Annotated in this window: 55 protein-coding genes, 8 tRNA genes, 1 other RNA gene and 1 pseudogene (1 of these 65 running past the window's edge); 14 read left to right on the top strand and 51 right to left on the bottom strand. The window is 44.3% G+C overall.

Annotated elements, in window-relative coordinates:
• Positions 1–403, top strand: partial view of a sigma-54 interaction domain-containing protein gene (locus tag MBEAL2_RS19620; RefSeq protein WP_047153954.1) — the 3' end only. It extends 1,676 nt beyond the left edge of the window; only the last 403 of its 2,079 coding nucleotides appear in the window; the start codon falls outside the window, past its left edge; it ends in the stop codon at positions 401–403.
• Between the two features lie 66 nt (positions 404–469).
• Here MBEAL2_RS19620 and MBEAL2_RS19615 read toward each other — a convergent pair whose 3' ends face one another.
• A complete protein-coding gene (locus tag MBEAL2_RS19615) occupies positions 470–952 on the bottom strand; it encodes a hypothetical protein (protein ID WP_047153953.1) in 483 nt (160 codons plus the stop codon).
• A 207-nt stretch (positions 953–1,159) separates the two neighbouring features.
• On the opposite strand from MBEAL2_RS19615, the gene MBEAL2_RS19610 reads away from it, so the two are divergent.
• From MBEAL2_RS19610 to MBEAL2_RS19600, 3 genes are all read left to right on the top strand, one after another.
• Entirely contained in the window at positions 1,160–1,450 is a 291-nt protein-coding gene (locus MBEAL2_RS19610) for a zinc-binding metallopeptidase family protein (RefSeq protein WP_047153952.1), read from the top strand.
• A gap of 1,006 nt (positions 1,451–2,456) precedes the next feature.
• Positions 2,457–3,704 (top strand): MFS transporter, encoded by a 1,248-nt coding sequence (locus tag MBEAL2_RS19605; RefSeq protein ID WP_047153951.1) that lies wholly within the window; start codon positions 2,457–2,459, stop codon positions 3,702–3,704.
• Between the two features lie 216 nt (positions 3,705–3,920).
• Entirely contained in the window at positions 3,921–4,631 is a 711-nt protein-coding gene (locus tag MBEAL2_RS19600; protein WP_047153950.1) for a hypothetical protein, read from the top strand.
• 134 nt (positions 4,632–4,765) lie between these two features.
• Here the strand turns inward: MBEAL2_RS19600 and MBEAL2_RS19595 are convergent, their stop codons facing one another.
• The 3 genes from MBEAL2_RS19595 to MBEAL2_RS19585 all read right to left on the bottom strand — a co-directional run bounded on the left by MBEAL2_RS19595 (position 4,766) and on the right by MBEAL2_RS19585 (position 6,236).
• Positions 4,766–5,275, bottom strand: coding sequence for a copper amine oxidase N-terminal domain-containing protein (locus MBEAL2_RS19595; protein ID WP_052947850.1), 510 nt, complete (start codon positions 5,273–5,275; stop codon positions 4,766–4,768).
• Between the two features lie 47 nt (positions 5,276–5,322).
• The gene (locus tag MBEAL2_RS19590; protein ID WP_047153949.1) at positions 5,323–5,742 is read right to left on the bottom strand and encodes a hypothetical protein; all 420 of its coding nucleotides are present in this window, start codon (positions 5,740–5,742) and stop codon (positions 5,323–5,325) included.
• 242 nt (positions 5,743–5,984) lie between these two features.
• Entirely contained in the window at positions 5,985–6,236 is a 252-nt protein-coding gene (locus MBEAL2_RS19585; RefSeq protein WP_047153948.1) for a GlsB/YeaQ/YmgE family stress response membrane protein, read from the bottom strand.
• Between the two features lie 214 nt (positions 6,237–6,450).
• Here MBEAL2_RS19585 and MBEAL2_RS19580 point away from each other — a divergent pair, with 214 nt between their 5' ends.
• Together MBEAL2_RS19580 and MBEAL2_RS19575 are read left to right on the top strand one after the other, a co-directional pair.
• On the top strand, positions 6,451–7,398 hold the full coding sequence (locus MBEAL2_RS19580; RefSeq protein WP_047153947.1) for a helix-turn-helix transcriptional regulator: 948 nt from the start codon (positions 6,451–6,453) through the stop codon (positions 7,396–7,398).
• A gap of 68 nt (positions 7,399–7,466) precedes the next feature.
• Complete coding sequence (locus tag MBEAL2_RS19575; protein WP_047153946.1) at positions 7,467–8,003, top strand: DinB family protein; 537 nt, start codon at positions 7,467–7,469, stop codon at positions 8,001–8,003.
• A gap of 153 nt (positions 8,004–8,156) precedes the next feature.
• On the opposite strand, the gene MBEAL2_RS19570 is transcribed toward MBEAL2_RS19575, so the two are convergent.
• From MBEAL2_RS19570 to MBEAL2_RS19545, 6 genes are all read right to left on the bottom strand, one after another.
• Positions 8,157–8,978: a CPBP family intramembrane glutamic endopeptidase gene (locus MBEAL2_RS19570; protein WP_047153945.1), complete on the bottom strand. Its 822-nt coding sequence runs from the start codon at positions 8,976–8,978 to the stop codon at positions 8,157–8,159.
• Between the two features lie 11 nt (positions 8,979–8,989).
• Positions 8,990–9,682 (bottom strand): ABC transporter permease, encoded by a 693-nt coding sequence (locus MBEAL2_RS19565; protein ID WP_052947849.1) that lies wholly within the window; start codon positions 9,680–9,682, stop codon positions 8,990–8,992.
• Positions 9,675–10,598: an ABC transporter ATP-binding protein gene (locus MBEAL2_RS19560; protein WP_047153944.1), complete on the bottom strand. Its 924-nt coding sequence runs from the start codon at positions 10,596–10,598 to the stop codon at positions 9,675–9,677. Before MBEAL2_RS19560 ends, MBEAL2_RS19565 begins: the two co-directional genes overlap by 8 nt.
• Before the next feature lie 114 nt (positions 10,599–10,712).
• The gene (locus tag MBEAL2_RS19555; RefSeq protein ID WP_047153943.1) at positions 10,713–11,648 is read right to left on the bottom strand and encodes a sensor histidine kinase; all 936 of its coding nucleotides are present in this window, start codon (positions 11,646–11,648) and stop codon (positions 10,713–10,715) included.
• 1 nt (position 11,649) lies between these two features.
• Positions 11,650–12,348: a response regulator transcription factor gene (locus MBEAL2_RS19550; protein ID WP_047153942.1), complete on the bottom strand. Its 699-nt coding sequence runs from the start codon at positions 12,346–12,348 to the stop codon at positions 11,650–11,652.
• Between the two features lie 20 nt (positions 12,349–12,368).
• Entirely contained in the window at positions 12,369–14,390 is a 2,022-nt protein-coding gene (locus MBEAL2_RS19545) for a DUF2339 domain-containing protein (RefSeq protein ID WP_047153941.1), read from the bottom strand.
• A gap of 126 nt (positions 14,391–14,516) precedes the next feature.
• On the opposite strand from MBEAL2_RS19545, the gene MBEAL2_RS19540 reads away from it, so the two are divergent.
• Positions 14,517–15,923, top strand: coding sequence for a tetratricopeptide repeat protein (locus tag MBEAL2_RS19540; protein ID WP_047153940.1), 1,407 nt, complete (start codon positions 14,517–14,519; stop codon positions 15,921–15,923).
• 46 nt (positions 15,924–15,969) lie between these two features.
• Here MBEAL2_RS19540 and MBEAL2_RS19535 read toward each other — a convergent pair whose 3' ends face one another.
• The 5 genes from MBEAL2_RS19535 to MBEAL2_RS34050 all read right to left on the bottom strand — a co-directional run bounded on the left by MBEAL2_RS19535 (position 15,970) and on the right by MBEAL2_RS34050 (position 21,294).
• Positions 15,970–16,932 carry a cyclase family protein gene (locus MBEAL2_RS19535; protein ID WP_047153939.1) on the bottom strand — a complete coding sequence of 321 codons (963 nt, stop codon included), beginning with the start codon at positions 16,930–16,932 and terminating at the stop codon, positions 15,970–15,972.
• Positions 16,933–16,974: 42 nt separating this feature from the next.
• Positions 16,975–18,594, bottom strand: coding sequence for a class I adenylate-forming enzyme family protein (locus MBEAL2_RS19530; protein WP_047153938.1), 1,620 nt, complete (start codon positions 18,592–18,594; stop codon positions 16,975–16,977).
• A gap of 185 nt (positions 18,595–18,779) precedes the next feature.
• Entirely contained in the window at positions 18,780–20,147 is a 1,368-nt protein-coding gene (locus MBEAL2_RS19525; protein WP_047153937.1) for a sigma-54 interaction domain-containing protein, read from the bottom strand.
• A gap of 131 nt (positions 20,148–20,278) precedes the next feature.
• The gene (locus tag MBEAL2_RS19520; RefSeq protein WP_052947848.1) at positions 20,279–21,022 is read right to left on the bottom strand and encodes an EAL domain-containing protein; all 744 of its coding nucleotides are present in this window, start codon (positions 21,020–21,022) and stop codon (positions 20,279–20,281) included.
• Between the two features lie 56 nt (positions 21,023–21,078).
• Entirely contained in the window at positions 21,079–21,294 is a 216-nt protein-coding gene (locus MBEAL2_RS34050; RefSeq protein ID WP_082130049.1) for an aspartyl-phosphate phosphatase Spo0E family protein, read from the bottom strand.
• 134 nt (positions 21,295–21,428) lie between these two features.
• Between MBEAL2_RS34050 and MBEAL2_RS34045 the strand changes: the two genes are divergently transcribed.
• Together MBEAL2_RS34045 and MBEAL2_RS34040 are read left to right on the top strand one after the other, a co-directional pair.
• Entirely contained in the window at positions 21,429–21,878 is a 450-nt protein-coding gene (locus tag MBEAL2_RS34045) for a site-specific integrase (protein ID WP_369405516.1), read from the top strand.
• A gap of 32 nt (positions 21,879–21,910) precedes the next feature.
• The gene (locus MBEAL2_RS34040; RefSeq protein ID WP_369405515.1) at positions 21,911–22,405 is read left to right on the top strand and encodes a tyrosine-type recombinase/integrase; all 495 of its coding nucleotides are present in this window, start codon (positions 21,911–21,913) and stop codon (positions 22,403–22,405) included.
• Between the two features lie 318 nt (positions 22,406–22,723).
• Here the strand turns inward: MBEAL2_RS34040 and MBEAL2_RS19505 are convergent, their stop codons facing one another.
• The 13 genes from MBEAL2_RS19505 to MBEAL2_RS19450 all read right to left on the bottom strand — a co-directional run bounded on the left by MBEAL2_RS19505 (position 22,724) and on the right by MBEAL2_RS19450 (position 36,736).
• Entirely contained in the window at positions 22,724–23,869 is a 1,146-nt protein-coding gene (locus MBEAL2_RS19505; protein WP_047153935.1) for a glycerate kinase, read from the bottom strand.
• A 24-nt stretch (positions 23,870–23,893) separates the two neighbouring features.
• A complete protein-coding gene (locus tag MBEAL2_RS34035; protein ID WP_369405514.1) occupies positions 23,894–24,487 on the bottom strand; it encodes a 2-hydroxyacid dehydrogenase in 594 nt (197 codons plus the stop codon).
• A gap of 43 nt (positions 24,488–24,530) precedes the next feature.
• Complete coding sequence (locus tag MBEAL2_RS34030; RefSeq protein WP_369405513.1) at positions 24,531–24,854, bottom strand: Rossmann-fold NAD(P)-binding domain-containing protein; 324 nt, start codon at positions 24,852–24,854, stop codon at positions 24,531–24,533.
• A 115-nt stretch (positions 24,855–24,969) separates the two neighbouring features.
• The gene (locus tag MBEAL2_RS19495; protein WP_052947847.1) at positions 24,970–25,704 is read right to left on the bottom strand and encodes an enoyl-CoA hydratase/isomerase family protein; all 735 of its coding nucleotides are present in this window, start codon (positions 25,702–25,704) and stop codon (positions 24,970–24,972) included.
• Positions 25,694–27,454: an FAD-binding protein gene (locus tag MBEAL2_RS19490; RefSeq protein ID WP_047153934.1), complete on the bottom strand. Its 1,761-nt coding sequence runs from the start codon at positions 27,452–27,454 to the stop codon at positions 25,694–25,696. The genes MBEAL2_RS19495 and MBEAL2_RS19490 overlap by 11 nt, the downstream gene beginning before the upstream one ends.
• A 34-nt stretch (positions 27,455–27,488) precedes the next feature.
• Entirely contained in the window at positions 27,489–29,069 is a 1,581-nt protein-coding gene (locus MBEAL2_RS19485; RefSeq protein ID WP_047153933.1) for an acyl CoA:acetate/3-ketoacid CoA transferase, read from the bottom strand.
• 14 nt (positions 29,070–29,083) lie between these two features.
• Positions 29,084–29,731 carry an RraA family protein gene (locus MBEAL2_RS19480; RefSeq protein WP_047153932.1) on the bottom strand — a complete coding sequence of 216 codons (648 nt, stop codon included), beginning with the start codon at positions 29,729–29,731 and terminating at the stop codon, positions 29,084–29,086.
• 6 nt (positions 29,732–29,737) lie between these two features.
• Complete coding sequence (locus MBEAL2_RS19475; RefSeq protein WP_047153931.1) at positions 29,738–30,877, bottom strand: acyl-CoA dehydrogenase family protein; 1,140 nt, start codon at positions 30,875–30,877, stop codon at positions 29,738–29,740.
• Positions 30,878–30,896: 19 nt separating this feature from the next.
• The gene (locus MBEAL2_RS19470; protein ID WP_052947846.1) at positions 30,897–32,390 is read right to left on the bottom strand and encodes an aldehyde dehydrogenase family protein; all 1,494 of its coding nucleotides are present in this window, start codon (positions 32,388–32,390) and stop codon (positions 30,897–30,899) included.
• 18 nt (positions 32,391–32,408) lie between these two features.
• Entirely contained in the window at positions 32,409–33,578 is a 1,170-nt protein-coding gene (locus tag MBEAL2_RS19465; RefSeq protein WP_047153930.1) for an iron-containing alcohol dehydrogenase, read from the bottom strand.
• 34 nt (positions 33,579–33,612) lie between these two features.
• A complete protein-coding gene (locus MBEAL2_RS19460) occupies positions 33,613–34,668 on the bottom strand; it encodes a TRAP transporter substrate-binding protein (RefSeq protein ID WP_047153929.1) in 1,056 nt (351 codons plus the stop codon).
• A 225-nt stretch (positions 34,669–34,893) separates the two neighbouring features.
• Positions 34,894–36,174 carry a TRAP transporter large permease gene (locus MBEAL2_RS19455; protein WP_047153928.1) on the bottom strand — a complete coding sequence of 427 codons (1,281 nt, stop codon included), beginning with the start codon at positions 36,172–36,174 and terminating at the stop codon, positions 34,894–34,896.
• 1 nt (position 36,175) lies between these two features.
• Positions 36,176–36,736, bottom strand: a complete 561-nt coding sequence (locus tag MBEAL2_RS19450; RefSeq protein ID WP_047153927.1) for a TRAP transporter small permease — start codon at positions 36,734–36,736, stop codon at positions 36,176–36,178.
• 440 nt (positions 36,737–37,176) lie between these two features.
• On the opposite strand from MBEAL2_RS19450, the gene MBEAL2_RS19445 reads away from it, so the two are divergent.
• Complete coding sequence (locus tag MBEAL2_RS19445) at positions 37,177–37,851, top strand: GntR family transcriptional regulator (RefSeq protein WP_052947845.1); 675 nt, start codon at positions 37,177–37,179, stop codon at positions 37,849–37,851.
• A 45-nt stretch (positions 37,852–37,896) separates the two neighbouring features.
• Here the strand turns inward: MBEAL2_RS19445 and MBEAL2_RS19440 are convergent, their stop codons facing one another.
• The 6 genes from MBEAL2_RS19440 to MBEAL2_RS19415 all read right to left on the bottom strand — a co-directional run bounded on the left by MBEAL2_RS19440 (position 37,897) and on the right by MBEAL2_RS19415 (position 45,049).
• Positions 37,897–38,877 (bottom strand): electron transfer flavoprotein subunit alpha/FixB family protein, encoded by a 981-nt coding sequence (locus MBEAL2_RS19440; RefSeq protein ID WP_047153926.1) that lies wholly within the window; start codon positions 38,875–38,877, stop codon positions 37,897–37,899.
• Between the two features lie 15 nt (positions 38,878–38,892).
• Complete coding sequence (locus tag MBEAL2_RS19435; RefSeq protein WP_047153925.1) at positions 38,893–39,654, bottom strand: electron transfer flavoprotein subunit beta/FixA family protein; 762 nt, start codon at positions 39,652–39,654, stop codon at positions 38,893–38,895.
• 184 nt (positions 39,655–39,838) lie between these two features.
• Positions 39,839–41,257, bottom strand: coding sequence for a sodium:solute symporter family protein (locus MBEAL2_RS19430; RefSeq protein WP_047153924.1), 1,419 nt, complete (start codon positions 41,255–41,257; stop codon positions 39,839–39,841).
• Complete coding sequence (gene speB, locus MBEAL2_RS19425) at positions 41,244–42,233, bottom strand: agmatinase (protein ID WP_047153923.1); 990 nt, start codon at positions 42,231–42,233, stop codon at positions 41,244–41,246. Before speB ends, MBEAL2_RS19430 begins: the two co-directional genes overlap by 14 nt.
• 43 nt (positions 42,234–42,276) lie before the next feature.
• Positions 42,277–43,614: an aspartate aminotransferase family protein gene (locus MBEAL2_RS19420; protein ID WP_047153922.1), complete on the bottom strand. Its 1,338-nt coding sequence runs from the start codon at positions 43,612–43,614 to the stop codon at positions 42,277–42,279.
• Positions 43,615–43,669: 55 nt separating this feature from the next.
• Positions 43,670–45,049 (bottom strand): sigma-54 interaction domain-containing protein, encoded by a 1,380-nt coding sequence (locus MBEAL2_RS19415; protein WP_047153921.1) that lies wholly within the window; start codon positions 45,047–45,049, stop codon positions 43,670–43,672.
• Between the two features lie 268 nt (positions 45,050–45,317).
• On the opposite strand from MBEAL2_RS19415, the gene MBEAL2_RS19410 reads away from it, so the two are divergent.
• Both MBEAL2_RS19410 and MBEAL2_RS19405 read left to right on the top strand, forming a co-directional pair.
• On the top strand, positions 45,318–45,989 hold the full coding sequence (locus MBEAL2_RS19410; protein WP_047153920.1) for a futalosine hydrolase: 672 nt from the start codon (positions 45,318–45,320) through the stop codon (positions 45,987–45,989).
• Positions 45,989–46,828: a 1,4-dihydroxy-6-naphtoate synthase gene (locus MBEAL2_RS19405; protein ID WP_047153919.1), complete on the top strand. Its 840-nt coding sequence runs from the start codon at positions 45,989–45,991 to the stop codon at positions 46,826–46,828. The genes MBEAL2_RS19410 and MBEAL2_RS19405 overlap by 1 nt, the downstream gene beginning before the upstream one ends.
• Before the next feature lie 64 nt (positions 46,829–46,892).
• Here the strand turns inward: MBEAL2_RS19405 and MBEAL2_RS30435 are convergent.
• The 8 genes and pseudogenes from MBEAL2_RS30435 to MBEAL2_RS19375 all read right to left on the bottom strand — a co-directional run.
• Positions 46,893–47,195 (bottom strand): annotated as a pseudogene (locus MBEAL2_RS30435) (nicotinate phosphoribosyltransferase); the annotation flags it as partial.
• 108 nt (positions 47,196–47,303) lie between these two features.
• On the bottom strand, positions 47,304–47,861 hold the full coding sequence (locus MBEAL2_RS19400; RefSeq protein WP_052947844.1) for a suppressor of fused domain protein: 558 nt from the start codon (positions 47,859–47,861) through the stop codon (positions 47,304–47,306).
• A 108-nt stretch (positions 47,862–47,969) separates the two neighbouring features.
• Positions 47,970–48,455, bottom strand: a complete 486-nt coding sequence (locus MBEAL2_RS19395) for an ankyrin repeat domain-containing protein (protein WP_047153918.1) — start codon at positions 48,453–48,455, stop codon at positions 47,970–47,972.
• A gap of 29 nt (positions 48,456–48,484) precedes the next feature.
• Complete coding sequence (locus MBEAL2_RS19390; RefSeq protein WP_047153917.1) at positions 48,485–48,781, bottom strand: HNH/ENDO VII family nuclease; 297 nt, start codon at positions 48,779–48,781, stop codon at positions 48,485–48,487.
• Positions 48,782–48,929: 148 nt separating this feature from the next.
• Complete coding sequence (locus MBEAL2_RS19385; protein ID WP_152667856.1) at positions 48,930–49,250, bottom strand: hypothetical protein; 321 nt, start codon at positions 49,248–49,250, stop codon at positions 48,930–48,932.
• 270 nt (positions 49,251–49,520) lie between these two features.
• On the bottom strand, positions 49,521–51,731 hold the full coding sequence (locus MBEAL2_RS19380; RefSeq protein WP_161798252.1) for a bifunctional YncE family protein/alkaline phosphatase family protein: 2,211 nt from the start codon (positions 51,729–51,731) through the stop codon (positions 49,521–49,523).
• Complete coding sequence (locus tag MBEAL2_RS31200) at positions 51,728–52,009, bottom strand: hypothetical protein (protein ID WP_152667854.1); 282 nt, start codon at positions 52,007–52,009, stop codon at positions 51,728–51,730. The genes MBEAL2_RS19380 and MBEAL2_RS31200 overlap by 4 nt, the downstream gene beginning before the upstream one ends.
• Before the next feature lie 38 nt (positions 52,010–52,047).
• Positions 52,048–55,179 carry an efflux RND transporter permease subunit gene (locus MBEAL2_RS19375; protein ID WP_047153915.1) on the bottom strand — a complete coding sequence of 1,044 codons (3,132 nt, stop codon included), beginning with the start codon at positions 55,177–55,179 and terminating at the stop codon, positions 52,048–52,050.
• Positions 55,180–55,689: 510 nt separating this feature from the next.
• On the opposite strand from MBEAL2_RS19375, the gene MBEAL2_RS19370 reads away from it, so the two are divergent.
• Positions 55,690–55,872, top strand: coding sequence for a hypothetical protein (locus MBEAL2_RS19370; protein ID WP_047153914.1), 183 nt, complete (start codon positions 55,690–55,692; stop codon positions 55,870–55,872).
• 26 nt (positions 55,873–55,898) lie between these two features.
• Positions 55,899–56,051 carry a hypothetical protein gene (locus MBEAL2_RS31930; RefSeq protein WP_161798251.1) on the top strand — a complete coding sequence of 51 codons (153 nt, stop codon included), beginning with the start codon at positions 55,899–55,901 and terminating at the stop codon, positions 56,049–56,051.
• Between the two features lie 98 nt (positions 56,052–56,149).
• Here MBEAL2_RS31930 and MBEAL2_RS19365 read toward each other — a convergent pair.
• From MBEAL2_RS19365 to MBEAL2_RS19330, 9 genes are all read right to left on the bottom strand, one after another.
• Positions 56,150–56,226, bottom strand: a tRNA-Ile gene (locus tag MBEAL2_RS19365).
• Between the two features lie 3 nt (positions 56,227–56,229).
• Positions 56,230–56,321 (bottom strand) — tRNA-Ser (locus MBEAL2_RS19360).
• 21 nt (positions 56,322–56,342) lie between these two features.
• Positions 56,343–56,419: transfer RNA gene (locus MBEAL2_RS19355), tRNA-Met, on the bottom strand.
• Positions 56,420–56,441: 22 nt separating this feature from the next.
• A non-coding RNA gene (gene ssrS / locus MBEAL2_RS30430) (6S RNA) lies at positions 56,442–56,628 on the bottom strand.
• A 10-nt stretch (positions 56,629–56,638) separates the two neighbouring features.
• Positions 56,639–56,715 (bottom strand) — tRNA-Pro (locus MBEAL2_RS19350).
• A 6-nt stretch (positions 56,716–56,721) separates the two neighbouring features.
• Positions 56,722–56,798: transfer RNA gene (locus MBEAL2_RS19345), tRNA-Arg, on the bottom strand.
• A gap of 23 nt (positions 56,799–56,821) precedes the next feature.
• Positions 56,822–56,897, bottom strand: a tRNA-Gly gene (locus MBEAL2_RS19340).
• A 49-nt stretch (positions 56,898–56,946) separates the two neighbouring features.
• Positions 56,947–57,022: transfer RNA gene (locus MBEAL2_RS19335), tRNA-Met, on the bottom strand.
• A 24-nt stretch (positions 57,023–57,046) separates the two neighbouring features.
• Positions 57,047–57,122 (bottom strand) — tRNA-Val (locus MBEAL2_RS19330).
• Positions 57,123–57,263 lie beyond the last annotated feature (141 nt).

Here is a 57,263-nt window from a genome sequence, read left to right as displayed (position 1 = left end):
CTACATGCTGGCTGTTTGCGAGGGGGACACGATTACGATGAACGATATTCCAAATGAGTTCTTTTTCCAGCGAGCTCCCTCAACGGAAAAACAGCATCTGCTCCCCCCTGCCCGGCCTGTAATAGAAAAAGAAGGACTGCCTGCTCCTTTTGATATCCCGCAGGATGCGGAGGAGTACGTTTTCATCCTGCAGACGATAGCTGACTGTATCCGGACAGGAGAGAGCATCGGGAGAAAGAAAATAGCAGAAAGAAGCCGGCAATGGCAGAAAACGCTGTCGGAGCAGCAAATTCGCCATCGCCTTCAAACACTGGAGGACCATGGATATGTAGTCAAAAGCAAAGGCCCGGCAGGCTTGAAGCTAACCCGCACTGGATTCGATTTCATCTCTTCAGACAGATAAGCAAGCAGGCTGCCTTTGTTATAAGGGCAGCCTGTTTACAGAAGGAACGATACCGGACATAACCGGTTACTGTGTAAAATCTATAACTTTGGGAACGATGAGAGATTGAATACCAATTACCATATCTTCCTGATGAACCTCTCCGCTTTTAGTTGTCCAAATAATATGTATATATTTACTTCGCAAATTCTCCAGTGTGGGTTGTGGGACAGAATAACCACCTCCGCCAATTTGGACATAATCACCCTGCCTTTCTATCCCTCGCTCACTCGTATGAAACGGTTCCTTATCTGACATGTTGTTAAAAAGCTGTAGTTTTACCTTTAATGGATAATCACCTGATGGCTTTGTGTAGGTCAAAATCCCTCCTCCTGCCTCTTGTTGTTCAGGAGTATAAATAATTTTGTAGTCGTTTATTTTCCAATTTTCAGACTCCCCGCTTAGAGATAAAAAGTAATTGTGCATTTCTTTTGGTTTGCTATTAATAACCAGAAAAAGAGAAATCATATTTGTCACGAGCAGAATACCTATCAGTATATTCTTTTTCATATTCCCCACCCCCACTAAAAACGCAATTGCCCTTTATGTTTTACCATATATAACCAAATTAAACAAAACAATCTATTGGCATACAAATCGCTTGCTAGTCTAGTAAATAAAAAAATACACGTTATAAAAGGTGGAATGAAAAACGTGTAAAGAACAACGAAGAGTGCCCGGAAAACCTGGTCTTCTTACTTGCAGAATGAACTCGACATGATTCTGGAAGAGATAAAAACATACGTCGGAATCGAGACGCCTAGGCATAATAAAGCAGCGGTTGATGCGCTTGGTGCTTTGATTCAGGAAAGGTTCTCCGCTCTCGGCTGCCGCATCCAAACAATCCCGCAGCCCGAGCACGGAAACCAGCTTCGGATCGAGTACGGAGAAGGCGAAGAGCAGGTTCTCATTCTTGGGCATTTCGATACCGTAAAAGAAATCAGCACCCTTGAAAAAGAGCCGTTCAGCATTGAACTGGCACTTTCTAATGGCAGATTTTTGACGTAAAAAAATCCTTCATACCATTGCTTTTTGATTACAAACGATGCAGAAGTTAAAATTTCTTTTCCTTCTTTTGTTGTAACCTTTATCTTTAACTCCGTCCCATCTTCGGCCATTCTAAGTGGGTTTCTCATAGAAACAAAAAGTTCTCCCTTTGGATTCGGCTTGAATAAGGTTTCACCAACCATTGTTCCAAATCGTATTTTCATATTTTCTTTTGGACCAAATATTACTACATCTCGACTATCTTTAACCAAGGTAATTTCGTATGTCTTTTCAGGATTTAGTCCCTTTGCCAAAACAAGGATGTCAATAATTCCCGTTTCCTCAAAAACAACAGTTGCTCGTCCAGAACCAGAATTAAATGGTAAATCTTCCGCTCGATTTACTTCTAGTTGAACTAGTTCAGTTTTGGGTTTTTGAGCAGTGGTAGTAGAGCAGCCAGTGAGGACTAATAAAAACGCAGCCAAAAGAAATAGAAACCTCAATTCAAGTCACCCCTTTACCTAATAAATCAGTTACAATCAGTATACTGTACTTTTCCATTTATTACAAAAAATTAAAACAAAAGAAAAAAATACCTCCTAAAAAATTATTCCGTCTCTTATGACATGCGACATCAATTTCTTTTATTCTATTAAGCTTAATCTTATTTAGTCAGTTTAAATAACACCCTATTTTTATAGATAAATAGCGAAATTATTCTTCCACTATACTGCCCGTTTAGTGAAGTAAAATGGCACTTTTAAGGCTTACAATATCCCCTTTATAAATGAAGGGATTATGAAGTATTTTATTGAATACGTGGTAATATTTTCTTATTAGGCATCATCTTAATAAGGGGAGAATAATGAAAAAGTTAAACCACCCTAATTTTATTATGGTTCACTGATGTTTTGTATCGAAAATCTTTAGGAGGATTACATTATGAGGGATTGATTTCTTCGTCAGCAGGATACCCCGCTATATTTATAAACCAGCTCCTCTGTGGGGCTGCTGACGAGGTGAAAAAATGAAATTAAATTTCTTGTTATTACGTCAACGAAATTTTTCATTGTTTACCGCCGCAGATGTCATTTCCGCTTTAGGAAACCAAATTGGGTGGGTCGCTCTTCTCTGGTTTGTTATGGTTTCCACGAATAACTCAACTAATATGGGATTGTTAGCGTTCGGGTTTGGTATGCCTAGTGTTTTTTTGGGTGCTGCTGTTGGTAACATTTTGGATCATAGGTCACGGAAGAAGATACTTATTATAACTAATTTTCTTCTGGGTTCGATTTTTATGTTCATTCCGTATTTGTATAGCATCCATCAGTTATCCTTTTTTGTATTAATGATACTTATTATTATCGCTGGATGTTTAACCCCTTTTGTCAAGGTTGCATGGATGGGCATGTTGCCAAATATGGTTGAGAAGAAAGATTTAAATGCAGCAAACTCAATCAATGAAACCCTTTGGCAAACCGCATTCTTATGTGGTCCACTTATCGGAGGATTTTTAATTGCAAAATTCGATACTTCCATGGCTGTTGCTTTAAATGGTTTTTCCTTTTGGATTTCTGCCTTGTGTATACTTCCAATAGAGGAAAGGTCATATCAACAAAAAAACGAGAACAAGTTAAAATGTTCATCATTTTGGATTGACACTTGGATGGGCTTCAAATATCTATTTCATTCAAAAGCCGTTTGGCAAATCACTCTGGGGGCGTTATTTTTAAATATGGCTTATGGACAATTGGAAATTGGTCTTCCCTTATATGTCCACCAAGAATTGAAAATCAACCCCCTAGTTCTTGGAACCTTATGGATGGTCTATTTTATTAGTTCAGTCCTTGGTTCTGCTCTAACAGCATTGATTACGTTTCCCCTACGTCACGGGGCACTTATGGCAGTGATGGTCATTGGATGGGGAACAAGTTTGTTCCCTTTGCTATTCTGTAACTTCCTTTGGATGGGCTACATCACCTTAGCCCTTGCAGGATTTCTGTTTGGTGGATATTCTCCCATGGCTCGGACAATGGTTCAGAAAATAGTCCCAATCGAATATCAAGGACGCATTTTTGGGATCAGAATGTCTATAATTACCCTGGGCGTTCCTCTTGGCTCCTACTTCAGTGGATTGACTGCTAAATGGATTGAACCTTCTCATCTAATGGGTCTGACAGGGGGAGTAATGATAACCGTGGGCTTTGCCCTTCTTTATAGTAAAGAATTTCGTGCTATGCATAAAGACGAGCAAGTTAAATCATTGGACCAATAGAACTCCGTAAAGAAGATTTTATGAACAAAAACAAAGCAGCCCTTCTGTTAAAATAGGGTCCTGCTTTGTTTTTGTTTTACTTCACCATCGATTCCCATCCCTCCCTCGGTTTAGTTGAACACAGGACAGGTAATCCACCTCTTTTTGCTTCACTAAATCATAAATCAATCTGCATAAAATATGCCAAAAGATAAAAAATAGGCTGGGAGGTGTTTTATGCAGAAAGTTATTATGCTTCTTGTTGCTATACTCATCACCTTTGTACCTGCTGCTGTTGCAAATCAAGATGATGAAGTCGAAAGGTTTACATGGGATGGAAAGTATGTTGATCAGTTTAAGAAAGTAGATATTCCTGTGTATGTTCCGTCTTCCGTAGCTTCATCCGAAATTTTTCGGAAGCTTGGACATTTATTTGTTAGCAAGCTTGAAGTAAGTAAGGACCATTATGTAGTTGAAATTTCACGTCAAAGAGTACGTGATGGGCAAGCAAGAATGCTTACTTTCGATGTGATGACAATGTCAGCAGGTACTCTTCCAAGTTATCGAAAACAGCCTTTCTCTACATACGAAGCATTCGAGATAGCAGAAGGAACCATCAAGTTTAACGGGTATAATGTGGATTATTTTGCTAATAAAAGAGCATATATCTGGCAAGATAATGGTTGGGAATACTTGGTGTGGGCAGACAATACTAACAATGCTTTTAATATCATGAAGCGTCTCATGGCTACAATACCAAAGGGAACCAATCCTGTCCACGGTGCGATAAAAGGACAGATTACAGCTATTGATACAAATGAGGGTGTGCGTTCGGATGCTGGTTGGTCTTATGATAATGGGAAAACGTGGTACATTATTACTGGACGAAGTTCGCCAGAACAATTGGTCAAAGTTCTAAAGTCCATGGTTAAATTGGATACTAAATAACATAAACCTTTAATCGTCATTACAACCATTTAAAACCATTAAAAAGCTATCATGCCTTTTAAAAACAAAAAGAAGGCAGGATTCACATCGGAATCACGCCCTCTTTTACTAATCTAAATTGAATACTTCGCAATTTAGTTGCTTATAGCAGCATTTGAAGCAGGTTCTTCTGGAGCTGCATTGTTTTGTTCAGAAACGGCCTCACCTGCAGTTGTGCTATCTTGGACAGGAGCCGGCTCACCTGCAGTCGGATCACTTATGACAACGATTTCCCCTTCCTGCTCCCAATCCACCTTCGCTTTAAGCTGCTCGCTGATAAATCGAAGTGGGAGGAACGAACGTCCATTTTTTACGATAGGGGAAGAGTCCAGGGTAACAGTTTGCCCGTTTACGTTTGCTTCACTCTTATCAAGGTGAAGAACAATCGTCTGCTCTCCCTTCGTTATGGTTATTGATTTTGTCCCGGCATCCCATTGAACATCCGCTTTCAAGGAGGCACTAATGGCTCGAAGCGGAACCATAGCCCGTCCGCCGTGACTAAACGGAGCCTCTTCCGAATTTACTTCTTCACCATTTGTGAAAACTTTTATTCCTTTTTCGCCTGCTTTTTTGTACAGTTCGCCAAGTTTTTTTGTACTGCTCAAGGTTGCTGGATGCTGATTTAATCAGTTCCTTCTGAACATCAAGAGCTTCAGAATACTCCTTTTTGTCCTCTAAAGCTTTCAAAGAATCTTTTTAAAGCTTTTACCTTTTCCGGCTTGAGCTTCTCTTTACCCTTGGAAGCTTTCTTGCCTTCCACTGCTGGGCTTTTCGGTTCACTCTCATCCTTCAATTCACTTTTTGCTTCCGTGTTGCTACTATCGCTTTCCTTTGTTCCTTCTTCGTTTTTCTCTATTTTCTCTGTTTGTCCATCCTTCTCTGCCTTCTCAACTTTCTCTGCTTTTTCAACCTTCTCTGTCCTCTCAGTCTTCTCTACTCTCTCCGCCTTTTCGCTTTTTTCACTTTTGTCCTTGCCGCCTTCGGAATGTTCTCCCTTTGCCAGGACGGCTGTTGGAGCGGCAATTAAGCTCAAGGCAATAATGCCACTCAATAATTTTCTCATGCTATCCATTCTGCTTCCCCTGCCCTTTCATTCAATTCGTGTACTATACTAGTTATTTCGGCTTAGACCACGAAAAAATGAAGTGGCCGTACATAAGATATCGATGAAAGGAACAATCCTCCACTCTCTTAAAAAAGGTGGAGGATTTTTTTGCGAAGAGGCTCTTTTTTAGAAGGTGAGGTTCTCTAAAATGGAAAAAGCCATGCTCCCTCCTGGGAAACACGGCTTTCTCTTTGTCGTAGCCATTGATTCTAGACTGCTTTTCCGCGCACTAAACTCCACAGCCAATTAAGGACAACAGCACCGACAGCTCCAGCAATGATATTAAATCCGCCAACGACCCAGACCCAGTCACCCAGCACAAAGTCACCAAGCCAGCTTCCTACCAATGCAGCAATGAGCGACACGAACCACCCTTTACCGGCCACCTGGCCTGTCATCCAGTAATTCATTAATCCCCAGGCGACAATGCCAACAAGAGCCCAGACAACCCAGAATGTCATACGGCACTTCCTTCCCTAATAATGATAGCGATTACACAATGACAGATGAAGTCTGTTACCTATTTGCTATCATCATATGCTGCCGGAACAAAAGTGTTACTGTATGATTTTCTTATTCTTAATAAAAACATTGAAAAGGAAAGCGTGGAAAAATTTTGCTGTAGCGTTTAGCATGGTATATAGAGACTGACTTTTCAGGAGGATGTATATATATATGAATAAAACCGATCGTCTGCTTGCCATCGTACTGGAACTGCAGCGAAACGGTATGCAGCGTGCGGAAGACTTAGCATCCACTCTGGAGATGAGCGTTCGAACAATATACCGTGACATACAAGCTCTCAGCGAGGCTGGCGTGCCGGTCATCGGGGCTCCCGGCCAGGGCTACTCCCTGGCTGAAGGATATTTCCTGCCGCCGGTAAGCTTCACTGCAGAGGAGGTCGTAACACTGCTACTGGGCATTGATTTCGTTGAGCAGCAGTTTGATGCCGGTTATGGCGCGAAAGCGGGGGCTTCCCGAAGAAAAATCGAGGCCGTTTTACCCGAGCCTGTACGAAAGGAAGCCGAACAGGTGCGGATGCATATGAGGTTGCTCACACCTGGATGGCCTGCAGGCAACGAGACACCGGAAGATACACTTGCACTGCTCCGGCGCGCCATCCTTGAGGAGCGACACATCCGCTTCCACTACGTGAAAAAAATGCCGGAAGCGGACGGCAGCCGGCACAGTATGCGCGAGTCGGACCCATATGGCCTTGTATTCGTCAACGGTACATGGGCGCTTGTGGCGTTTTGCCATTTGCGTCAGGAACTGCGCCATTTTCGCATAAGCCGTATGAGCCGGCTTGAGGTGCTGGATGGGGGCTTTAGACGGCCACCGGACTTCAATTTGCAAACGTACCGCCCGCCTGACGACCGCAGCACTTCTGTACATATTCTGTTTCGCCCTGAACTTGCGGACAGAGTGAAAGAACAACGCTATTTTTATATAGAAGCTTTGGAAGATACGCCGGATGGCCTGCTTGCCACGCTTCGCGTCCGGCAGCCGGAGGAAATCCTTCCGTGGATTCTAAGCTGGGGGGCAGGTGCGGTTGTGCTGCACCCAAAAGCGCTGCGTAATCAAATTTGTGAAGAAGCTGAAAAAATGCTGAAGCGCTACTGACATACTGTTGTCAGTAGCGCTTTGGTATAGTAGGGGCATATAACCTTGAAGGGAGATAAAGATAACGTATGAATACGAAACAATCGCTCCAGCGTTTTGAAGAAACCGCAAATAAATACCTGCAGGAACTAGAAAGCCTGGATATGGAACAGCTCACGCATAAACCGGATGAAGATGAATGGTCACTTGGACAAATGTACATGCATTTGATTAACTCGGCACTTTACATGCAGCTTCGTAATGTAGAGGCTTGCACCCGGCAGGAAACTGACAATGTTACCGAGGCAGCAGAAAAAACCCCGGCAGGCAAAGCAGTGTTTGCCCAATCAAGCTTTCCACCGATACGGATTCAAGTTCCGCCTTCAAAGGAATACACGCCTTTACAGCCGGAAAACAAAGAGCAAATCTCCGAGGGCTTAAAGCAGGTCATTCACCGGATGCGTGAAATCGAGCCTGGATTAGATGAAGCATCACCTGTACATACGGTCCCGCATCCGAGATTCGGGGCCCTCAATGCAAAAGAGTGGTATTCGCTCGTCGAAATGCATTACCACCACCACCTGCTTCAAATGGCCCGTTTAAAAGAGTTTCTCCAGGTGATATGACTGTTTTTCAAGAAGGACCATACCTTTCATATCATGATTGCATAATATAATGCAACCCCCACTTTTTCACTTTACCTTTACCTTTCCATTTCCATGGAAGGGTATTTTTCATTGGTGGCCAGAAGTTCCTTTTTTTATGCCTTTAGCCTAAAATTAAGCCGAAATAGATTCACTAAAGTTCTGTAAGCTTCTATTCATTTTTTGCCTAAAGAAAACCTGGACAAGGGTAATATGGACGACAATGAATAACACGAGCAAGATAATAGAATGGATGTCGCCCGGCTTTCCGTCTATTCGTAGGATGCTTATACTGCTATTCCCTATCAAATGATTCTCCAGGAAATCATAAATGAAGTGGGGAATTGCAGCGCCTAATAAAGACCCGCTCTTTATATAAATATAGATAAATACTATGGCCATACCTAATAGGAAAAGGACATAGACGGGACTTAACCCCTGAAATACATGGGAAGCCATAAACAAAACGCTTGAAATAAGAAACAATTTACCGGGACTCGCATGTTTGAAATTGGCTACAAAATACCCCCTGTACAATACTTCTTCGTTCAACCCAACGGAAAACCAGGCAACAGCTGCCATAATAAACATGGGAATTACATGGGGATTGGCGAAATAATCGCCGGGAAAGTGAGCAGAAATCACTCCCCTTTTTGAAAGCAGCATAAAGTAAAGGACATACATTCCTACAGATACGATGATGGATGTTAAGGAAAAGAGGGCCTGTTTGCGATTCATCCCAAATTTCAGCGTACGCAGCGGCTGTTTATCTACAAACTTATAAAAGAGCAGTGTTGCAAGCAGCGTTACCAGGCTTCCAACCGTTCCTGCTATCCCAAAGATGTATACATTCGTTGATTTAACATAGTGAAACGCTCCTAATTTAACCATCAGGCCAAGAAGAACAATGTTAATAAGCGTAACGGCAACTACGCGTACATAAGGACTTTTCATCATGATTACCACCCCTAGGTTATATCTGCCTTTTCAACATTTCGGATGGACAAGTAGGCAATAAATCCGCCAATAAGAGCGAGCACAATCGGGATGGCAATAGTGAAAACAAGTGAAGATGTGTTGCTGGAAGAGTTCGTAAACGAAACGAGCAGAATGGCAGCTACGATCGTCGCAGGGACTGACTTTTTCCTCATTCCAAAATACAGGGGAACTAAACTCGTTCCAGCACACGCAATCGCACTTAACGTCATGATGAGGAAATTCTTACCTAAAACCTGACCAGTCAATTCCTTTGGAACGAAATGAACATAAGAATCAACGGCATAAAAAATTGTTCCAATTACGATGTTAGACAAAAAAATCGTCAGAAAGGTAAAGCCCGCGACAAGGGCCAGCTTTGCAGCCATCATTCTTTGCCGCTTAATCGGATACATAAACAGGAGCGTAATCGACTTCGTCCTATATTCATCAATGATGATCCTGGCAATAAGCACGGAGGCAAAGATAATAAACACGCCTCTAACCAGGCTTCCAATTACGCCAAAGGCCATTTCGTAACTTTCGAAAGGGATCCTCCCTTCGCTTTTATCTGCAAAATAAACGAGGCACAGCATCGCCATAATCGCCAGGTTCGAGATAACAATCCCTTTTACATAGGAGAACAGCTTGAATTTCTTTATTTCCAGCTTCATTAATCTACGCACTGATGCCACCCCTATTGACTGATGTTAGGAAATAATCCTCCAGTGTATGTTTTCTCTTCGTGATCTCCTCAATCATAACGCCGTTCAGAATTAACCCTCGCGAAATCTCACCCTGAGTGAGTCTGGATTCATAGATGCGAATTCGCGAATGATCCATCACTTTAAAATTCGAGAGGTGAAGGATTTCCGCGAGTACGTATGCCGCCCTGTTACAGTCAATGACCGTTATTTCAATATACTCCGTGTTGTTTTCACGAATCATATCCATGGAAACTTCTTCGATTAACTTGCCGTCACTAATAATCCCTACCGTGTCGGCGATTTGTTCGATTTCACCTAGAATATGGCTGGAGACGAGCAACGTGATCCCGTATTCGCGGCACAGCATCGTAAACAGGCTCCGCAGTTCCTTTATCCCAACCGGGTCCATCCCGTTAATCGGTTCATCCAATATTAACAGCTCCGGTTTCGTAACAATCGCTCGCGCAATCCCAAGCCTTTGCTTCATTCCGAGCGAAAAATCCTTTACAGACTTATGGTCGATGTCTTTTAAATTCACAAGGTGTAAGGCAGCATCAATCGCTTTCTTGTCGTAATAGCCCATATATTCGCAGTGTAGATCCAGGTTCTCTCTTGCGGTAAGCCTGTCGTAAAATACCGGGTATTCTATGATGCTGCCCATTCTTTTTAGCATCTCATAAGAAGTGGGCGTCACCTTCTCGCCAAACATTTCAATTTCCCCACCCGTTGGTTTGATAAGGTTGGTCAGCATCTTCATTACCGTTGTTTTGCCTGCACCGTTCGGTCCCAGAAAACCGTATATTTCGCCTTTTTTCACTTTCATATTGACATTGGATACGACTTCCTTGCCTTTGTAGGCTTTTGTCAATTGATTCGTGCGAATAATGTATGTCATGCGTACAGCTCCTCTTCGTCTTTGTTACTTTTTATTCTAGCCAGAGAAATTTTCTTTTTTGTTAACCAAATCTTACAAAAATCTTACGTATGGCCGGAGAGGAGCAAAATACGATTAAAAGGTGATTCGCTGCAATGTGAACGTAAAGATCGTTTTTTCATACGGCTTGCTTGTGAGAAAGATTTCTCCTCCTAATTTTTCAATAAGCCTTTTCGTAATCGTAAGGCCGAGCCCGCTTCCCTGATATAATTTGTTTCTCGAATCTTCCAGGGTGTACATTCTTTCAAAAACCCGGTCTTTGTGCAGTTCACTAATTCCCTTTCCTTTGTCCCACACATCCACATACACAAGGTTTTCATCGCTTCGTAACGTTAAGCCAAGCACCTTTCCCTCGCTGCCGTACTGGATAGTATTTGAAAGCAAATTGTTTAAAATCCGGTTCAATTCCTCTTCGCTTCCGAGGGCGTACAGATCATTTTCAGGCAGTTCAATGGCCACCTCAAAGCCTTTAGAGGATAAAATGTCATAAAAACCGAGGATGTTTTTCTTGCATATCTCGCTTATGTTTACTCGGGTTAAGGGAATGTCCTTATCCCCTGATTCCAATTTCACCAAATCAAAAAACTTCTTCATAAGTTCCAGTACTTCCATCGTTTTATCATGCACTTTATTCAACAGCACTTCGGTTTCTTCTTTGCTTAGATTGCGGTCATGCAGGATAATTTCAATATAGCCAAGCACAACGGTAAGAGGGGTTTTTAAGTCGTGGGAAATGTTGGAGAGCATTTTTCTCATCGAGCTTTCCGTTTTGTTGTACGTCGCAATAATTTTATGGTTATGCTCCAACAGGCCGTTCATTTCGATGAGCAGCGCTTTTATCTCTTTATCATTTGTCTGAAGCAGCAGCTTTTCTCCGGTCTGGTGGCGAATAATATGATGGAGTTTTTTGTGTATGTATGTGAGGCTGGCCTTTCGATCCCTGTTCGCCCGATACTGTAGTACATTAAGGATCGCCAGACCAATAGCGAGGATGAGCAGAAAAATAACCATATTAGAATTCCCCCAGCTTATAGCCAATTCCCCACAGCGTTTTGATATAGCAGGGCGCAGAAGGGTCATCTTCGATTTTTTCCCGCAGTCTCCTCATGTGGACGTTAATCACATTCTCGTCTCCAAAATAATCGTCATTCCAAATGAGGTTATAGATTTGCGCCTTCGTGAAAACCCGGCTCGGGTTCGTAACAAACAGCTTCAAAATATGAAACTCCTTTGAAGTAAGCTTGATTTCACTCCCGTTTTTATGTACTGAAAAATTGTCTAAGTCAATGGCAAGGACCCCTATTTGTAACGCTTTGCTCTCTTCCTTCTTTTCCGTTCGCGAATAGTGGGTCGCCCGCCGGATCGCCGCCTTTACCCTTGCGACAAGTTCGATCATGGAGAAAGGCTTGGCAATATAATCATCTGCACCAAATCCAAGGCCTAACGCTTTGTCTACATCCCCATCTTTAGCTGACATGATTAAAATCGGAATAAGGCTCTTCCCCCGAATGATCTTTAAGAATTCCATCCCGTCCAGTTTGGGAAGCATGAGGTCGAGGAGGATTAAATCAAACGTTTCTCTGGCAAAAAGCTCAATGGCCTGTTCCCCGTCAAAAGCGGCTGTGACTGCAAAGCCTTCTTTTATAAATTGGTTTTTGACCATTTCACTAATGGATGTGTCGTCTTCAACGAGCAGTATTTTATGCTGCATAACCGGTTCACCTTTTCACTTTATAGTTTTTCTTTTTTGTCGTGTTTTACATCCCGGTAAAATAAGCGGGATACCAATATTCCAATACCGCCCAATCCGATAAAGAGAACAGCACGAACCAACATGGATACATTCGGTAAATCATAGAAAACAACCTTTAAAAGTGTAACAAAAATAAACAATACTCCATACAATCTCATCTTTTTCACTTCTTTTTTCATTCCTAAAATAATTAACACAATGGCGTATCCCATCCATACTAGAGATACAGATAGGGATTGGGTATCCTGGGAGTATGTTTCTGTAAGCAAGCCTGTTATTCTTGTCGCAAATATTAAAAGATATACTCCATACGCTATCGCCAATACAGAAAATATTTTTTCGTTTTTTTGATGTTTACGAGAAAGGTATAAGACAGTCCCGAACGTGATCGCAACGAAACTCCATGCCATTGTTTCAATAGAGGCGACTTCGTCAATCCCGCGGCCGAAAATGCCACAGGCTGCCAGCCCATATACGACCCATGAAACAACGTGCATCGTTTTATTTTCCCTTCTACTATCAGCCCACATCATGCATAAAGCAAATCCCAGCCAAAGCATGGCAACAGCTAACATACGAACAATAAAATCATATCCATCTACCGCTGCATATAACAGCTGACTAAGGAAGAACAACAGCAGGACACTCCATCCGGCAGTTGCGTTTGAAATCACTTTCCGACTTGAATGATGAAGCTGTAACAACCGGATGATTCCAGCCGACGTCATTAACAAAACCGTCCAGGTAAAGGTCTCTATCGAAAAAACGAAGTCTATCCAATGCACAAGAGTCATTAATCCAGCAAGACTGTACACCGCCAATCCGCTTATTTTTTGCCATTTCGACCGTAGAGCATATCCCAGGTAAACCGCTATTGCGCCTTCAAGCAGAAGAGAAACCGTGCGGTAATTTTCGCCAAGGGCATACAGAATATACGTCATATAACCGAAAGTCGCCATGGAAACGAAAATAACGGAGGCTTCTCTTTTTGCTTTGTACCGCCAGGCTCCGCACCCCGTGTAGATAATGCTAAGGATTCCCACCATCCATTCTGCTGTGTCCTTTTCAAACGAACCCAGCGTCCACCCGACGGTTACTGCAAAGCTCGTAAAGATAGTGCCGTATTGAAATTTGTTCTGAATGTCGTTTCTCCAAAATGAGATGCCTAATAAAAAGTGCTGTGTAATGGCACCGGAGGCCACAATATTAGAAAATTCTCCAGCTGTAACAAAGCTGTAGAAAAGCAGCGTGAATTGAAGGAGGATCGTGGATACATAATATAAGATTGTCTGATGAAAGCGAATCGCATAGAGTAAAAATCCACCGTACAACAAAACTTCATAAGAAACAAAAAATAGCGTGTTCGGGTTTTCGCTTTTTACTAAAAACGGCATCAGGCAACCTGCTAACGATGATAAAATGGCCAATGCCTGTGAGCGGTAACGATGGGATAAGAAGATTCCCGCTGCGATCCAAACGATGTTCATTGAAAACGCAATGGAAGAAGAAACATACTGGTAGAGGACGTGCATGGCAAATGTCGTAATCATCAGTACCGAAATGCTCCCGCCTACAAGAACCTGGCCTAGCACGGGCCTTTCGTTCTGTATTTGCCGGTGCCCGAGAACAAGCAAAGCGATAGCTGCGGCAAATCCTAACGCTATGCGCAGGGGCTCCGTCAACAGTCCAGAATCAACAGACGCTTTAAATCCCCAAATAATCCCCAATAACAAAACAACCAAAAAAATACGTGGAAGCCAAACTTTTGCAATGAGATGCTCCCAGTCCGTCAGCGCTTCCAGCTCCTCTTTAAAAAAGGGTGGCTGTTGTTCTTGCACACTTTCTGGCTTTCCTTTCAGCCGGGCACCTAAGTCAAAAACTTTTTCAAGGTGTACAGGATACACGGTCCCTTCTTTTTTCCCGGCTTTAAGTACTTCCACTTCAGATTCCAATGTTTCTATTCGCCTTTTTAAGTCTTCAATTTCCCGTTCATAATCCACAGCCTTCACCACCTCTTTTTTTATTCATACCACAATTTTAAACAAATTGGTAATTTTTAGCCAATCAAACCTGTTTGTTTTTGAAAAATATAGTGTGGTATACTTGTAAAAAAGGGAGGTATCCACATGAATATGAACGATCCCCATCAAATGAAATGGAACTTTAAACCCTCGCAGAAAACTTTTCAAGGCCGAGTTCATCGAATAGCGGTATATCTTCAAAGTAAAGTGTTGGAGATTGTCGATTCGAATAACTCGGTTTTTTATTTGGTCTACTTCAAAAACATTCTGTTGGGCGGAGGAAATCTGGAAGAAATAAAACAGGAAACCTTTCTTCACAAGGCATTTCAACAAGGAATCACTTTGCATCCTTCTCACCCTCTTTTCCTCCCCTTACTCCCCAAGAATCGAAACGCCCATGTTCCTGACGCAAACGATGTGTTCACTCAAATCCAGAATCAACTTTCACTTCCGGAGGTTGCCCTGGCAGCCACCTGTATGGATAATTTTATCGAAAAGCAGCAGCTTGTCGGCATCATCCGGCAAATCTTTGATCATTTCAAACGAAACGGCCAGTTTTCTAAAGCATATCAGATCGCAAAAATATTACTCCACTTCTCGCCCGACATAAAGGCCATGCAGGAAATGATTCGAACCTCGCAGTTTGATAAGTGCCGTAAAGCAGATGAAACCCATCCGGAAATCCTTCTCGAACAAGAACCATTACTTATGGAACAATTCTGCTACCAGAACCGGAAAGAACGGAAATATGAAATCCATCTCCACCAGCTGCTACAACAGCAATCACGCCCCCTTGAACGGCTTATCTTATTTATCAACCTGTTCGAAATGAAACACGATTTTTATGACTATGATGAGTTCATTCATTTATTACAGCACGAATTAGTGCTTGAAGAACAGTATGCAGTTTTAAAATTCCTATGCGAGTGTTCGCCTGCCTATCCTCCATTAACGAAATATTTTCTCCAAGAGCAAATCCGCTTAAAACGATACCCTGAGGCTCTGTCCTTCATCGTCAATCAGATTCCTTCTCTCTCTTCTGCACATTATGAGACGATTGAAACGATTTTAGAATATGTAGATACCTCCTCCATTTTGAATGTGACAAACATAAATCGAATCGTTAGTGTCCTCTACTCTACTAAACCCGAAAAAAAAGAAGCCCTCGTACGCCGTTTAACCATGGGCTTGCTTAAACAATATGATCTTAACCAGGTGAAGACATGGCTGGAACCCATAAGAGAAAACGATCGGAGCCTTCGCGTATTTCATGAATTGGAGAAGTTAGAGACCTTATCCCGTGATTTGGATCAACTCATGAAGCTGGGGGAATTGTACTACCAGCTTGGCCTATTGGATCAATCCATTGAATGCTTCACCTGGGAGATGGAGTTAAACCCGACTGCCCCTGATCCAATACGCTGGTTAAGTAAGCTGTACCATGAAAAAGGAATGACAGAAGAAGCGGACAGTTATAAAAAGCTTTCGATTCATATGGCAAAAAGGGCATGATTTCAATAAACAAAGGGACGGCATGCGGGCCGCCCCTTTCAGGAAATTACTTCACAACAATCGGGTTAACAGGAGCCCCTGTTCCCTGAACGATTTTCAGTGGGGCAGCTGCATACAAGAATGTATATTGCCCATCTGATGCACAATCATCAGCTAAATCTTCTAGCCAGTCAATCTCATTAAACGAAACGCCAAGGTTACGAAGAAGTGCGCCATGGAGAGGAAGGGCTGTTCCTGTGCGGGAAGAAACAGTTTGTTCGTTAGCGATCGTATCTGTTCCGAAGGCTGGTATTTCCATATCGTGGAACCACTGGACTAATTCTGGTGTATACGTAATACCAGGTTCATTGAATTCACCTTCGTAGAAGGCACTCGCTCCTTGATCATAGAAGACGCTAATCCATCCGGTACGAATTAAAATAATATCACGCTTTTCAATGGAAACACCCTGTGCTTCTGCTGTTTCCAATAAATCATCCAGGGTAATTTCTTCCCCCTTGTCCAGGTATTTCTTGCCCTTATACCGTGCTACATCAAGCAATATCCCGCGCCCCACTACCCCGTGCTCTGCAATCGGCATAATCGAGCACTTTTCCATCCCATCGATTGTAGTGTTAGCAGAGAATCCATTATAAACCTCGTCGTCATACCAAACATGGCCAAGGGCATCAAACTGGGTTGATCCTTGAACAGCCATATAAATAACATCATCAGCGTATTCGAGTCCGGCACCAAGAGGCTGGAGTTTGCCACAGCAGTAAGTTCCATGGTCCTGTGTCATATGATGGCCTGGTTGAGAACGCCCCGGCCATACGGGATCACCCTCTTTGCGGGCAATTGGACAACCTAAAGTGAATACTTTCCCGCTCTGGACTGAAGCCACTCCCCGCAATACTTGAATTTCATTCAAAAAATTGACAGCCCCCAATTGGTCCTCGGCTCCCCAGCGTCCCCAGTTTTTTGGAGCATCCTTTAAAATTTCCGAAATCGTTTTTACTGTAGCTGACATAAAAATCCTCTCCTTTATAATTGATACAATATATTCAATTCATTAGTTACCAGCATTAACATAGCGGAGCTGTGTTTTGATAATTTTGCCGTTCGGATTTCTTGGTAACGCTTCCAAAAATTCGATATAAGTAGGGACCTTATATTTTGCCAATCGCTCGGCTACCCATTCTTTTACCTCATTTTCCGTTAATGTCTCACCTTTTCTGGGAACAATATAGGCTTTTACAACTTCACCGTAGGTACTATCCGGTACTCCTACGATAGCAGCTTCCATAATCTTTGTATTGGAGTAAAGAACATCTTCTACCTCAACTGAATAAATTTTCTCTCCGCCGCGATTGATCATATCTTTTATTCGGTCCATGATAGAAACAAATCCTTCTTCATCTACCATGGCAAGATCCCCTGTAGATAGCCAGCCGTCTTCAATGGCATTTTTCGTAGCTTCTTCGTTGTTCCAGTATCCCGGGACAACCATCGGTCCTTTAATTAACAATTCTCCTATCTGGCCGACCGGCAGTAGTTCCTTTGTTCCAGGCTCCGCTATTCGAGCCTCACCAACAGGTACCGGAATTCCTACCGTGCTTAGTTTGCGTACCTGGTGCTCGTCAGGCATGACCGTTGCAGGCGATGTAGTTTCAGTCAAACCATAGGCGTTATGCAATTCAAGATTCGGATTCCATTCCAATAACATTTTCACTGTTTCCGCTGGCATAGGTGCTCCGCCAAAGGCAGCACAACGGAAAGCTTTTGTGTCATAACGCGTGTAATCAGGCTGCATCATTGTCATTACATAAACGGTTGGAGAAGCAATACAATGGGTAATCTGCTCATTTTGCAATGTTTCTAGAAATTTTTGTGCATTGAACATTGGCATAAGCGCAATTTTCCCACCAAGATAAATAAAGAGGGATAACTGGGCAGCAAAACCAGTGATGTGAAATAACGGAACAGCTACTACAGTCGAATCATTGGAGGACAATTTAAAGCATAGGGCATAATTCATTGCAGTATGAATTAAGTTAAAATGGGTATTTACCGCTCCCTTTGGACGTCCTGTTGTACCAGAGGTATACATAATCAACGCGGGATCATGTTCATCCACTTCTTCTCTTATAACCTGTGGAGCCGGATTCTGAATCAGGCAACTATATGGTTGTGTACCTTGCGGGAGTTCCTCATTACCCGTGATAAAAGTATACTGCACCTCGGTGCTGTCCAGAACAGCAGAGACATCAGGCCACCATTCAGGGTTTGTAATCAGCAATTTCGCACCAGAATTCTGCAGCATAAATTCAAGTTCCTGTGCTCTTAATTTTGTATTAAGAGGCACAGCAACAGCCCCAATTTGGAATGCAGCGTATACACTTGCGACAAAAGGAATCCCATTCATTAAAAGAAGAGCTACACGATCCCCCTTTTGTACGCCGTAATGGTGCCGCAGCTCGTAGGCTATGGAATCCACCTGTTTTTGCAGTTCCCCGTATGTAAGACGCTGTTCTTCATGTACGAGGGCTATTTTATCCGGGAAACGTTGTACACTATTCTGTAATGTCTCAGTTAGCGTTTTGGGCCTGTCCCTGTATACCTTCATTTCGACCCCATTGACTACCTCCTTTGCTATCAAGGACTGAAACTCTTTTTCCCAAGTAACTCCCATAAATTCACCTCCGCAATTCGCCTTAAAGTAGTAATCCTATTTGTTACCATTTGCAAGTTGGATGCCAATTTTGAGACTGCTTACAGAAAGGCTTTTCTTTAAAAAAACTCAATTTTGTTTCCAAAGTAAACAAAAAAAGTGTTTCCAAAAGAAACAACTTGTCTCTTTTGGAAACACTTTAAACGTTATGCCAGGCCATATTTCTGGAGCTTTGAATAAAATGACTTCCTGCTCATCCCGAGTTTACGTATTGCCTCTGTACGATTTTTACTGTTCCTGATAACTTCTTCAATAAGCTCCTTCTCAACTTTTTGCTTTAATCCATTTAGACTTAAATTCACATGGTTAGGTGTGACTTCCTGTTGGAATACATCAGGTTTATCTTCTGTTTCTTTCTTTATTCTAATATAGTGAGGAACATCTTCTGCTGTTAAGGAGTTTTTTGTACAAATAGCTATCATATGTTCCAGAACATTAGACAGCTCACGAACATTACCCGGCCAATGATAATTTGCGAATATATCATATACTTCTTCTAAAACAGTTACATATTTTTGATATTTGGGGTTTAAGTTCGCTAATACCTGACTAGTTAAAAAGGGAATGTCATCCCTCCTCTCACGAAGAGGAGGGATGTGAATCGGCACAACATTTAAACGATAGTAAAGGTCCTCCCGGAAGCTCCCCTGTTTTATTAGTTGACGAAGATCGCGATGGGTGGCACAAATAATTCGAACATCTAATGAACACCACTTTGTTCCCCCGATCCTTTGAAACCCCTTTTCTTGAAGAGCCCGGAGAATCTTTGCCTGGAGATTAAGCGGCATCTCTCCAATTTCGTCCAGAAACAAGGTCCCTTCATTTGCCAGCTCAAAGAGTCCCTGTTTCCCTCCTTTTTTAGAACCGGTGAAGGATCCCTCTTCATATCCAAACAGCTCGCTCTCAAACAAAGCTTCGGGAATAGAAGCCATATTAATAGGAATGAAAGGCTTGTTCGCTCGTTTGCCTGCCTGATGAATTGCCTTGGCCATTACCTCCTTTCCTACACCTGTCTCGCCGTAGAGAAGAACAGAAGCATCCGTTTCGGCAACCTTACGCGCAAGCTCAACGGCAATCCTCATCCTGTTTGACCTGCTCTTTAAAGGTGCAAAAATTTCTTGATTTAACTGCTGCTCTAATTTGTCTGAATATGTTTTATACCGCTCCAGCTCAGCCTGCAGAGCAACCACTTCGCTTATATCCTTCATAATTGCGACAGCACCAATCAAAGATCCATTCTCAAGAAGCGGAGTAATATTTGCGCAAATATCCTTGCCTAAGGAATGAACATAGCTATAATCATTGATTAATGGCCGGCCGCTTTGAACAACCTGGAGAATCCTTGCCTCAGCTTCCACGTCTTTTAATTGTCGTCCGATAATCTTGTTCTGTGGAACCCCAAAGTGACGTGAATAGGCACCGTTAACATACATAATTTTGCTGTCTTTAGAAATGACAAGAACCGCATCATGGAGTGATTCTAAAATAGATAATAAATTATCTTCTAGTTCCATTTAATCTCCCCTAGTGCTTTTAATTTTGCCAGAATACATAGCGACAACATAACCACGTGACAAGAAGATAATGAGTGTATGGCAGAGCAAAACAACTTCACTATAAAAATTATATCAATAGATTAAATATTTTAAAATATCATATTATCTAGAATGTCAGGTTTCCCTAGTAGATAGCCCTGTCCAATTGAAACCCCCAGTGCTTTTGCTGTGGCTAAATCCTCTGATTTCTCAATGCCTTCCAGAACTAACTGAACATTGGCGTCCTTACAATATTCTACTATCAGCTCAATCCATCTCTGCTTTTTCTTAGACGCTGACAAATTTACAGAAAAATACCGGTCCAGCTTTATAAAATCAGGTTCTAATTCGATTATATTTTTTAAAGAGGCCATTCCTTTCCCTACATCATCTATAGCAATAAGAAAGCCATGCTGCCGCATGATAGCGACGGCATGCTGGAACAGACCCATATCTTCTATCTGTTCTCCCTCATTAATTTCCAATACAAGCCGTCCATGCGGGATTATCAAGTTGGATGATACTATCTTTTCAAGTCCTTCAGAAAAGGAAGGAGTCACTAATGTAGAGGGAAAAATATTTAAAAATAAAAAACAACCAGATTGCGACTCTTTGGATAAATAAAATGTTAAAATCGCATTGAAAAAGGAAATCGCATCTAATTCATTTAGTCTGTCCGACTCGGCAGCCATACGAAAGAGCTGTTCCGGAGCGCGTAAATCAGATCGTAAAAGTGCTTCATATCCAAACAGGCTCCCGCTTGAAAGACGGTACAACGGTTGATAGGTATGATAGTATAATTTCTTTTCAATTAGCCCTTCTATTACGTTTTTGCATTCGTTCGTCTTGTACAAAGTAAAGCCCTCTTCCCTTCTGATTCTCTCCAATGTTGGGGTTACAAAAAGCCACTTTATTTCCCATTCTCCTTGAATGATTTAAATGAACGGTAATCCGGCTGGTTTTTCCTCTGGTATTCTACAATTAGTTCATCCAAATATACGCTTAAATAATAAACGTGAGGATCCGAAAACGCTTTTTTCTTTTCAAATGCTGCATGCAGTTGTTTCCTTACTTCCTCTATTTGCGTACGAAGATCGTCATTTCTTTTCCGAAGGTTCACAATCATTCCCTCTTTCGCTAGTTGCGAACAATTGCTTGGCAATCACTTTACCTGATTTTGTATTTAACTCCGCTAAAAAGGAAAGTAAAATTAAGTTCGTACAAGACGAGTTGTTCGACAAAAGAAGGAGAGAAAATACAGTGGCCATAAAAGAATTAGATCTGCATCAGGGGCTACAGCAACCCGAATTATACAGGTTATCGGAAATCGACAAACAAACTTCAGATGAACAAATTGTTGCCATGTTTTTAATGAAATATCATCATTCTTACTATACTTATCGAAATTATAACCGCGCGATTAATCAATTTCGTCGCTTTATCGCTTTTAAACCATTACGGGAAGTAACATGGCGGGAGTTTGAAGGATATAAGATTACATTGGAAAAGGGATTGCGTTGTAATAGCCACAAGCCTTTGGCTCCTGCTACGGTGGCCGGCCTAGTCGATCCAATCCGCTCGCTTTATAAGTGGGGGGGCGATCCTAATATTGGGTTCTTTACACATAATCCAACAACTACTGTACATACAACAAAAGTTCCTATAACCAGCAAAAACAACTACCCATACGCGAGACTAAACTTCTTTTAAATCAACTAAAAAAACAGGGATTTCGCGATTACGTGATTGGATTGACCCTTATTTTATTAGGTCTGCGGGTATCAGAATTAGTTTCTATTCGTTGGAGGGATTTTCACACTGATCCTTCAGAAACATTCATTTGGTTAACAGTAGCTCATGGTAAGGGAAACAAAGTCCGTGAAGTTAAAGTACCACAAACACTATGGGCTTTGTTAAATCGACTTGCTGATGATTTCCATGGGCTTGAAAACCACCAGGTCTTGGACGAACAACTCTTTCCTATTTCAGTAAGGCAAATTGAACGTATAGTAGAGAAAGCCCGTGAGTTAAGTGGCCTGAATAAGAAAGTAACCCCTCATTGGTTGCGGCATACGAATGCTACACTAGCCTTACTCCACGGAGCATCTTTACAACAAGTCCAGGAAACTCTTGGACATTCACAAATCACAACCACACAGCGTTATCTGCATACAGTCGAACAAATGAAAAAAGCGGCACCTGATTTTGTGGAAAGTTGCCTGAAGGGAATTCTCTGAAACAATTATTTTGCCGAAGGGGGTATTTGTTGTAAATTGTTTCCTGTAAGCGTATAATAAACTTTGAGAATATTTGTCAAAATTAATCGGATTATAAAAAAGTATGTCGAACAACTCGTCTTGTACGACATTGTATCATTTAGCATAATTTAACAACATAAAATTTACCACTTCTTCTAGACTAAGTATGTTGTTTGCTTTATATACTATATCCAATACAGACGTTCTATAAAACAGGAAAATTCTTGCTGTACAAGATTCGTTGCAAAATAAAAAAGTAACTACTAATATGCTCAGTAGTTACTTTTTAGAAACATTCTAAACTGGTTTTCGATAATAAGTACAAGCCTTCATAAGCTTCGCAATATCAACAGATGTTTGGTAGAGATACGTTTTTGCTTTCTCCATGCAGTCATCCAGAGATCCGGGGCCGCGGGTAATGGAATGACAGCTAACAAAATCGTTATACACAGGATCAATATTTTCTCCAAGGCTTCCGGAAAGCAACAGTGCATTAACCCCCAGCCTGTTAGCATGACGGCCAATGTAATGCGGAACTTTTCCATATAACGTTTGGAAGTCGCTTTTTCCTTCCCCGGTAATGACCCAATCAGCATTTGCCATTTTATCAAGCAGGCGGGTTTTTTCCGCAATCATCTCCGCTCCGGAATAAATCGATGCGCCTAAGGTAAGTAAACTAAAGCCCAGTCCCCCGGCAGCCCCCGACCCGGGTGTAGATTTATATGAAGTATGAAGGTGTTCATCAATGAACGTTCCATAATGATATAAGGCAGAGTCGTAAAAATCGATTTGTTCTTCCCTTACTCCTTTTTGAGGACCATAAACGTAGGAAGCCCCTTTTTTTCCGCACAATTCGTTTTCCACATCACTGGCAATAACAATTTGGCAATCATATATTCTCGGGTCAATGGTTCCATAATCGACGGTTTTAATTTTTTCTAAATATGCTGCTGTCGGAGGAACCGGACTGCCTTTTTCGTCAAAAAAGGAAACCCCCACAGCCTGGAGCAATCCTATCCCTCCTTCATTCGTCGCACTCCCGCCTAACCCGATAATAAATTTCCGATATCCCTGCTCTATGGCATGTATCATCATTTCCCCAATACCATACGTTGTGGCACAAAGAGGGTTCCGTCTTTCCTGCGGTAGTAACGGTAGTCCGACTACTTTGGCAATCTCAATGACTACCGTTTCGTTATCACCTAAAATTCCGTATTCTGTTAGAATGGGGTCACCTAACTGGTCCGTTACCGTCACACTCATTGTTTTTCCTTTTGTTGAATATATGAGTGCTTCTAGCGTTCCCTCTCCTCCATCCGCCATCGGAACCGCTTCAATCACACAATCATCAATAACTTGCCGGAACGCATCCTTAATCGTAGAGGCAACTTCCAATGCGGATAAGCTTCCTTTATAAGAGTCCGGTGCTATTAAGATATTCAATTTATTTCCTCCCTATTAAGCTATTTAACATACTAGATTTGGAGGGGTTCGCTGCATGAGTGCTTCGAGCAAGTTGTGCGCAGCAAGTTCAGCCATTTTCATTCGTGTAACTACGCTGGCACTGCCGATATGCGGAAGTGCTACAACATTATCGAGGTGAAGCAGTTTATCATCAGGAGAAACAGGTTCTTTTTCGAAAACATCAAGTCCGGCAGCCCAGATTTTTCTTTCAACCAGTGCTTGATATAGAGCTTCCTCATTTACGATACCGCCACGAGAGGTATTAATTAGGACAGCCGTAGGTTTCATTAAGGACAATTGTTCATACGATATCAAATTATGCGTTTCCTTACTGTATGGCGTCATAACGACGACAAAGTCCGATTGCCCCAGTAAGTTATTGAATTCACAATAAATCGCTCCCAGCTCTTCCTCTATGGCTGCTTTCCGGCTGCGGTTATAATATAGGACCTTCATATTAAATCCTTTGGCCCTTCTTGCGACAGCTTCTCCAATCTGCCCCATTCCAATAATTCCGAGTGTTGCACCATATATATCCTGCCCGGTTAACTGCATAGGTGACCAGGTTTTCCATTCTCCTTCCTTCAAATATTTCATAGATTCTCCAAAGCGGCGAGCGTCGCAATAAGGAGCCCGAAGGTTAAATCAGCAGTCGTTTCCGTAAGGCTCCAGGTGTATTCGTAACGAGGATTCCTTTTGCGTTTGCCGCAGGAATATCAATATTGTTATATCCAACAGCCAGATTACTCACTACTTTTAGCTTGTGGGCTTTGCTTAATAAGTTTGCATCTATTTTTTCTGTAAGAAGGCAGAGTAATCCATCCGCGTCTTCTATTTCTTTCTCTAGAATTGCCTGTGGTACAGGCTCGTCTTCTTCTTCCCACATGCTTACGGTACAATCGGTTGAAAGATAATCCACAATTTCAGCAGGTAATTTTCTTGTAATATAAATTTTAGGCCTCACTATAATTTCTCCTTTTATGTAGGATGAGAGAAACAAAATCGCCCCTTTAGCTTATTTCCAGGAGCGAGAATTATCTGAATCTATTATTGGTGGATAAAAGAAGGTTTTCTCTTTTCTATAAAAGCTTGAACAGCCTCCTGTACATCATGGGTTTCATGAACCGTATAGAAGAGTTCCTTTCCTTTTTCATCAAAAGCAGCAGGATGATTTGAATACAGGCGGACTGCCTGTTTAATGGTTTGTAAAGCCGTACCCGGCAGGGAGGCACATACCGGGCTAGTTCTTCAGTGTACTCTTTTCCTTCCCTTTCGGAAACAACTTCTGAAGCAAGCCCGATTTTATAAGCTTCTTCCGCTGTAATTGGTTTACCGGTTAATACAAGCCTCATTGCGTGTCCCTCTCCTACAAGGGAGATGAGCCTTTCCAATCCTCCATTGCCCGGGAAAACACCTCGCAGCACTTCCGGATATCCAACCCTTGCAGTTGACGCAAAGACGCGGATATCAAAAGCGCTTGCCAGCTCTGCCCCACCGCCTAAAGCATTACCGGTAACATATGCGATGGTTGGCTGCGGTAAATTGATAATGGATGCCAGCATCGCATGGCCTCTTACCCATACTTCGCGTGCCGTCTTATTCCGAATCCGATCAGGAAACTCTTTCAAATTAGCTCCGCAGCAGAAATGATCCCCGCCGCTATGAAAAAGGATCACACGAACTGTTCGGTCTTCAGCAAGGTTCTGAAAGGTCTGGGTAATTTCTTCTTTTACCTTTTCAGAAAGGATGTTTAATGGCGGATAATCCAGTATAACGTTAGCAATTCCGTTATGAATGGTAACATTAAGATTCATTGATCAGTTGCTCCTTACGTGTTTCCCGTTCTGCTGGCCAGTAGTAAGACTCCGAAGTCATCATACGATCCTTTTGGATAATTCGGATGCTTTTTTTCCAGTTTTCGTCGTCTTTTTGCGGGAAATCTTCACGGTAGTGGCAACTTCTGCTCTCTTTTCTAAGCAGAGCAGATAGCACGATAGATTTTGCTGTAGTTATCATATTTCGTAATTCTATTGCATCTCCGATGTTATCCAGGCTCAGGGCATATTTTCCCTGCTCTAATTCTTGCTCTGTATTGTTCAGGAAATCCCATGCTTCCATTAACCGTTCCTCATTACGGATAATTAAACAATTACGGTACATGTTCTGTCTCAGCTGGCTGATGCTTTCTTGAGCTTCCTTTGTTCCTTGACGGCTGCGCTCAATCCAGGCTTGAATAGTTTGTAATTCTTCATTATATACTTCCTCAAAGGAGTTTCCGTTCTGTTCCTTCACCGCATAGTCCGTCGCTGCTTTTCCTGTACGGTAGCCGAACACCTGGCCTTCAGCAAGCGAGTTCCCTCCCGGCCGATCCGGCCCGCGCAATCCTCCTGCCGTCTCCCCCGCTATGAACAATCCTTTAACGCATGTTTCACCGTTAGAGTTCACAATTTGTGCTCCGCCATTCATGCATTGAGCTGCCAACCCTGCTTCGAATTTATCCGTATGGACATCAATCCCTTTCGACAACAGCACCCTTTTCGTTTTTGGCATTTTTTCCTCGACGATAGCTTCCGATCCCGGAGCCATTTCACACCAGACGCCTCCGTGAGGGGAAGGGTTGTTTTCGGATTCTCTTTGCATCATCGTATCTAAATAGAAGGAAGCGTTTGAAACCGTAAATGGAAAAGCTTTATGGTTGTATACGTCTTCCGGTTTAATATCAGATGGGAGTTTTTCCTCTAAGAAGCGCTCACCGCTTTCACTATAAAGAACAGGGTGTGTTTTCCAAACCGGCCCGGAAAGCAAAGTTACAGGAGGGTTAATTACCGCAGGTCCGATTTGGACAAATTCCATGTTGACTAATGGCACCCCTGCTTCATAAGCCATCGCATACCCATCCCCCGTCATATCCGGAGTTCCTACACCATACGTATACAGATAATGAGCTCCGCCACAGGCTAAGATAACAGAAGGAGTCTGGTAGTAGACGAATTCATTCGTAGTTTTGTCGAGCCCAATCGCTCCTGCTATGCGTTGTTTATCATCCCTTATTAAACGAAAGATCATCATGTTTTCATCGACAGGGACATTCCTGGCTTGAATTTCTTTGGCCAGGATGTTTAAAATATGTCTCGAGGTCACCCCATTGACCCGGCAGGTTCTCGGGTAGGTTGCAAAATCACTCATTCCCTGGACAAGCTTTCCGTTGCTTTGTTTGTCAAAATTTAGGCCCATCTCAATAAGATCCTGAATTCTTTTTGGCGCATCTTCAGCCAGTGTCCAGACAAGATCGGGGTCTATAAATCCCAGCCCCGCATCCATTGTATCCTGATAATGAATTTCCGGATGATCCCGCTCATCGCCGTGGCCAATCGCTGCGGCAATAGCCAATAATTCAGAAAAGGCTGTAGCGGTCGAGCCGCTCTTCAGCCAGGAAGATTTCACTGCCATCCGTACATCTGCACCGGACTGAGAAGCGGTCAGGGCCGCTTTTGCGGCCGCGCCTCCCCCGCCAACAACGAGTACATCTGTTACAATCTTGCGTGAGATTTTTAACTTTTCCACGAATGAACCCCCGCTTTTTGTATTTTCAAGCCACCTATTCTATAAATAAATCAGCGTCCATTTCTCTCAATTCAGGGGATACGGTAACGTTAAAGTCAATATTCGATAGAATGTCTTTCTCAATGTCGACACCCGGGGCATACTCAATTAATGTTAAACCCTGATCTTCAAGGCGGAAAACCGCCCGTTCTGTAATATAGAGAACGTCTTGTTTCTTCTCACGTGCCATTTTTGCATTAAAGGTTAACTGCTCCACTTGCGGAATGAACTTCTTATGTTTCCCTTCATTCATAATACACAGTTTTCCATCCTTAATCGAAACATTGAGGCCACCGCTTGTGAGCGTTCCACAAAACATGATTTTTTTCGTTTTATGGACAATATCGATAAAACCGCCGGAGCCTCGGAACACTCCATTGAATAAGCTGACATTTACACTGCCAACTTGATCGATTTGTGCAAAGCCTAATAATGTTGCAGATAGTCCCCCACAGTGGTAGAAGTCAAAAACCTGTGGGGATGTAATGATGGAAGTAGGGTTAATATGGGCCCCAAATATTTCTTCGCCCATTGGGATCCCGCCTACCGCACCGTGCTCTAAGGAGAAGGTAACATCGTCAAAAAACCCTTCCTCTATCGCTAACTGCGGCAGTCCAACAGGAATTCCTACCCCTAAATTTACAACATCACCCGCTTGCAGCTCCTTCGCTGCTCTTCTTAAGATAACCTTCTGGGGATTCAAAGGAATGGGTTTGTATGCCTGCTGTAAAGGGATTTTCGCTTCCCCGGTCCAGCTTGGATCATCCACTTCCAACAAACTTTGTTTTTGTTCAGGATCGATTACAACTGCATCCACAAGCATGCCGGGGATAGCAACATCCCGTGGATGTAAAGTATTGTTTGCCACCACACGTTTAACCTGCGCGATCACATAGCCTCCACTGGCTTTCGCAGCCATGGCCATTTCTAATCCGCTTAATGTGACCGGTTCATTTTCTAATGTAATATTTCCACTCTCGTCGGCGGTTGTACCCCGAATGATTGCGACATGAATCGGAGTTGACGGGTAAAACAAATGCTCTTCTTCATTAATTTCAGTTAATTTAACAACATCTTCCCTTGTATGTTTATTCAGACGGCCCCCATCGTAACGCGGGTCAACATACGTATGAAGCCCAACCTTGGTAATGAGCCCTGATTCTCCTGCGGCAATGGCTCGGATCCAGTGAAAAATCGTTCCCATTGAGAACCCATAGGCTTCAATTTCATTGTTACGGATCATTTGAGTTAGCTTAGGGCTTTCCTTTACATTAAAGCTGCCGCTAATCAGTCTTTTTAACATTCCGGAATTAGCCACATGTTCCAGTCCCGTGCTTTGCTTCTGATGCCAGCCTACGCGTACAGGAGTAATTACAGTTAAATCCCTTGGTTCCCCTGTTGCAAGATAGCGGTTTTCGAGCTCCACTAATACTTTTTCCGGACAAAGAACAGAGATAAGTCCTCCGATGCTTATGGTCGCCTCATTCGGTATTTTCTGGACAGCTTCTTCTATCGACATCACTTTAGAGCGCGAAGTGACTTGATTAACATTTTTGCATACAGCTTCCTGTATCATTTGGTTCCTCCTTTCTAGATGTCGTATTTACGCAGGTCGAATAAATCTACGGTCAATTTGCCTCGATTTAGCTGCTCAATAATTCCTTTTTCTGCATTCACCTTTTCCTCGGCCAGCGTGACAATGTTCTCAAGTTCATCAGCAGGAATGACAACGACTCCGTCGGCATCCCCCAGGATAATATCACCAGGGTTGACGGTAACTCCGCCAACGGTAACCGGAACTCCAATCTTACCTGCATTTTTTTTGTCTGTTTTCTTTATAGAAATTCCTCTTGTAAAGAGAGGGAAGTTCATTTCGATAATTTGCTGCGTATCCCTTACGCTCCCATCGATGACCAATCCGGCAATCTGCTGATGCTGGGCAGCGACTGTCAGGATTTCCCCCCATGCCCCTCCTTCGTAATGGTTGCTCATCGAGGCCACAAGTACGTCGCCCGGCTGTGCTTTTGACACAGCCAGGTGAAGCATTAAATTATCACGTGGGGGACATAGGAGTGTAAATGCTGGGCCACAGATCTTTTGATCTTGAGCCAGCGGCTTAATTCCGTTATCCATAGCGAAACTATTATCCATTAGACAGTCTGAAACAATTGCTGAATCAAATTGCGAGAGTTTTTCCAATAGAATTCTTTGTTTACTTTGATCCTGGGCTTTATACATATTCATCTACTTCCTTTGGTCGAATTTTTTTCCTAAGACACTGGAAGCCAACATGGTTCTGTGGACTTGAACCGTTCCACCCGCTATAGAAGCGGCCCTGGCACAACGGTAGTACCATTCCAGGGGATACTGTGTTGAGAAGCCATACCCACCATGGAGCTGTATGCAATCATCTGTAATCTTTTTTGCAGCTTCTGCTACAAAAACTTTAGCTACACTCGCAGCGTTCTTATCCGGTTTATTGTTAGCTGTAGCCATTCCAGCACGGTATAGCAGGGTACGGGCAGCTTCTAATTGCATATACATATCTGCGATCATCCACTGCACCCCTTGGAATTCACAGATTTCTTTCCCGAATTGTTTCCGTTCCTGTACATACTGGATCGTTCTATCAAAAGCAGCCTGTGTAATGCCCAGTGTTTGAGCCGCGAAACCTAACCGAACACCATTGTAGACACCCATCAGGGCTTTAAATGCATCGCGAGGAATTAATACATTTTCTTTTGGCACAATCGCATCATCAAAATAGAGAGCTGATTGAAATTCCCCACTCATGTTTTCTTCTGGTATCCCCACAGTAAATCCAGGGGTTCCCCGTTCGACCAGGATAGCTCCAATATCAGACGCTTTCCCGGTGTTACCAAAGCGGGCATACACTACAAATAAGTCAGCTAAATGAGCTTCACTTACCCAAATTTTAGATCCGTTTAATCGGTAGTGATCTCCTTCATCTATAGCCGTCGTCTTAAGGTCTGTTGCAGCACTTCCGGCATCCGGTTCACTAATTCCAAGCCCTACATACAAATTTCCTGCGGTTATTTGAGGAAGGTATTTCATTTTTTGCTCTTCAGTGCCTAAATGATTAATGAAAGCCGCACTCCCGATACTGGTGTGGTATACCTGCCTTCCGCTCGTTGGGCACACTCTGCATAATTCTTCGATAATGAGAAGTGCATCAAACAAAGATAAATTCATACCTCCGTATTCTTCCGGAAGCGTTAGCCCTAAAAACCCTTGTGCAGATAATAAACGAGCATTTGCCCAGAATTCCTCTCCTTCTAGCCAATGCGTTCCCATTTGCAGCTTTCGAGAAGCAAAATCACGAGCTACATCTTTCCAGGATTGATTTGTCTCTGTCAAAACCATGTTTGTTCACCCCCTGCGTTTATTTTGAAGCCGAATAGATTACTTTTAGGTCCGTGAAGAAATCTTTAGCCGTTGTTCCAATGGAATACTGGCCAATCGCTGAACTATTAAGCCCTCCAAACGGCACATGGGATTCGCTGATGGTTCCGTTATTAAGATGAAGCATTCCGGCCTGAACCTGAGTCACGAATTGTTCAGCGTATTCCATGTTGCTGGTAAAGCAAGAAGCAGCAAGGCCGTATTCGGAATCATTCGCGATTTGTATTGCTTCTTCGAAACTATCAACAGGCGTTACGACAAGAACCGGGCCAAAAATTTCTTCTTTTACAATGGTCATAGAAGGTGAAACATTAGCAAAAATGGTCGGTTCATAGAAGTATCCATTGTTTGGATTTTCTACGCGTTTTCCGCCATGTACTAATGTGGCCCCTTCTTCCAGCCCAATCTTCACATAGCGTTCAACGGTTTCCAAATGATCCTTCGAAACTAGCGGTCCTAACGTTGTCGTATCATCCAGCCCATCACCAATGACGTAAGATTGGCATTTCTCCTGCAGATGAGCGATAACTTCATCCATAATGGAGCGCTGTACCAGTATACGGCTAATCGAAGTGCATCGCTGGCCTGTAGCGGCAAATGCAGCCGGCACAATTTGATTTACAATATGGCTAACATCTTTGCAATCATAGATAATCGCTGCGTTTTTCCCGCCCATCTCTAATTGGACCTGAATCAGTCTTTCAGCTGCTGCTCGATAAATCGTAGAACCTACTCCGGTCGACCCTGTGAATGTTACCCCTTTGACTAAAGGATGACTGATGAGAGGGGTTCCTACTTCCCGGCCCGATCCGATTACTAAATTTAACGCTCCTTTAGGCAGACCTGCCTTTTCAAACAATTCAACAATTTTCGCCGCTGTCCCGACAGTGATGCTTGCAGGCTTAAATACAACGGTGTTTCCTGCTGCCAGCGCCGGGGCTATCTTTCTTAGTGGAGTTACAATGGGAAAGTTCCAGGGAGAGATGGCTGCAATAACCCCTTTCGGTACCCGAATAGTCCGGATGTCAATTCCGGGTCTTTCACTCGGCAGGGTTTGACCGTCTAATCGAGAGGCTTCTCCGGCTGTATAACGAACCTCACGAATCGTTTTATCGATTTCACCTAATGCTTCTTTCAATGTTTTCCCTTGTTCTAACGTAATGACCTGGGCAACCTGTTCGCGTTCAGAATCCAGCAACGCTGCGAAACGGTACAGAATATCGCCGCGTACCGGTGCTGGTGTACGAGCCCATGCAGCAAATGCTGCATGGGCGGCTTCTACCGCTTTATTCGTATCTTCTACTGTTGAATTGGGGGCGACGATAACGATTTGTTCAGGATTTGCCGGGTTCTCTCTTTCAAATACTTTGTTATTGGATGAAGGAACCCACTCGCCACCAATATAGTTCTGAATTTTAATAGGAAGACTGTTCACAACATCTACTCTGCTCTTATCTTGAAGACTGTTCGTCATATCTAATCTCTCCTTCTCTTATAGTGCTTTCTCAAGGATTTTCTTCAAGTCTTCTACAGTAACTATTTTCGGATTTGCTAGAGCAACTCCACTATCAAAAGCTTCCTGGGCTACAACCTGTATTTCCTCAGGAGATAAATTCACTTTATTTGCTCCAAGTGTTGCCGGGATATCTAAATCATCAACCAGTTGCTTCACAGCATGTACAGCACGCTGGGCAGCTTCCCTCTGGCTTAAGCCATCTACATTTTCTCCCATGATGATTGCGATTTCTTTGAATTTTTCTAAATTTGTGCTTACGTTAAAATCCATAACAACAGGCAGAAGAATGGAGTTTGCTAAACCATGCGGGATTTTATAGCGGCCACCTAATGGATGAGATAGGGCGTGTACAGCGGCTACTCTCCCCCAGATAAATGCAGCCCCGGCAATTGTACTGGCCAGCATCATTTGTGAAGCTGCTTCTAAATCGGTTCGGCGGGCAACAAAGGGACGAAGAGACTTGCTAATTAACCGGATAGCGTGAAGTCCGAGAGCCTCCGTGATAGGTTGTGCCTGGTTTGATGTATAAGACTCGATTGCGTGACTGAGTGCATCCATTCCCGTGATTGCCGCAAGCCCTCTGGGAAGAGTCGTTAATAATTCAGGGTCCAGAATCGCTGCTTTTGGATGCAGATGTTGGCTAAGAATCCCCATTTTGTACTGGCGTTTTGTGTCTTTTAGAACAGTGGCATGGGTAACTTCCGAGCCGGTTCCTGCCGTTGTTGGAATGGCAATCACATCCGGTCCTCGATTAGGAAGTTTATTTTTCCCTTCGTATTGGCCAAGGTCACCTGGGTTGGCTACAGCAGCTGAAGCTCCTTTTGCTGTATCAATGGAGCTCCCTCCACCAATTCCAATTAATGCATCACACCCGTTTTGTAAATACAGTTGTTTTACTGTTTCAACTACTTCGAGCGTTGGGTCTGGCTGAACCTCACTAAAAACTGTGTATTTTATTTCACCTTTTTGTAGAATTGTGTCCAATCTTTCTAGAATCCCGGATTGAGCAATACCTGGGTCAGTACAAATCAAAACATTCTGATAACCATGCTTATTCAAAACCTCAACGAGGTTGTTTAAACTCCCTGTTCCGTAGTGGATTTGGGTATGTAACCCAAATTCGAAAGAATCCAACAATAAATTCATGCTATTTCCCCCTGTAATTTAAGTAGTTAGAATACTATTGCTTGTTTTTGTTTACTTCCGCCATGTATTCATCGAAATATTCTTTGCCTATCTTGTCAGCAAATTGCGTGTAAACAGGTTGAACTTTGTCTTCAAATTGCTTGCGTGCTTCCGGAGCTAGTTCTGTAATAACCATTCCGTGATCTTTAAGTGTTTTTAAGTATTCTTCACTTTTATCCCGATTGAGTTTTCTTTGATAAGATGATGCTTCTAAGCCAGCCTCTTTAAGAACCGTTTGTTCCTCCGGAGTCAATTGGTCGAAGAACTTTTTAGAAACGACCAATCCCATTGGGTTATACACATGGCTTGTTTGAGTTAGATACTTTTGTACCTCATAAAAATTATCCAGGGCCATATTCCCGTATGGATTTTCCTGGCCATCTATAACCTTTTGCTCCATTGCTGTGAAGAGTTCAGTGTAGGCCATAGGCGTTGGATTCGTTCCAAGTGCTTCCCAGGTTGCAAGATTAAGCGGTGTTTGCATGGTTCTGATTTTAAGGCCTTTTGCGTCATCAACCGTTTTGATTTCATGCTTACTATTAGTTAGATGTCTAAATCCGTTTTCCATATATCCCAGAAGAATAAGGTTTTCTTTTTCCAGCTGCTTTCCTGCCTTTTGTCCGTATGGGCCATCTAAAATCGCATCAGCTCCCTTTTCATTAGGGATAGAGAATGGTAAATCGAATGCCAGCATTGATGGAGCCCAGTTTGCGAACATTGAAGTAGAAGCTCCAACCATTTGAATCGTTCCTAATTTCATTCCTTCAATCATCGTTCTGTCATTACCAAGCAAACCGTTAGGATAAATTTCAACCTTTATGCTGCCTTTTGTTTTTTCCTCAACGATCTGTTTGAATTTTGTATAACCTTGAAAAAGGGTGTGTTTATCGTTATTTACTGAGCCTAATTTAATTACTTTAGCTGCTGTACCGCTGCCACCAGCGGCGGAAGTTTTTGTTCCCGATGGGGCCGCAGCATCTTTGGTGCCTGAACAGGCTACTAAACTGCCAAGTATAACGCTTACAAACAATGCTAACAAAATCTTTTTCATTACATTTCCCCCTTAGGTTTTAATATACATTGGTCTGTAAAACCCGTTCGTAATCAAAAGTAAATCCCTCCTTTTTTCATATATTAACGATTATCGATAATATATGAATTGTAGCACCTCCTATTTCATTTGTCAATTTCATGCAGCTTCATTTATTAAATTTTCTGAACCGGAGATTATAAAGTATAGAGGTTTTCATAATCACCGGATGAAGAAACAATTGACCTATGATGTTAAATAGTGAAGCGGTACGGTAACTAATGATGGGAACAAAATTAATAAAATCAGAATCAATACTTCTACTAGTAAAAACGGCCAAATCCCTTTCATAATATCGTCCATCCCAATTTTTCCGACTCCACAAGCAACGTTGAGAACGGTTCCAACTGGTGGAGTAAGCAAACCTATACAGTTATTAAGGACAAAGAGTACTCCAAAATAGACCGGATCGATCCCAGCCGCATTAATCACCGGCATGAGTACAGGAGTCAGGATAAGGATCGTCGGTGTAAGATCCATTGCTGTACCTACGAGTAAAACTAAGATGTTAATGACGATTAATAAAAGAAGTTTATTATCTGCAAAGGGCTGAACTGCCTCGGTAATAACTGCGGGAATATTTGCAATGGTCATCAGCCAGGCAGAAACCATAGCTGCTGAAGCGAGAAACATAACTACACTTGTCATTTTGGCTGAGGTAGTTAACGCTTTATATAAGTGTTCTAATTTTATTTCACGGTAGATAAACACTCCTACGAGCAGAGCATAGAATGCCGCAATTACAGCAGCCTCGGTTGGAGTAAATACTCCCCCACGGAGTCCTACAATGATAATGACCGGCAAAAGCAAACCCCAGAACGCCTGCTTCGTTTCGTGAAATATTTCCTTTAGCGATTTACGTGGAAAAACTTCTACATTATCCTTCCGTACGACCCACCACCAGGCAATCACGAGTCCAAGGCCAATAAGAAGACCTGGCACAATTCCAGCCATAAACAGTTTTGTTACAGAAACGCCGCTGCTTACTCCAAATATAATCATAGGTATACTTGGCGGAATGATTGGCGCAATGATACCTCCCGCTGCAATTAATCCGGTGGAACGGTTTCGATTATATCCTGCTTTTACCATCATAGGTATTAAAATAGCCGCGAGTGCTGCTGTGTCCGCAATAGCTGATCCTGACAATCCTGCAAACAGTACACTTGCAATAATAGCCACATAACCCAGCCCTCCGCGTATGTGTCCGACAAGAGCCAGCGCAAAATTTATAATTCGGGTTGAAAGCCCGCCTATGTTCATTAACTCCCCCGCAAGGATAAAAAACGGGATCGCCATTAATGGAAAACTGTCAGCACCATTAATGAGGTTTTGTGCAAGGATTTGACTGTCGAATGCATCGAGGTATACCATGAGTGCCAAAGCGCTGGCTAAAAGCGCAAAAGCGATTGGCATCCCCAGTGCCATTACGCCGCAAAGCACCCCGGTAAAAATAGCTAGTGTCATTTTACATCCCGCCTCCCTGGGCAATCTTTTTTTCTTCATACAAAACAAGTTCCAGTTCTTCCTCTGATTCCATACTTCTCGTAAGTTCTTCAATTGAATTTTCTACAAACCAGGCTCTATAGAGATTTCGAATCACGACCCAGCCCATACAAATACTCACCATAACGCCTGTTATATAGATGTAAAACATCGGAAGTCCTGTAACAGGAGCCGGAGTATGAAGATTGGATACCGCTACCTTCCAACTACCATCCAGGATTAACCAAAGGATGTAAAGCACCAATAGATTGGTAAAAGTAAAAATAACTTTTTTCTTACCTGAAGATAATTTCTTAATAAACATATCTACTCCCAGATGTTGATTATCTCTCATCGCTCCAATGGAACCCAGGAAACACATCCATATAAACAGGAAGCGTGACATTTCTTCCGACCAGACAATCCCGGAGTTAAAAGCATACCGTAAAACAACATTACCAAAGACTAGAACAGCCATAAATGCTAATGAAGAAGCGATTATTATATTTAGTAAACTATTTAATCTTTTACCTGCATTCTTCATATAATCTCCTCCTCTGATTATTCATTAATTTGTCCTTCGTACACAAAGTAATAAATTTCAAATCAAACTTATTGAGAACGTTTACATTTCCCTTTGTTAGGAGTGAAATAAAGACCGTTTGTAAATACTGCTCAGAAATTATCCTGTTAGAAAATGATTACGTAGATTTCTTAGTTGAGTCCTCCTTTTTATATTTTATCTATTATCGATTATATCTTATATTGAATATTTTATTTTGTCAAAAGATTTTATTAAGTCCAACTGGTTTCGTTTTGACGTCTCTTTTCACTTCTCTAATCCTACTATCTTCTCTTTTATGGAATTTTTCTAAACTTTTGGAATTTTTTTGTTGAATTTATTTTATTAAATGGAAATGATATGTTACAATATAATTACAAAATTACCGATAAGCGATTATCGATTATTTTATGGGAGGAAATATGAAAAATACGATTGTCAACAAATCTCTCTCTGACCAGATTTACGAGAGTTTACGCGAATCAATAATTAAGGGAGAACTCCGGCCAGGTGACAGGATTACGGAGCTGGAAATAGCGAAGAATTTCGGGGTTAGCCAGGCACCCGTGCGGGAAGCTTTTTTGCGGCTTGCAGAAGATGAGCTAGTGATCAGCCATCGTAATAAAGGAACATTTGTTTCGAATATTTCCATGGATGAAATCGATGAATTGTACAGTTTCCGGATCCATATGGAAGAAATGGCATTAAAACGCGCTTTCGAACGAATAACAGAAGAAGATATCAAGACTCTGGAAAATTATTATCAGGAGATGATGAAAGCAGGAGAAGAAAATGACCTGGATGGCCTGAGAAATACAGATGTCAATTTTCACACCCACATTTATCAAATAGCAGATCATAAGTTCATGTACCATGTTTGGAGAATCCTATCATCAAAATTGAATCGTACATGGTATCTTACAAGCCAGGTATATTTTACAAATTTATCCGAGGTTGCGAGTATACACGAACCGATAGTAAAAGCATTTCAACAAAAAGATTTACATGGATGCATAGAAGCTTTCAAAAACCATGTTAATTATGAGAAGAAACAACAATTGCTTCGAAGCGGTTTAAGTGCTGATGAAACCCAGTAAGTAATAAAGGCGTGCAATCGCACGCCTTTTAATTATTGCTATAATTTACTTTGCCGGACTAAGCAATGCGTTGGAAAATTCCTTGATAAGGACCGGAACAATTTCAAATAAATCACCGACAATTCCGAAGTCGGCGATATCAAAAATCGGCGCTTCAGGATCTTTATTAATGGCAACAATGACTTTTGAGTTCGACATGCCTGCCACGTGCTGAATGGCACCGGAAATTCCGCACGCAATATATAAATCAGGCGTAACTACTTTTCCTGTTTGCCCAATTTGCAGAGCATAATCACAATACTCCGCATCACAGGCCCCGCGTGAAGCTCCTACAGCCCCGTTTAATACATCCGCTAATTCTTTTAACAAAGTAAACCCCCTTGCACTCTTCACCCCCCGGCCACCGGAAACAATCACTTTAGCTTCTGACAAGTCCACCGTATCTGCAGCTTTTCGAACGATGTCCTTTATTAAAGTTCTCAGCGGTGCTTCCTCAATTGTAAATGGAACAATCTCTCCCCGTCCTGGATTTTCTACAGGTGCTATGTTATTTGGCCGGATGGTAATGATTCCTTTATCACCGGTAAACCGCTTCTTTTCAAATAGTTTCCCTGAATAAACAGAGCGGGTTAACACCACTTTGTTATCACAGTCTACATCTATATCGATGCAGTCACCAATCAATCCATAATCGAACCGTGCAGCTAACCGTGGAGCGATATCCCGCCCATTTCCCGTGTGTCCCATAATAATAACATCAGGATTAATTTCATGGATGAGCTGTACATAGGCTTGAAAATATAAATCAGGATGATATTCATCTAACTCTTTATTTTGAACTATATAGATTTGGTCGGCACCATATTGCGAAAGCAGATTCGCATGCTGTTCTGCTTTACTGCCCACAGCTGCGGTCACGACTTTTCCTTCTCCCGCTGCTTTCTTTGCAGCGGCCAATCCTTCAATAGAAACATTTCGAATTTGAAATCCCTTCATTTCAGACAAAACCAGGACGTTTCTATTCATATTTTCCCCTCCTCCTTAGAATATCTTTGCTTCCTTAAAAAGTAACGTAACCAATTGCCGGCCAGCCGCAGCAGGTTCTTCTGTTATTCTTGTACATACTTTGCGCTTCGCTGGCAGATAGCGGTCGACGACTTCCGTTCTAGCAGAGAGAACTTCTTGTGAATCTATCAGGTCAGAGGCTTCTATCGTTTCTAGAGGTTTGCGTTTAGCTTTCATAATATTTGGCAGGGAAGGATACCTCGGCTCATTTAGTCCCTGCTGGCATGATACGAGCAGGGGTAAGGATGCCTCGATTTTGTAGATTTCACCTTCGACGTCCCGTTCAATAAGTAATTTATCGCCATCAATTTCTAATTGCACAATGGATGTAATATGAGGAATCCCAAGTTCTTCGGCAAGCCGAACCCCTACCTGCCCCGAACCGCTATCTATTGATTGATTGCCTGTTAAAATCAAGTCGAAATTCTTGTCGCTGGCATAGGCGGCGAACACTTTAGAAAGGGTAGATTCGTCACCATCTACTTCCTCGATTAAGACCGCTTTATCTGCTCCCATCGCTAATGCATGGCGCAAAGCAGTTTCGGTGCGTTCCGGGCCTATAGAAATAACAGTTACTTCCCCGCCGTTGTTTTCTTTAATGGATAAAGCTTCCTCAATTGCGTATTCATCATATGGATTTACGATCCATTGAGCATCTTCCTCCAGAACCTTGCCTTCTCTTAAGTTGATTTTTTCTTCAGTATCAAACGTTTGTTTGATACAAACTAATATATTCATTGAGCCCACCCTTCCTCTTTTTGATAATTTTATCGATTATCGATAATATGTATAGATAGTAGCACGTTATGTAATAATTGTCAAAATATAATGTTATTATTTCTTACTATATTTTGCTTTACATAAAAAACCTCTTTAGACTTTATATACAGTCCAAAGAGGTTTGGATTCATGCGTATCCTGCTTAAGGGGCCAACTGCTCCCCGTCCTCAGGCTGCAAATCAGCATACGCAGGCCCTTTATTCGCAAAATAGGAAACACCTATAATCACAATGATACTAGAAGCAATCCCATACATAATTGGATTCGTTGAGCTAATCCCTTCCACCGCAAGACCTGCGACAACAACGACCGTGCTAACAATAATAGCATAGAACCCGGCTTTTGCCGTCGCCCTTTTCCAGAAGAAGCCTATCACAGTCGGAACAAAAATAGCGCCCGAAAGAATCGCGTATGCAACGTCTAACGCAACGAGCACGTCCTGGATCCAGATGGCGAATATAATGGCAATGACACCAACAGCCAGCGTTGTTACCCGGGAGAGCAGAATCGTTTGCTTCTCCCCGATATCTTTTAGCCAGTACTGCTTAATAATATCATTGGTTAACAGTGTCGACGAAGCAAGCAGTGTACCCGAAGCCGTGGACATAAGCGCAGAACAAACACTTGCCAGCACTAGGCCCAATACCCCGGATGGTAAAATGGACATAGCCATATTGGCAAATACGTTCTGTTTATTTTCCAATCCCGGCAGAAGCACGAGGGCGCACATCCCGATAATGCTGATTGCAACGGCATAGGCGATACTGTACAGGCCGGCAAAAACAGCACCGGTCCGGGAGATTTTTGCGGTCCTGGCCGTAAATACACGCTGCCAGATATCCTGTGACACAACCATCCCCAGGCAATACAGCAGGAAGTATTGAAAAATCTGGCCGCCGCCAATGCTCGCAAAATCAAAATGGGCTGCCGGAAGCTTTGTGGTGAGTGCCTCCCATCCGCCGGCGTGCGAAAGGCTCATTGGAAACATAATGAAGAAAATTCCAATCGTCATAACAATGAATTGAATAATATCCGTAACCGTAACGCTCCACATCCCGCCAAGGATTGTGTAGAACAATACGATTCCACCACCGATAAGCATCGACATCGTTAAATCCCAGCCGAGCAGAGCATTAATAATGGTTCCCATCCCGATGACTTGCGTAACCGAAACCATAAGCGTATAAATGGCGGCGACTGCGGCACTAAGCAGCCTTGTTTCCGTATTATACCGCTTCCCTAGCAATTCACTAATCGTTGTGACTTTTAACCCGGAGATTTTTTTAACAAAAACAACCCCGAGCACCATAATCCCAAACCCGATCATCGTCACGAGCCAAATACCGCTAATGCCGAACTCGTACCCCATCCTCGCGGTGCCGAGCGTTGATGCACCGCCAAGGATAACGGCGGCGAGGCAGCCCAGGTACATGAAAAAACCAAGGTTGCGCCCGGCAAGCGCGAAGTCCTCTGAAGTTTTAGCCCGCTTCGAGCCAATGATGCCGACAGCAATAAGCACAGCAAAATACAAAAGGATAACGATCACATCAAGCGTTTTCATATCCTGCACCTCCGCTTCCAAGTGGTTGCTTTGCCTGCTTCGCTCGCTTCTTTAGCGCAACAAGGGTTACCATTTCATAGGCGACCGCAGCGGCCAGCCCCCCTGTAATTTCACCGTGATCATGTGACGGCAGTACCTCAACCAGGTCGAATCCGACTAAATCCAGTCCATCAAGCCCCCTCACTAATTCAAGTGCTTCATAGCTGGTCGGTCCACCGACTTCCGGAGTTCCTGTTCCGGGTGCATAAGCCGGATCGACAAAGTCAATATCAAAGGAAACAAATACAGGCCGGTTTCCCACACGTTGACGAATGTTATGCAGCACTTCCGCATACCCAATCTGCCTCACTTCTCTCATTGTCAGCACTTCAAAGCCAAGAATCCTGGCATCGTCCATGTCCTCCGGTCCGTAAAGCGGGCCGCGCATTCCAATTTGAATGGAATGGGCTACATCGAGCAGGCCTTCTTCCACTGCCCGGCGGAAAGGAGTGCCATGCATATATTTCTCACCATAGTAGTTATCCCATGTATCGCTGTGTGAATCAAAATGAATGAGCGCAACTGGCCCAAATTTCTTTGCAAAAGCCCGCAGATTACCAAGGGAGATAGAATGATCGCCGCCAAGAATAATCGGAGTAATATCATTGTCAAGAATAAAAGTAAGCTCTTTCTCTATATTTTCATATGTTTTATGAATGTTTCCCGGCACCACATCAATGTCTCCATAATCTACTCCTGAACAGTACTCGAAAATCTGAATCTCCTGGTCTGGGTTATACGGGCGCAGCAGAACGGAAGCGTTACGAATGTGCTGCGGGCCGCCCCGCTGACCGGTCCGGTTGGAGGCAGCGGTATCAAATGGCACTCCTACTACGACAAAATTGACATCACTTGTTGCCCGCAGGCATTCCAATCTCATAAAGGTCCGTACTCCACAAAAGCGTGGGGATTGTGAAGAATCTTTTGGCTGGTACACGTACATTCCTCCTCCTTATTTTCAAGTAATCAAAACACAACTACTATCGGCTGTTGGATAATGCTGCCCCGATTCCTGCTCCCGATTCGTATTCGAAAAGCGCTTCATCAAGCATACGCAGTCCCTCGTCAATTTGGGCTACCGTAACCGTGAGCGGCGGAATCATCCGTACCACTTCGCCGCTGTTGCCGCACAGGTAGAAGAGCACCCCTTTTTCCAGGCAGCGGTCCAAAATGTCAAGCAGCCCCTTCCCATCCGGCTCCCCGGTACGGGGGTTAATAATTTCAATGCCAATCATTAACCCGACGGCTCGGACGTCACCAATAACAGGGTGCTTAGCTCTTATTTCCTGCAGCCGCTCATAAGCATAGCGGCCCACTGTTCTTGTATTTTCAAGGAGTCGCTCTTCCCGGAACACCTCCAGCGTAGCAAGCGCCGCCGAGCAGGCGACCGGGTTTCCACCAAATGTTGTCCCGTGGCTGCCGAGCGGCCATTGTTTCATCAATTGTTTTGAAGCCACGGTTGCGCTTAACGGCAGCCCTGAAGCGATTCCTTTTGCAACAGCCATAATATCAGGCGTAACACCGAAGGTCTGCGCCGCAAACCAGTCACCTGTGCGGCCGAACCCGGTTTGTATTTCATCAAAAATGAGAAGGATGTTGTGCCTATCGCAAATTTCCCGCATCTTTTGCAGCCAGCTCCGCGGCGGAATTACATAACCGCCTTCACCCAGAACCGGTTCAACAACCATGCAGGCCACTTCCTCCGGTGTCACCTGGTGGCGGAAAAGAGCGGCTGCATCCTTCTCCAGTTTTTCGGCAAAGTAGATTTCAGGGTCCTGCCCGGCCGGACAATCCTTCACATTGGCGTAGGGTAGCTGATAGGCTAACCAGTTCGGCTGCATGTACTTTCGGTATTTGCTTTTGGAAGTTGTAACGCTTAGCGCCCCCATCGAGCGTCCGTGAAAGCAGCCGGTAAAAGAAATCACATACGGTCTTTTTGTTACATACTTCGCTAATTTGATTGCGCCTTCCATCGCTTCCGTCCCGCTGTTTGCAAAGAAGAAGCAGTCCAATCCTTGCGGCATAATTTTAACTAGCTCTTCCGCCAGGCGCAGTAACGATTCATACATAATAACACCGGAAGGGCCATGCAACAGCTGATCCGCCGCATCTTTAATCGCCTGCACGACTTTCGGGTGGCGGTGGCCGGTGTTCGCTACGGCAATCCCGGACGTAAAATCGAGATATTTTCTGCCGTCCAATCCGTAGTAATAGCAACCTTCTTCCTTAACAACAGGCAAATTCGGATGATCTTTGGCCATGGTCGGGGCCAGCAGCTCCGGCATGTTCCTCACTAAATGACTCCAGTCTTCTGACATATGACAACCCCCTCTGTGCCGTTTGCCATATACTTTGCAAAATATGTGCCAACTTTCATTTTATTCTGTGTAATTTTAGCTTTCTGACTACAGATGGCTGACTAATGCCTAATGCTTTCGCCATCTCTATCGTTGTTCTGCAGCGCTGCTTTGCTTTGATAAGTACCTGTTTCTCAATATCAGCTAAAATTTCGGGGAGCGTTCTGTTATCATTTTCATAAAAAAGAGGCAGGTTAGCATATGAGACGATGTGCTGAGGAAGGTGTTCAGCCGTGATCAAGGCAGAGGGAGACATCACAACCAGCTGCTCAATCACATTAATAAGTTCACGCACGTTTCCCTTCCACTCATAGTAAACAAGCCGCTGGATAACCGCCTCGTCCAGCTTTCGGCTGCGTTTATACTTTTTTTCAAAATACTGCAGGAAATATTCGATAAGCGGCAGGATATCCTCTAGCCTTTCCCGCAGCGGAGGAATGGTAAGGGGAACAACATTAAGCCGGAAGTACAAATCCTCCCGAAACCCCTTCTCCGTCACCGCGGCTTTTAAATCCCGATTCGTCGCAGCAATCAGGCGAAAGTCAACGTTCCTGAGCCTGGTGCCGCCTACGCGGTAAAACTGCTTTTCCTGAATAAACTTGAGCAGCTTAACCTGGTGGATAGGCGATAGCTCTCCCACCTCGTCTAAAAACAGCGTGCCGCCTTCCGCAAGTTCAGCGAGACCTACCTTTCCATTGCGATTTGCCCCCGTAAAAGCTCCCGCCTCATAACCAAAAAATTCAGCTTCAAATAATGTTTCCGGAATTGCCCCGCAATTGACCTCAATGAACGGTCCCCTGTTCCGCTCGCTTTTATTATGGATGAACTTCGCAATTAAAGACTTGCCAACTCCCGACTCTCCAAGCAAAAGAACGTTGGCGTCCACTTCCGCTACACGCAGGGACGTATCAATTACCTTACTCATTTCGTGGCTATTGGCAATAATGCCATCCGCATACAGGTGCTTATTGCGCAGTACGTGCAGTTCGCTTTTGACCCTTTCCATATCCTCTTCTATAACCTCTAAATATTCCTTGAAATTCATCAGGTCCGTCACATCGTGCGAGTAGCTGACGACCCGCACGAGTTCGCCTTCCGGATTAAAGACAGGGATACCGGTGACAAGCAGTTTCTTCCCTTCACCCGTCGTCTGCACAAACGTAATTTTCTTCTTTTCTTTAATGACCATCGGTGTTGCAGCCGGGGTAAACATCCCCTGCTTTTCTAAGTCATAAACAGATTTTCCGATGAGTGCTTTGGTATCTACGCTGTAAATCTGGCCAGTCATTTGACTGGCCTCCAGAATAATACCATCCGTATCCATCACAAGAATATCATCCTTTAACGAACGGAGAATCGCTCTGTCTTCATTCCACTCATCTCGACAAGCATTCATCATTTTTCTCCTTTTCTGGCCAGCATTTTAACCACTTATCCATTTTTGAATAATTTGCTTTGGCTATTTTTAGTAATGACACTGATATAACTCAATTTATCTGAATTATTCATTTTTGGATAGTTTTATTTATAATTTGATTTGTAAAATACTTCTTGTACACTCCCCCCTTTACACGGAGCTAAGTTCGAGATAACGTTGAGTAGTGGCACTATTTTGCTCGGTCTAAGAAGCCTTTATCGATACCAGAACAAAGGAGATTATACGAATGGATTTTGGTAGAACGAAGGAAGAACCGGGATTGCGCGTACTTGTGGTGACCTCGGTCGCGGTGGAGAGAGACGCAGTATTGCGCGGGCTTCATGACAACAGCAGATTTGATGTCCTGATCGGAGGCGTCGGCACGGCAGCCGCCGCGGCAAGCACCGCGAGAACGCTGGCAACAGCCGAATATGGCCTGGTTGTGTGCGTCGGAATCGGGGGCGGCTTTGCCGGCAAAGCTGATGTGGGCTCGTTAGTTGTGGCAAGTGAAATCATCGCCGCCGACCTGGGAGCGGAAACCCAGGAAGGTTTTTCCAGCCTGGACGAACTGGGCTTCGGCTCCGCCCGCGTCCCGGTCGATTCTTATCTGGCGGCACGGGTCACGGAAGCGTTCAAAGCAGCCGGTTTGCCGGCCAATATGGGGCCTGTGCTCACCGTGTCAACCGTGACAGGCAGCGCAGCGACCGCTGCGCAATTGGCTGCACGGGTGCCAGGGGCCGCCGCCGAGGCGATGGAAGGCTATGGCGTAGCTACCGCAGCTCAAGGCCATGGCATGCCCGTTCTGGAAATCCGGGCCATCTCGAACGCTGTCGGCCCACGCAATCGGGCCGCATGGCGGATCGGAGAAGCTTTACAAGTATTAGAAGCAGCAAGTTCAGTACTATTGGAGGTCTTATAATGAAGATTGCTTTTTCCCCTTGTCCGAACGATACTTTTGTTTTTCATGCCTGGGCACACGGACTCATTCCCGGTGCACCGAAGCTAGATGTTACGTATGCAGACATTGATATTACCAATACGATGGCGGCCAACTCTACTGGACCGGAAGTGCTTAAGATTTCATATGCAGCCCTGCCCTGGGTACTGTCCGAGTATGCGCTGCTCCCATGCGGAGGCGCACTGGGCAGGGGCTGCGGTCCGCTCGTATTAACAAACGGCGGAACCGCCAGCGCGAAGAATCCGGCGGCTCTGTCCGGCAAGCGGGTCGCGGTACCTAGCGAGCGCTCAACTGCCTACCTCCTGTTCCGGCTGTGGGCAGCCCAGAATGTGCCTGGAGGCGTGGGTGAAATCGTGATTATGCCTTTCCATGAAATCATGCCGGCTGTACGCGACGGCTTAATCGATGCAGGGCTGGTTATCCATGAGGCACGCTTTACATACCCGTCGTATGGGTTAGACATGCTGGTTGATTTGGGCAGTTGGTGGGAGGCGGATACAGGCCTGCCGATTCCCCTGGGAGCCATCATCGCCCGCCGATCTCTGGATCTGGAGGCGATTTCCGGCTGGGTGCATGCGTCGGTTGAATATGCGTGGGCACATCCGGAGGCGTCGCAGGAGTATGTCATGAGCCATGCCCAGGAGTTGTCCCCTGAAGTAGCTCAGGCACATATTGATTTGTATGTAAACAAGTTCACCGGTAATTTAGGTGAGGACGGGTATGCGGCGGTAACGGCTCTGCTCACCCGGGCAGCAAAGGAAGGCCTTGTGCCGGAATTTGATTTGGCGTTACTTCGATAAGAACATTCTAAACAAATAGGCTCCTGCAATGTGCTTTTTCAGCAGGAGCTTTCCTTCAATTCACCTATGTTTCCTCCATCCGCTTCTTCGTCCCTTCTAACTTACTTTTAACCTCTTGAATGTTACGTATCTTGTTATCCCAGCATTTTTGGCTCAAATTTACCGGGTATTCTTCCGGATTGAATGCCCGTTTGTATTCATCCCACAAATAGTTTAAGTTATCTCAGGCAAATCTTTTCACTTCATGAATGGAGGGAACTTCATAAACCAATTTGCCATTCACAAAAATATCCGCATGAAGTTCTCTCGCTTCAAAGTTAGTAACGAATTTGCTTACAAATGTATGAACAGGGTGAAACATTTTCAGTGCCGAAGGCATGAGCAGCATGTAATCCCTTCTAAACTTAATCCATAATAACCAGGGAGAACAAAAGAAAACCCAGACAAGCTTTGATAACTCGTCTGGGGTAGAGAATCACTCTTTTTTACCTAAGTTTTTCCTTTTAACATCATATAAATCAAAATTCTCCAAATGCCAAAACTTTTCCAATCCAATGGATTGATAAAGGGCAATCTCTTCTTTATAGATTGGATACATTCCAACTAAATTAATTGGCTTACCAGGCATTTTAATAACTGAATTTTCGCTGTCTACTATTGAAGGAGCAAAAACAAAGAACCCAATCATTTCAGATTCATTTGAAATGGGCGTATCTAAGGTAAATAGGGAAGCATAAGAAAAACTCTTTTCTCCTCTAAATTGTGACGCAAAATAAGCTGTTGCTAACCCCCAGTTTTCATCTTGAGTTTCAAGCGTTAAAATTATTTCTGGTCTTCCATTTTTCCACTCTGGGTGATTTCCTTCTGACAATCCATATGTAACAGAAGTTAGCATCCCTTCTTCTGGCAAATTGTAATAAAAAAATACATGAATTGGTGTATTTCCGTCATTAGAATCAATCTTTCTAATAACATCAGCTTCACCGAATAAATCTTCTAACCGTTCTAGAAAGATTTCAGCATTACTTCTCATATTCTCCTCCAGTGAGTTATCTAACTTTTGGTTTAACCTGACCATTAAGTAACAAGAGACAGTTATCACAAAGGGGGTACCTATTGGAATTAGTATACTATTGTTATATTATTGATTTTTTAAAATATCAATTAGTTTTTCATTATTTATTTGTGTAGCAAAATCTAACGGTGATTTTCCTGCCTTATTCTTAGTAGTTAAATCCGGAGTTTTTTGCATGAAAAGTTCCACCATACCATAATATTTTCCTTTGGAATTAAAAACGGCACTCCACAAAGCATTGTTTCCATATTTATCCCTTATATTTATATCTCCGCCTTTGTTGAGTATTTCCTTGGCCACTTCCAAGTTTGGATGTATACATATTAGATGTAATGGAGTTTGTCCGTCTATATTCGTAATATTAACATCTATATTATTTTGTATTAGAAACAAGGCAATATCAAAATTCCTGCCAGCAATCGCATGGTGAAGCAAACTTGAACCAGCTTCGCTCTTTTTGTTGATATCACTCTTATCAAATTTTTTTATGAATGTATCGAAATCACCATGTTGAGCAATAGTAAAGATACTAGCATTGTCTGTTACCCCCATGTTAAACCTCCTTTCATTCCTATTTATAATCATTCATACTTATGACCCCTATTTGCCGATGGAGATTCCGGACGGTAGTTTTTAGGATTTCTATATTCCTCAATAAAGGTTTTATAGTCAATCTCATCATTCATGTACTTTCTATGATGTTCACTATATTTAGCTTCAGGAATATGTCCCATATCCCATTGTCCTACCCTGGATTTGCTTTTATCCCAGTTTGAAAACCTCTGCACCAAGTCATCGACGTTCACAGGCCGGGTGGAAATCAGCCGGCCATCCCCGGTCACCATTCGGAATCCCGGAAACAGCGTAACATTTTTCAATGCTTGTCCTGCTCGGTATACACCGGAAAGAAGACCGCTCCCTTCGCAGCAAGCCCGTCTAACCCAAGGGAAGCAAGGTTAAACGCTGTCCAGCCTCCTGCGATTAAGTGATCCCAGTTCCGAAGCGAGCTCCTTCAGTTGATCCGGTTCAATGTTGATTCGCCCGCTCACGTTCTCGCTCCCGCCTTTCCAGCTCTGCGGCTTCTTCCCGCAGCCTTCTCGCTTCCTGCCTGAGCTGTTCCATCAGTTCCTGCCCAATGGAAACGGCTGATGAACCTGTTGTTCCCGCTTTCTGTACGAGAGATTCAAAGGTCGCTTTCTTCTGGCTCTCCCAGCCTGCGCTAAGGTACTCAACCGTGCTAACTGTCCGGCTGTCCACCTGCCGGAAGTTCCCTATCGCCTCGCCCACCTGGGCCGCAAACCGCTCGGCGGCGTCTGCCTGCATCCGCAATCGTTGTGCTGATGACAAGATCCCACCTCCACTTTTTTCCTTAATTTGATACTTTTATCATACTTTTTAGAAAGAGGAGTGGAAACAAGAGGAATTCACTAATTTTTCCTAGTAGGGGAAGTCAGATAGGTATCAAACAACCTAGGCCGTTTAGCACTCACTCTCTATGCCAGGAAAGAAAAAAGAAGGGGGAATCTCCCCCTTCTTTGGACCCTCGGTAATAGGTTAGACAAGATAATTTTGCCACACAAAGTCGGAGAAAGCCCCTGGATTTATCCGTGGGTGTGGTCACCACTTGAAATGGGCTGTACCTGCATCTTCTGCCGTTTCTGCACTGCTGCTCTTCTTCAAGTCGCGGAAATTCGATTTCGGCGCAGGCATCTCGCTCTCGGCACCTTTCACGCTCCTCCAAATCGCCTGATTCAGCTGCTGCTCAGGCGCCTTATCCTCAGAAGCCAGGTTCATTTTGGCAGATTCAGCGGCCATAGGTGCATTCTTTTGATTTAACTCATCGAGCGGCTGCTTCGGGGTGAGGACCTTATACGGTGCAAAATTCGGCTTGTCCGTAAAGCTGTTCACCATCGGCGTAGCGGATGCGTCAAACTGCGTCATCGGTGCAATCCCCATGATCAATTCCATTGTGCGGAGCATAGAGCTTGTCGTATAGAATGTGGAGTCAACCTTACCCGTTTGCGTATAAGGACTAATCGCAAGCGCCACTGTACGGTGGGCATCCACATGATCCGAACCATTCTGCGCATCATCTTCCACTACGAAAATCGCTGTATCCTTCCAGAACTCTGAATTCGAAACCGCCTCTACAATCCGGCCTAGCGCCAGATCGTTGTCCGCTACCATTGCTTTCGGGGTCGGCTGGCCTACTTTTGTCCCGGATGTATGATCAACCGGCAGTCTGAGGAACTGGAACGATGGCATCTTGCCCTGTCCTTCAAACGTTTTAAATTCCTTCAGCCATTCATCGGCTCTAAACTGATCTTTAATATTCATATCGAATCCAGGGAAAGCCAGATCTGTTTTTGCGGCAAGCTTCGGTTCCGTGGAAGCCACTTTCCCGCCTGATACAAAGAATCCATAATTGCGATAGTCGATATTTTTCTGGTCAAGCGCGTCCCATAAATAGGCGTTCTCTGGATTTGCACTTGGAGCCGTTGAAAGGTTACCGCCCTCAAAATCATAATCATGCCCGCGTCCGCCGTAATTCGTAGGCCAGTTCTTCTGTACATACGTATTGGCCATCGCAGCCGTCGACCAGTTCCAGCCATCCGCCGAAACCTCAGCATCTGCAAAGAAGTTATCAATGGTGGCAAATTGGCGGGCCAGCTGGCGGTGGTTTGGTGCGGTCTCATCTCCGAACAGGTTCAGGCTTGGATCCCCATTTCCTTTTCCAAGGCTGCCGAATACCTGGTCATACGTGCGGTTTTCCTTAACGATATAAATGACATGCTTAATCGGTGAGGAATCCCCGACACGGCGAGGAATCACCTGGCGAGCCGTATTACCGCTTACGCGCACCTTATCCCGTTCATTAAACCCATTGTTCTCAATGACCTGCTTTGTATACTTCTCAAGCTGGCCTTCACGCGGCACATCGATAATGGAAAGCGTTCCCTTAATCATTGAACCGCTATACTGGTCGGCAGGGGTAGGAGTTGTGCTGTAAGGCTTAGGACCATTCGGGTTCGGACCGGCTCCGAATCCTTTCGCATTCGCTACATAGAGCTGTTTTCCGTCCTTTGAAATCTCCAATCCGGTCGGATACCAGCCGGTTGGGATCATTCCTTCAATTTTTCCTTTTTTCGTGTCAATGACCACAACATCATTGTTGCCGGCATTCGCCACATAAAGCGATTTTCCATCAGGCGAAACAGCCAGCGCATTTGGGCTGCTTCCTTCCTGCGCGCCTTTGTAAGGGGCAAGGCTAATTGTCTGCTTTACCTGGTTCGTCTTGGTATTAATGATGGAAATACTATCGCTGTCACTGTTCGTAACATACAATTCTTGTCCACTCAATTTCATCGCACTTGGATGGGTGCCAACCTGGATGGACTTCGCAACTTCTCCCGTTGCTGTATCCACGACAGAAATCGTATTTCCACCCCAGTTACTTACGTATGCATAGGCTCCGTCTTTGGAAACTGTCACAGCGTAAGGGTTATGGCCCACTGCAACTGTTTTGGTCACCTTGTTCGTTTGTGTGTCAATAATGGACATCGAATCATTTAAATTATTCGCAACATATAAGAAGCGGCCGTCCGGCGAAATGTTTAATCCGCCCGGGAAGAAATTCACTTTGCTTCCGCTGGCGTCAACGGCCGGCAGAGCAATAGCGGCCTTTTCAGTTAGACGCTGACCTTCAACGTCATAGACCCGAATTTTATTGTTATTTCCGGCAGACGCATACACGTGCTTGCCATCAGGGCTGTATGTAACACCGAGATACAGGGCCTCCGGTTTTTTGTATTCTATCGTTTGAATCACCTGTCCGCTCTTACGGTCAACGGCAACAAGAGAATGGACAGATTGTCCATTATTGCTGAACAGCAGCGTATTTCCATCCGGCTCATCGCCGTGCCGTAAGGACGATCACCGAGCTGCACTTGTTTGCCGGCCGGTGTAATCGTCCAGCCGTTCGCCGGTCTTTCAATTTGCGCTCCCCAGGGAAATTTTCCGTAGCTCGCCAGAACGGCTGTTGCTGAACCCATCGTTAAACTTAAAGCCAAAGGTACGCCTATCCACTTTTTCAAGTTCTTCTTCATCCTTACCACTCCTTTTTAATTGTTTGTATTCATCCAGGTTACACTGCCACTTCAGTTTCTCCGGTGTTTCCGGAAGCATGTGCCGACTCCCGGTTCATCCATTCATACAGAATAGGGATGACAACCAGGCTGATACATGTAGAGCTAAGCATGCCCCCCGCGACAACAATGCCTAAGGTCTGCGTGACGACCGTGTCCCCGCCGTAGGAAAAAGACAAAGGAAAGATTGTTAGAATTGTGGTACCGGCAGTCATGAGAACCGGACGGACCCGCGTCAACGTACCGTGCATGACGGCATCACGTAAATTCACCCCCTCCCTCAGGCCGCGTTCGATTTTGTCCACAAGTACGATTCCATTTGTCACGACGATGCCTGTGAGCATCAACAGACCAACAAAAGCGGATAAGTTCCACTCCTTGCCGAACAGAACCATTCCCCACACCGAACCGATTAAAGCTAACGGGATGCATACGAGGACAGACAACGGCGCCTTCCAGCCGCGGAAAAAGAAGCTAACGATGAGCAAGACCAGCAGGATGGAGACGCCTAAAGCAACAGCGGCTTCGGCAACCATTTGCTTCACCTGTTCAGATATCCCGCCGAAAGAATACGTCACTCCTGGCGGCAGCTGCATCTTTTTTAGCATATCGTCCACTTTTCCGCTCACATCTCCTACGTTCCTGGAAATGATATTAGCCGAAACAACCCCAAAAGGGCGTCCGTTCCGTTCGCGGATGACCGGGTTCCTCGTCTGGCGCTGCAGGGAAGCCAGCTTATTTAGTGCAATACGGCTTCCGTCTGCCGTCGTAAATGCTTCACTAGCCAGGGCGCTGATAATATGCTGGCCCGGCAGTGCGGCCGCATCTGCAGCTCCTGCCACGGCAGGAATCGAGGCCAACACATCGTTTTCAAGGACAATAGGAACCTCCCCCGACTGAACCCGGACGGACAGCTTTATCCCCTGGGACAGATAAGGCTCAATTCGCTGCAGAACATCCTCGGTCCTGATTCCCATACGCTGGATCTGTTCACGATTGAGAGTCAAAAGGTATGCCGAACGGCTGTCATCGTTATCCGCCGCCCCTTCGACGCTCAGGCCCTTTATGAGCTGCAGCTTGCTTTGAATTATACGCGCCTGATTTTCAAGCACAGTAGTATCCGCTCCGGTGAGCATGATTTTCAAGCGTGAGTCATCCCCTGCAATGCTGCGGTTCGTTACGGTAAAAAGCGCTTTGCTCGGGATGGCTTTCACTTTCCTTGTAAGGTCCGCTGTATAGGCATCCATATCGGTTCCCTTTTTCAGCGTGACAGCGATGTGGGCTGTATTGCCGCGCTGGATCCAGCCTCCCCCTTCATCGAACACATCATCAAACTGCGGCACGAAGCTGGAGCCAAGCGTGGCGGAGAAGGCATCAATAGCCGCTTCCGTGCCCAGCAGCCCCTCGACTTTTCTTACTTCCCCATTGACGGCTGCAAGGGAACTTTGCTCCGGCAGTTCCACCTCAATGTTGACTTCTCCTGACTGTCCCATTGGCAGAACGTTGACCGGCAGGAGGGCCGCTGCAGCAAGAGTGGCGGTCAGCAGAAGAACGCAAACGGTCATCACTCTTTTTTTGCGCGGCAGAGTGCGGCGAAGGATAGATTCAACGATGTTTTCCACCCGGCCTCTGTCCTGTGTGACGGATCCTTTCTTTAACCAGAACGGAGAGAGTCCTGGAATGATAACGATGGCCACAAACAGGGAGGTCACAAGGGCAATAACGACCGACCAGGCAAACGCCGAGAACGCTGAACTTATCATTCCTCCAACCAGAGCAATGGGAAGAAATACAGCGACTGTTGTTGCCGTTGAGGAGACAACGGCAGGAACGATTTCCCGTACCGCTCCTGCGATGACAAAAATGTTTGCCTTCCCCTCATTCTCTCTAACCCGGCGGTAAATATTGTCGAGAATGACGATCGAATCATCGACAACGCGCCCCATCGCTACAATGAGTCCTGAAACAGTGAGAATATTGAGGCTAATGTCCATCGCTTTAAGCACACCGGTTGTTACGAGGAAACAAATCGGCAGCGTAAGAGCGATGAGCAGTGTTGCCCGAACATGGCGGAGAAAGGCAAAGACGCAAACCATCGCAAACAGACAGCCGAACAGTCCTTCTCGTAAAAGGCCGGAGAGAGACTGCTTTACCTGTTGTCCGTAATCATAAAGGACCGTTAACCGGACATCTCTGGGCAGGGAAGTCTGCATTTCCTTGATCCGTTCCCCAACCAGCCCCGATACGTCCGTAACATTGGAAGATGGCGTTTTTAGCACATCAAGAAGGACACTTGGCTTGCCGTCAGTCCGGGAAATCGTCTTGAGGTCCACTATTCCTTGGGAAACATCCGCCACGGCAGATAACAAAACCGTTTGGCCGGACGCATTATGTACTGGAGTCTGCTTAAGCGCGTCAGCACTCACGCCTGCTCCCTTCACTTGAATCGGAATTTGTACCTGCTCACTCCTGATTTTTCCTTCAGGCCAAACCGTCTGCAGGGAAGCCAGGGCCTGTTCAACGTCTTTCATTGTCAGTCCCGCTTTTTTTAAGCTGTTCATACGGACGGTAACAACATACCCGCTGTTTCCGGCTCCCGTAGTACGGACCTCCCTCACGCCGGGGATATGTTCGAACTCCTTTGCTATCTGCGCTTGAGTGGAAGTTCGCAATCGTTTTTCACTGATCCCTTCCCCGTCGTTGACCAGGCCGATTCTCATTATGGGAAAGGAACTTGTACTGACTCTTGTCACGGCCGGCTTTCCGGTGCCTTCAGGGAACGTGGCACCGTCTAAAGCCCGGCTCATTTCCTGTTCGGCCCGTTCTACATCGTAATTGAGCGGAAAATACAGGCTGGCAAACAGCCCTCCATCATAGGAGCTCGTCTCCATAGATTGAAGCCCGTCTATCCCTCTTACCGCCTCCTCCACTCTGCTTGCAATTTCGCTTTTCACCCTGGCGGCACTAAAGTTGTCCGCTCTTACCGTAACCATTAAGGTGGAATTGTTGATAGCCGGCAGGTAATCCCGCTGCATTTGATAGGCGGATATTCCTCCCCACAGCATAATAAGCAGGATGGAGGTGATGACCAGTACTGAGCGCTTCATAATCGCTTCTATCATTCGTTCCATTGTTCTGATTTTCACCTTCCTTATGCGTGGAAAATTCTGCTTCTATAAAAATGATAGTTGAACAGTATGAAACTATCATATTGGTTATGTTAATGTTTGTTATAGCAAGTTCGTCGTGTTATTTGATAGATATGACCCAGTTAGATATCCAAGAAAAAAGGGTAGGCCATCTCCTCACCCTTTTTCTATGGTAAGAAAAACCTGTATTAAACGACTTCCAGTAGAGCCATTTCTCTTAAAACGAGCTGTGGCATGAAAAAAAAGCCCTGTTTATGGGCTTTTTAAAAAAGATTTACTATTTGTTAACATTGTGAAGCTGGTATTTTTGTAAGCCGTTGTTTCACTTTGATACATTGTGGTAAATAAAAAGTGTAAGACAATACCAAGTTTCAATCAGTGCCTCCGCCGGATTTTTTATCGGTCGGGGGCTTTTATTATTTATTATAAGGAAACGGCGGGCGGGCTAATTGCCGGATACTTGGGAACAATACATAGGCGGAGGTGTTCATAATGGATGATGCAGTGAAGAGAATAGAATTACTCAAAAATTATGGTTACCCGGGAGAGGCTATACCTACTTTACTGAGAAAAACAGAAATGTTGAGCTACGAAAAGTTAGAACAAATTATAAAGCCATACGAAGAAACAGACACCGATCATGCTATATCATTTACCGGCCGCCCACAACAGTAAGGAATAAGCACCAAGGAGGAATAGGTATGGATGACGTAAACAACCCAAAACGCAAACCGTGGGGTACTGACAAGGATGGCCAGAAAGAACAGATCGATCAGAAGGTTATGCCGCCCGCGCTGCGAGGTCCGGTACCGGAGTCATATCGTGCTATTTTTGAACCGGAGAAGGCGGAATAACATACAAGTAAAAGGGAACCCTTATTCAGGATTCCCTTTGAGTTTATTATCTATGTAGTGGGTATCGAGGACTGGAATCGAACCGGTATGCAAGTTTGTGGTGGGCCTAGGCTGACTCGAACAGCCGACCTCACGCTTATCAGGCGTGCGCTCTAACCAACTGAGCTATAGGCCCACATGGCGGAGAAGGAGGGATTCGAACCCTCGCACGGTATAACCCGTCTACTCCCTTAGCAGGGGAGCCCCTTATAGCCACTTGGGTACTTCTCCATTTTTTCACAAATAGGGCAATGGTAGCGGCGGAGGGGATCGAACCCCCGACCTTACGGGTATGAACCGTACGCTCTAGCCAGCTGAGCTACACCGCCACAAGAAAAACAAAAAGTAAAATCATCTCCCACCCATGCCGTCCCCCATTTGTTTTGTGAACCCGCGACCTCGCAGGTGGGTTTCCGCATGCTGGTGTTCCCGCGACCCCCGTCCAAAGAGTGGGTATGGCGTCCACCAACAGATATAGGAATCCCCGATAAACAGTACGGTTTAAAACATAAAGGGCTAACGGACATCGTAGGATATGTAATTACAGGTGGTCGGGAAGACAGGATTTGAACCTGCGACCCCCTGGTCCCAAACCAGGTGCTCTACCAAGCTGAGCCACTTCCCGATAACATGGCGTGCCCGGAGAGACTCGAACTCCCAACCTTCTGATTCGTAGTCAGACACTCTATCCGATTGAGCTACGGGCACATCTTATTTATTTTTTGGTTGAATGGAGCGGACAACGAGACTCGAACTCGCGACCCCGACCTTGGCAAGGTCGTGCTCTACCAACTGAGCTATGTCCGCGCGAGAATGAATTTTATGGTTGCACCCTGGCGGGTACTCCCGATTTCATTGGTTGCGGGGGCAGGACTTGAACCTGCGACCTTCGGGTTATGAGCCCGACGAGCTGCCAACTGCTCCACCCCGCGACAATCATTAATGTATAGAATAGATGGTGGAGGATGACGGGATCGAACCGCCGACCCTCTGCTTGTAAGGCAGATGCTCTCCCAGCTGAGCTAATCCTCCGACGTACAGGACGCTGGCTAATATCAGGTCCAAGGCATAAAAAAGGTTCCGGAACAGAAAGCCAACGGCTAAACAGTACGGAACACTTCTTTTTTTACACCTTCAAAACTGAATCAGAAGACACTAACAGGACGTTAGCGG

Origin of the sequence: Aneurinibacillus tyrosinisolvens (assembly GCF_001015055.1) — a bacterium.
GTDB lineage: Bacteria > Bacillota > Bacilli > Aneurinibacillales > Aneurinibacillaceae > Aneurinibacillus_A > Aneurinibacillus_A tyrosinisolvens.
Note: the sequence above shows the minus strand (reverse complement) of the source record. Positions and strands in the feature narration are given on the sequence as shown.

What these genes read in the sequence shown, in the direction of transcription:
- MBEAL2_RS19615 (WP_047153953.1), bottom strand. Translation starts at nt 952, where the DNA reads ATGAAAAAGAATATACTGATAGGTATTCTGCTCGTGACAAATATGATT.
- MBEAL2_RS19610 (WP_047153952.1), top strand. Translation starts at nt 1,160, where the DNA reads ATGATTCTGGAAGAGATAAAAACATACGTCGGAATCGAGACGCCTAGG.
- MBEAL2_RS19605 (WP_047153951.1), top strand. Translation starts at nt 2,457, where the DNA reads ATGAAATTAAATTTCTTGTTATTACGTCAACGAAATTTTTCATTGTTT.
- MBEAL2_RS19600 (WP_047153950.1), top strand. Translation starts at nt 3,921, where the DNA reads ATGCAGAAAGTTATTATGCTTCTTGTTGCTATACTCATCACCTTTGTA.
- MBEAL2_RS19590 (WP_047153949.1), bottom strand. Translation starts at nt 5,742, where the DNA reads ATGGATAGCATGAGAAAATTATTGAGTGGCATTATTGCCTTGAGCTTA.
- MBEAL2_RS19585 (WP_047153948.1), bottom strand. Translation starts at nt 6,236, where the DNA reads ATGACATTCTGGGTTGTCTGGGCTCTTGTTGGCATTGTCGCCTGGGGA.
- MBEAL2_RS19580 (WP_047153947.1), top strand. Translation starts at nt 6,451, where the DNA reads ATGAATAAAACCGATCGTCTGCTTGCCATCGTACTGGAACTGCAGCGA.
- MBEAL2_RS19575 (WP_047153946.1), top strand. Translation starts at nt 7,467, where the DNA reads ATGAATACGAAACAATCGCTCCAGCGTTTTGAAGAAACCGCAAATAAA.
- MBEAL2_RS19570 (WP_047153945.1), bottom strand. Translation starts at nt 8,978, where the DNA reads ATGATGAAAAGTCCTTATGTACGCGTAGTTGCCGTTACGCTTATTAAC.
- MBEAL2_RS19560 (WP_047153944.1), bottom strand. Translation starts at nt 10,598, where the DNA reads ATGACATACATTATTCGCACGAATCAATTGACAAAAGCCTACAAAGGC.
- MBEAL2_RS19555 (WP_047153943.1), bottom strand. Translation starts at nt 11,648, where the DNA reads ATGGTTATTTTTCTGCTCATCCTCGCTATTGGTCTGGCGATCCTTAAT.
- MBEAL2_RS19550 (WP_047153942.1), bottom strand. Translation starts at nt 12,348, where the DNA reads ATGCAGCATAAAATACTGCTCGTTGAAGACGACACATCCATTAGTGAA.
- MBEAL2_RS19540 (WP_047153940.1), top strand. Translation starts at nt 14,517, where the DNA reads ATGAATATGAACGATCCCCATCAAATGAAATGGAACTTTAAACCCTCG.
- MBEAL2_RS19535 (WP_047153939.1), bottom strand. Translation starts at nt 16,932, where the DNA reads ATGTCAGCTACAGTAAAAACGATTTCGGAAATTTTAAAGGATGCTCCA.
- MBEAL2_RS19530 (WP_047153938.1), bottom strand. Translation starts at nt 18,594, where the DNA reads ATGGGAGTTACTTGGGAAAAAGAGTTTCAGTCCTTGATAGCAAAGGAG.
- MBEAL2_RS19525 (WP_047153937.1), bottom strand. Translation starts at nt 20,147, where the DNA reads ATGGAACTAGAAGATAATTTATTATCTATTTTAGAATCACTCCATGAT.
- MBEAL2_RS34050 (WP_082130049.1), bottom strand. Translation starts at nt 21,294, where the DNA reads ATGATTGTGAACCTTCGGAAAAGAAATGACGATCTTCGTACGCAAATA.
- MBEAL2_RS34035 (WP_369405514.1), bottom strand. Translation starts at nt 24,487, where the DNA reads ATGAAATATTTGAAGGAAGGAGAATGGAAAACCTGGTCACCTATGCAG.
- MBEAL2_RS19495 (WP_052947847.1), bottom strand. Translation starts at nt 25,704, where the DNA reads ATGAATCTTAATGTTACCATTCATAACGGAATTGCTAACGTTATACTG.
- MBEAL2_RS19485 (WP_047153933.1), bottom strand. Translation starts at nt 29,069, where the DNA reads ATGATACAGGAAGCTGTATGCAAAAATGTTAATCAAGTCACTTCGCGC.
- MBEAL2_RS19480 (WP_047153932.1), bottom strand. Translation starts at nt 29,731, where the DNA reads ATGTATAAAGCCCAGGATCAAAGTAAACAAAGAATTCTATTGGAAAAA.
- MBEAL2_RS19475 (WP_047153931.1), bottom strand. Translation starts at nt 30,877, where the DNA reads ATGGTTTTGACAGAGACAAATCAATCCTGGAAAGATGTAGCTCGTGAT.
- MBEAL2_RS19470 (WP_052947846.1), bottom strand. Translation starts at nt 32,390, where the DNA reads ATGACGAACAGTCTTCAAGATAAGAGCAGAGTAGATGTTGTGAACAGT.
- MBEAL2_RS19465 (WP_047153930.1), bottom strand. Translation starts at nt 33,578, where the DNA reads ATGAATTTATTGTTGGATTCTTTCGAATTTGGGTTACATACCCAAATC.
- MBEAL2_RS19460 (WP_047153929.1), bottom strand. Translation starts at nt 34,668, where the DNA reads ATGAAAAAGATTTTGTTAGCATTGTTTGTAAGCGTTATACTTGGCAGT.
- MBEAL2_RS19455 (WP_047153928.1), bottom strand. Translation starts at nt 36,174, where the DNA reads ATGACACTAGCTATTTTTACCGGGGTGCTTTGCGGCGTAATGGCACTG.
- MBEAL2_RS19450 (WP_047153927.1), bottom strand. Translation starts at nt 36,736, where the DNA reads ATGAAGAATGCAGGTAAAAGATTAAATAGTTTACTAAATATAATAATC.
- MBEAL2_RS19445 (WP_052947845.1), top strand. Translation starts at nt 37,177, where the DNA reads ATGAAAAATACGATTGTCAACAAATCTCTCTCTGACCAGATTTACGAG.
- MBEAL2_RS19440 (WP_047153926.1), bottom strand. Translation starts at nt 38,877, where the DNA reads ATGAATAGAAACGTCCTGGTTTTGTCTGAAATGAAGGGATTTCAAATT.
- MBEAL2_RS19435 (WP_047153925.1), bottom strand. Translation starts at nt 39,654, where the DNA reads ATGAATATATTAGTTTGTATCAAACAAACGTTTGATACTGAAGAAAAA.
- MBEAL2_RS19430 (WP_047153924.1), bottom strand. Translation starts at nt 41,257, where the DNA reads ATGAAAACGCTTGATGTGATCGTTATCCTTTTGTATTTTGCTGTGCTT.
- MBEAL2_RS19420 (WP_047153922.1), bottom strand. Translation starts at nt 43,614, where the DNA reads ATGTCAGAAGACTGGAGTCATTTAGTGAGGAACATGCCGGAGCTGCTG.
- MBEAL2_RS19415 (WP_047153921.1), bottom strand. Translation starts at nt 45,049, where the DNA reads ATGAATGCTTGTCGAGATGAGTGGAATGAAGACAGAGCGATTCTCCGT.
- MBEAL2_RS19410 (WP_047153920.1), top strand. Translation starts at nt 45,318, where the DNA reads ATGGATTTTGGTAGAACGAAGGAAGAACCGGGATTGCGCGTACTTGTG.
- MBEAL2_RS19405 (WP_047153919.1), top strand. Translation starts at nt 45,989, where the DNA reads ATGAAGATTGCTTTTTCCCCTTGTCCGAACGATACTTTTGTTTTTCAT.
- MBEAL2_RS19400 (WP_052947844.1), bottom strand. Translation starts at nt 47,861, where the DNA reads ATGAGAAGTAATGCTGAAATCTTTCTAGAACGGTTAGAAGATTTATTC.
- MBEAL2_RS19395 (WP_047153918.1), bottom strand. Translation starts at nt 48,455, where the DNA reads ATGGGGGTAACAGACAATGCTAGTATCTTTACTATTGCTCAACATGGT.
- MBEAL2_RS31200 (WP_152667854.1), bottom strand. Translation starts at nt 52,009, where the DNA reads ATGAAGAAGAACTTGAAAAAGTGGATAGGCGTACCTTTGGCTTTAAGT.
- MBEAL2_RS19375 (WP_047153915.1), bottom strand. Translation starts at nt 55,179, where the DNA reads ATGGAACGAATGATAGAAGCGATTATGAAGCGCTCAGTACTGGTCATC.
- MBEAL2_RS19370 (WP_047153914.1), top strand. Translation starts at nt 55,690, where the DNA reads ATGGATGATGCAGTGAAGAGAATAGAATTACTCAAAAATTATGGTTAC.
- MBEAL2_RS31930 (WP_161798251.1), top strand. Translation starts at nt 55,899, where the DNA reads ATGGATGACGTAAACAACCCAAAACGCAAACCGTGGGGTACTGACAAG.